Source organism: Pantoea sp. SGAir0430 (genome assembly GCF_043549295.1).
Genome location: NZ_CP039428.1, coordinates 450,232 through 507,586, shown reverse-complemented (window position 1 = coordinate 507,586; position 57,355 = coordinate 450,232). Strand labels below are relative to the sequence as shown.

General features: G+C 54.8%; 52 protein-coding genes and 4 pseudogenes (2 of these 56 running past the window's edge). 32 read left to right on the top strand and 24 right to left on the bottom strand.

The features are described from left to right. Window positions 1–840: the 3' portion of an MFS transporter gene (locus E7738_RS21410; protein WP_372774664.1), read on the top strand. Its footprint begins 444 nt before the window's first position; the window shows 840 of its 1,284 coding nt (coding positions 445–1,284); the start codon falls outside the window, past its left edge; the stop codon is at window positions 838–840. Window positions 841–993: 153 nt separating this feature from the next. Next, window positions 994–1,932: a bifunctional helix-turn-helix transcriptional regulator/GNAT family N-acetyltransferase gene (locus E7738_RS21405; protein ID WP_262258521.1), complete on the top strand. Its 939-nt coding sequence runs from the start codon at window positions 994–996 to the stop codon at window positions 1,930–1,932. Window positions 1,933–2,160: 228 nt separating this feature from the next. On the opposite strand, the gene E7738_RS21400 is transcribed toward E7738_RS21405, so the two are convergent. After that, window positions 2,161–2,370 carry a CsbD family protein gene (locus E7738_RS21400; RefSeq protein ID WP_021509571.1) on the bottom strand — a complete coding sequence of 70 codons (210 nt, stop codon included), beginning with the start codon at window positions 2,368–2,370 and terminating at the stop codon, window positions 2,161–2,163. A 328-nt stretch (window positions 2,371–2,698) separates the two neighbouring features. Between E7738_RS21400 and treZ the strand changes: the two genes are divergently transcribed. The 5 genes from treZ to E7738_RS21375 all read left to right on the top strand — a co-directional run bounded on the left by treZ (window position 2,699) and on the right by E7738_RS21375 (window position 12,432). Further along, window positions 2,699–4,483: a malto-oligosyltrehalose trehalohydrolase gene (gene treZ, locus E7738_RS21395; RefSeq protein WP_166710712.1), complete on the top strand. Its 1,785-nt coding sequence runs from the start codon at window positions 2,699–2,701 to the stop codon at window positions 4,481–4,483. Next, window positions 4,480–6,975 carry a malto-oligosyltrehalose synthase gene (gene treY, locus E7738_RS21390; RefSeq protein ID WP_262258519.1) on the top strand — a complete coding sequence of 832 codons (2,496 nt, stop codon included), beginning with the start codon at window positions 4,480–4,482 and terminating at the stop codon, window positions 6,973–6,975. Before treZ ends, treY begins: the two co-directional genes overlap by 4 nt. 59 nt (window positions 6,976–7,034) lie before the next feature. Next, window positions 7,035–9,110 carry a glycogen debranching protein GlgX gene (gene glgX / locus E7738_RS21385; RefSeq protein ID WP_104093542.1) on the top strand — a complete coding sequence of 692 codons (2,076 nt, stop codon included), beginning with the start codon at window positions 7,035–7,037 and terminating at the stop codon, window positions 9,108–9,110. A gap of 295 nt (window positions 9,111–9,405) precedes the next feature. Further along, window positions 9,406–11,049, top strand: coding sequence for a methyl-accepting chemotaxis protein (locus E7738_RS21380; protein WP_262258517.1), 1,644 nt, complete (start codon window positions 9,406–9,408; stop codon window positions 11,047–11,049). A gap of 186 nt (window positions 11,050–11,235) precedes the next feature. Beyond that, a complete protein-coding gene (locus tag E7738_RS21375) occupies window positions 11,236–12,432 on the top strand; it encodes an MFS transporter (RefSeq protein ID WP_262258516.1) in 1,197 nt (398 codons plus the stop codon). Window positions 12,433–12,435: 3 nt separating this feature from the next. On the opposite strand, the gene E7738_RS21370 is transcribed toward E7738_RS21375, so the two are convergent. Together E7738_RS21370 and E7738_RS21365 are read right to left on the bottom strand one after the other, a co-directional pair. Then, on the bottom strand, window positions 12,436–13,008 hold the full coding sequence (locus E7738_RS21370) for a pyridoxamine 5'-phosphate oxidase family protein (RefSeq protein ID WP_262258515.1): 573 nt from the start codon (window positions 13,006–13,008) through the stop codon (window positions 12,436–12,438). Window positions 13,009–13,019: 11 nt separating this feature from the next. Next, window positions 13,020–13,748 (bottom strand): YoaK family protein, encoded by a 729-nt coding sequence (locus tag E7738_RS21365; protein WP_010615793.1) that lies wholly within the window; start codon window positions 13,746–13,748, stop codon window positions 13,020–13,022. A gap of 188 nt (window positions 13,749–13,936) precedes the next feature. Here E7738_RS21365 and E7738_RS21360 point away from each other — a divergent pair, with 188 nt between their 5' ends. The 5 genes from E7738_RS21360 (at window position 13,937) to E7738_RS21340 (ending at window position 15,840) form a co-directional block, all read left to right on the top strand. Next, the gene (locus tag E7738_RS21360; RefSeq protein ID WP_058770495.1) at window positions 13,937–14,554 is read left to right on the top strand and encodes a TetR/AcrR family transcriptional regulator; all 618 of its coding nucleotides are present in this window, start codon (window positions 13,937–13,939) and stop codon (window positions 14,552–14,554) included. 144 nt (window positions 14,555–14,698) lie between these two features. After that, a complete protein-coding gene (locus tag E7738_RS21355) occupies window positions 14,699–14,902 on the top strand; it encodes a hypothetical protein (RefSeq protein ID WP_021508701.1) in 204 nt (67 codons plus the stop codon). Window positions 14,903–14,920: 18 nt separating this feature from the next. Further along, complete coding sequence (locus E7738_RS21350) at window positions 14,921–15,175, top strand: biofilm development regulator YmgB/AriR family protein (protein ID WP_132463585.1); 255 nt, start codon at window positions 14,921–14,923, stop codon at window positions 15,173–15,175. Window positions 15,176–15,362: 187 nt separating this feature from the next. After that, window positions 15,363–15,590 carry a YgdI/YgdR family lipoprotein gene (locus E7738_RS21345; RefSeq protein WP_021508703.1) on the top strand — a complete coding sequence of 76 codons (228 nt, stop codon included), beginning with the start codon at window positions 15,363–15,365 and terminating at the stop codon, window positions 15,588–15,590. Between the two features lie 22 nt (window positions 15,591–15,612). Continuing rightward, on the top strand, window positions 15,613–15,840 hold the full coding sequence (locus tag E7738_RS21340) for a YgdI/YgdR family lipoprotein (RefSeq protein WP_021508704.1): 228 nt from the start codon (window positions 15,613–15,615) through the stop codon (window positions 15,838–15,840). Between the two features lie 111 nt (window positions 15,841–15,951). Here E7738_RS21340 and E7738_RS21335 read toward each other — a convergent pair whose 3' ends face one another. Beyond that, the gene (locus E7738_RS21335) at window positions 15,952–17,031 is read right to left on the bottom strand and encodes a zinc-binding dehydrogenase (RefSeq protein ID WP_394516408.1); all 1,080 of its coding nucleotides are present in this window, start codon (window positions 17,029–17,031) and stop codon (window positions 15,952–15,954) included. 111 nt (window positions 17,032–17,142) lie between these two features. Here E7738_RS21335 and E7738_RS21330 point away from each other — a divergent pair, with 111 nt between their 5' ends. Beyond that, entirely contained in the window at window positions 17,143–17,937 is a 795-nt protein-coding gene (locus E7738_RS21330; RefSeq protein ID WP_136546158.1) for a helix-turn-helix transcriptional regulator, read from the top strand. A 79-nt stretch (window positions 17,938–18,016) separates the two neighbouring features. After that, window positions 18,017–18,133 carry a hypothetical protein gene (locus E7738_RS21325; protein WP_394516407.1) on the top strand — a complete coding sequence of 39 codons (117 nt, stop codon included), beginning with the start codon at window positions 18,017–18,019 and terminating at the stop codon, window positions 18,131–18,133. 53 nt (window positions 18,134–18,186) lie between these two features. Here E7738_RS21325 and E7738_RS21320 read toward each other — a convergent pair whose 3' ends face one another. Next, window positions 18,187–19,089 (bottom strand): LysR family transcriptional regulator, encoded by a 903-nt coding sequence (locus tag E7738_RS21320; RefSeq protein ID WP_394516406.1) that lies wholly within the window; start codon window positions 19,087–19,089, stop codon window positions 18,187–18,189. A gap of 94 nt (window positions 19,090–19,183) precedes the next feature. Between E7738_RS21320 and E7738_RS21315 the strand changes: the two genes are divergently transcribed. The 3 genes from E7738_RS21315 (at window position 19,184) to E7738_RS21305 (ending at window position 22,074) form a co-directional block, all read left to right on the top strand. After that, a complete protein-coding gene (locus E7738_RS21315; protein WP_394516405.1) occupies window positions 19,184–20,191 on the top strand; it encodes a zinc-dependent alcohol dehydrogenase family protein in 1,008 nt (335 codons plus the stop codon). Between the two features lie 228 nt (window positions 20,192–20,419). Continuing rightward, window positions 20,420–20,887: a GNAT family N-acetyltransferase gene (locus tag E7738_RS21310; protein WP_238562246.1), complete on the top strand. Its 468-nt coding sequence runs from the start codon at window positions 20,420–20,422 to the stop codon at window positions 20,885–20,887. A gap of 260 nt (window positions 20,888–21,147) precedes the next feature. Further along, on the top strand, window positions 21,148–22,074 hold the full coding sequence (locus E7738_RS21305; protein WP_394516404.1) for a hypothetical protein: 927 nt from the start codon (window positions 21,148–21,150) through the stop codon (window positions 22,072–22,074). Between the two features lie 177 nt (window positions 22,075–22,251). On the opposite strand, the gene E7738_RS21300 is transcribed toward E7738_RS21305, so the two are convergent. Together E7738_RS21300 and E7738_RS21295 are read right to left on the bottom strand one after the other, a co-directional pair. Beyond that, a complete protein-coding gene (locus tag E7738_RS21300; protein ID WP_394516403.1) occupies window positions 22,252–23,145 on the bottom strand; it encodes a hypothetical protein in 894 nt (297 codons plus the stop codon). 463 nt (window positions 23,146–23,608) lie between these two features. Further along, window positions 23,609–24,184: a MarR family winged helix-turn-helix transcriptional regulator gene (locus tag E7738_RS21295; RefSeq protein WP_394516402.1), complete on the bottom strand. Its 576-nt coding sequence runs from the start codon at window positions 24,182–24,184 to the stop codon at window positions 23,609–23,611. Between E7738_RS21295 and E7738_RS21290 the strand changes: the two genes are divergently transcribed. Next, window positions 24,183–24,473 carry a DUF1330 domain-containing protein gene (locus E7738_RS21290; RefSeq protein ID WP_394516401.1) on the top strand — a complete coding sequence of 97 codons (291 nt, stop codon included), beginning with the start codon at window positions 24,183–24,185 and terminating at the stop codon, window positions 24,471–24,473. The two genes, E7738_RS21295 and E7738_RS21290, sit on opposite strands and share 2 nt — an antisense overlap. Before the next feature lie 371 nt (window positions 24,474–24,844). Here the strand turns inward: E7738_RS21290 and E7738_RS21285 are convergent, their stop codons facing one another. From E7738_RS21285 to E7738_RS21270, 4 genes and pseudogenes are all read right to left on the bottom strand, one after another. Next, complete coding sequence (locus E7738_RS21285) at window positions 24,845–25,096, bottom strand: transposase (RefSeq protein WP_394516400.1); 252 nt, start codon at window positions 25,094–25,096, stop codon at window positions 24,845–24,847. 329 nt (window positions 25,097–25,425) lie between these two features. Continuing rightward, a pseudogene (locus tag E7738_RS21280) lies at window positions 25,426–26,563 on the bottom strand (alkene reductase). Window positions 26,564–26,659: 96 nt separating this feature from the next. Then, the gene (locus tag E7738_RS21275; protein WP_394516567.1) at window positions 26,660–27,427 is read right to left on the bottom strand and encodes an enoyl-CoA hydratase/isomerase family protein; all 768 of its coding nucleotides are present in this window, start codon (window positions 27,425–27,427) and stop codon (window positions 26,660–26,662) included. 116 nt (window positions 27,428–27,543) lie between these two features. After that, window positions 27,544–28,431 carry a LysR family transcriptional regulator gene (locus E7738_RS21270; RefSeq protein WP_104187149.1) on the bottom strand — a complete coding sequence of 296 codons (888 nt, stop codon included), beginning with the start codon at window positions 28,429–28,431 and terminating at the stop codon, window positions 27,544–27,546. A gap of 122 nt (window positions 28,432–28,553) precedes the next feature. Here E7738_RS21270 and E7738_RS21265 point away from each other — a divergent pair, with 122 nt between their 5' ends. From E7738_RS21265 to E7738_RS21255, 3 genes and pseudogenes are all read left to right on the top strand, one after another. Next, window positions 28,554–29,186 (top strand): glutathione S-transferase family protein, encoded by a 633-nt coding sequence (locus E7738_RS21265; RefSeq protein ID WP_104187752.1) that lies wholly within the window; start codon window positions 28,554–28,556, stop codon window positions 29,184–29,186. 65 nt (window positions 29,187–29,251) lie between these two features. Beyond that, window positions 29,252–29,389, top strand: a pseudogene (locus tag E7738_RS21260) (AhpC/TSA family protein); the annotation flags it as partial. 153 nt (window positions 29,390–29,542) lie between these two features. Then, window positions 29,543–29,803, top strand: coding sequence for a hypothetical protein (locus tag E7738_RS21255; RefSeq protein ID WP_058775123.1), 261 nt, complete (start codon window positions 29,543–29,545; stop codon window positions 29,801–29,803). Between the two features lie 561 nt (window positions 29,804–30,364). Here E7738_RS21255 and E7738_RS21250 read toward each other — a convergent pair. Both E7738_RS21250 and E7738_RS21245 read right to left on the bottom strand, forming a co-directional pair. Beyond that, a protein-coding gene (locus tag E7738_RS21250; protein ID WP_117111563.1) for an IS3 family transposase occupies window positions 30,365–31,512 on the bottom strand; the annotation gives its coding sequence in 2 pieces (ribosomal slippage) (window positions 30,365–31,275 and window positions 31,275–31,512; 1,149 coding nt in all). Window positions 31,513–31,672: 160 nt separating this feature from the next. Then, window positions 31,673–32,602: a GlxA family transcriptional regulator gene (locus E7738_RS21245; protein ID WP_104187750.1), complete on the bottom strand. Its 930-nt coding sequence runs from the start codon at window positions 32,600–32,602 to the stop codon at window positions 31,673–31,675. Window positions 32,603–32,691: 89 nt separating this feature from the next. Between E7738_RS21245 and E7738_RS21240 the strand changes: the two genes are divergently transcribed. The 4 genes and pseudogenes from E7738_RS21240 to E7738_RS21225 form a co-directional block, all read left to right on the top strand. Continuing rightward, on the top strand, window positions 32,692–33,390 hold the full coding sequence (locus E7738_RS21240; protein ID WP_072208567.1) for a DJ-1/PfpI family protein: 699 nt from the start codon (window positions 32,692–32,694) through the stop codon (window positions 33,388–33,390). 30 nt (window positions 33,391–33,420) lie between these two features. Continuing rightward, window positions 33,421–34,170, top strand: a complete 750-nt coding sequence (locus E7738_RS21235; RefSeq protein ID WP_081049456.1) for an HD domain-containing protein — start codon at window positions 33,421–33,423, stop codon at window positions 34,168–34,170. Window positions 34,171–34,578: 408 nt separating this feature from the next. After that, a pseudogene (locus tag E7738_RS21230) lies at window positions 34,579–34,851 on the top strand (S24 family peptidase); the annotation flags it as partial. Beyond that, a pseudogene (locus E7738_RS21225) lies at window positions 34,848–35,378 on the top strand (LysR substrate-binding domain-containing protein); the annotation flags it as partial. The pseudogenes E7738_RS21230 and E7738_RS21225, both read left to right, overlap by 4 nt. A 268-nt stretch (window positions 35,379–35,646) precedes the next feature. Here E7738_RS21225 and E7738_RS21220 read toward each other — a convergent pair. The 8 genes from E7738_RS21220 to E7738_RS21185 form a co-directional block, all read right to left on the bottom strand. Beyond that, the gene (locus E7738_RS21220; RefSeq protein WP_058775716.1) at window positions 35,647–35,928 is read right to left on the bottom strand and encodes a DnaT-like ssDNA-binding domain-containing protein; all 282 of its coding nucleotides are present in this window, start codon (window positions 35,926–35,928) and stop codon (window positions 35,647–35,649) included. 847 nt (window positions 35,929–36,775) lie between these two features. Next, entirely contained in the window at window positions 36,776–37,606 is an 831-nt protein-coding gene (gene cobA, locus E7738_RS21215) for a uroporphyrinogen-III C-methyltransferase (RefSeq protein ID WP_104187748.1), read from the bottom strand. Beyond that, on the bottom strand, window positions 37,603–40,224 hold the full coding sequence (locus tag E7738_RS21210) for a nitrate reductase (protein ID WP_021508709.1): 2,622 nt from the start codon (window positions 40,222–40,224) through the stop codon (window positions 37,603–37,605). The genes cobA and E7738_RS21210 overlap by 4 nt, the downstream gene beginning before the upstream one ends. Continuing rightward, window positions 40,221–44,294 (bottom strand): nitrite reductase large subunit NirB, encoded by a 4,074-nt coding sequence (gene nirB / locus E7738_RS21205; protein ID WP_394516399.1) that lies wholly within the window; start codon window positions 44,292–44,294, stop codon window positions 40,221–40,223. Before nirB ends, E7738_RS21210 begins: the two co-directional genes overlap by 4 nt. Before the next feature lie 10 nt (window positions 44,295–44,304). Continuing rightward, window positions 44,305–45,093: an ABC transporter ATP-binding protein gene (locus E7738_RS21200; protein WP_021508711.1), complete on the bottom strand. Its 789-nt coding sequence runs from the start codon at window positions 45,091–45,093 to the stop codon at window positions 44,305–44,307. A 10-nt stretch (window positions 45,094–45,103) separates the two neighbouring features. Beyond that, window positions 45,104–45,976 (bottom strand): nitrate ABC transporter permease, encoded by an 873-nt coding sequence (gene ntrB / locus E7738_RS21195; RefSeq protein ID WP_058758656.1) that lies wholly within the window; start codon window positions 45,974–45,976, stop codon window positions 45,104–45,106. Beyond that, window positions 45,976–47,238: a CmpA/NrtA family ABC transporter substrate-binding protein gene (locus E7738_RS21190; RefSeq protein WP_058770491.1), complete on the bottom strand. Its 1,263-nt coding sequence runs from the start codon at window positions 47,236–47,238 to the stop codon at window positions 45,976–45,978. Before E7738_RS21190 ends, ntrB begins: the two co-directional genes overlap by 1 nt. A gap of 262 nt (window positions 47,239–47,500) precedes the next feature. Next, window positions 47,501–48,724, bottom strand: a complete 1,224-nt coding sequence (locus E7738_RS21185; RefSeq protein WP_021508714.1) for a nitrate regulatory protein — start codon at window positions 48,722–48,724, stop codon at window positions 47,501–47,503. A 291-nt stretch (window positions 48,725–49,015) separates the two neighbouring features. Here E7738_RS21185 and E7738_RS21180 point away from each other — a divergent pair, with 291 nt between their 5' ends. From E7738_RS21180 to E7738_RS21170, 3 genes are all read left to right on the top strand, one after another. Beyond that, window positions 49,016–49,261 carry a ParD-like family protein gene (locus tag E7738_RS21180; protein ID WP_010615787.1) on the top strand — a complete coding sequence of 82 codons (246 nt, stop codon included), beginning with the start codon at window positions 49,016–49,018 and terminating at the stop codon, window positions 49,259–49,261. Next, entirely contained in the window at window positions 49,258–50,043 is a 786-nt protein-coding gene (map, locus tag E7738_RS21175) for a type I methionyl aminopeptidase (protein ID WP_238562237.1), read from the top strand. The genes E7738_RS21180 and map overlap by 4 nt, the downstream gene beginning before the upstream one ends. Window positions 50,044–50,312: 269 nt before the next feature. After that, the gene (locus E7738_RS21170) at window positions 50,313–51,638 is read left to right on the top strand and encodes an MFS transporter (RefSeq protein ID WP_394516398.1); all 1,326 of its coding nucleotides are present in this window, start codon (window positions 50,313–50,315) and stop codon (window positions 51,636–51,638) included. A gap of 6 nt (window positions 51,639–51,644) precedes the next feature. On the opposite strand, the gene E7738_RS21165 is transcribed toward E7738_RS21170, so the two are convergent. Next, window positions 51,645–52,571: a LysR family transcriptional regulator gene (locus tag E7738_RS21165; protein WP_021508717.1), complete on the bottom strand. Its 927-nt coding sequence runs from the start codon at window positions 52,569–52,571 to the stop codon at window positions 51,645–51,647. A 137-nt stretch (window positions 52,572–52,708) separates the two neighbouring features. Between E7738_RS21165 and hpxD the strand changes: the two genes are divergently transcribed. Together hpxD and E7738_RS21155 are read left to right on the top strand one after the other, a co-directional pair. After that, entirely contained in the window at window positions 52,709–53,740 is a 1,032-nt protein-coding gene (hpxD, locus tag E7738_RS21160; RefSeq protein WP_394516397.1) for a molybdenum cofactor-independent xanthine hydroxylase subunit HpxD, read from the top strand. 10 nt (window positions 53,741–53,750) lie between these two features. Further along, a complete protein-coding gene (locus E7738_RS21155; RefSeq protein WP_394516396.1) occupies window positions 53,751–54,713 on the top strand; it encodes a PDR/VanB family oxidoreductase in 963 nt (320 codons plus the stop codon). 18 nt (window positions 54,714–54,731) lie between these two features. On the opposite strand, the gene E7738_RS21150 is transcribed toward E7738_RS21155, so the two are convergent. Continuing rightward, window positions 54,732–55,238 carry a DUF892 family protein gene (locus E7738_RS21150; RefSeq protein ID WP_058781369.1) on the bottom strand — a complete coding sequence of 169 codons (507 nt, stop codon included), beginning with the start codon at window positions 55,236–55,238 and terminating at the stop codon, window positions 54,732–54,734. A 490-nt stretch (window positions 55,239–55,728) separates the two neighbouring features. Here E7738_RS21150 and E7738_RS21145 point away from each other — a divergent pair, with 490 nt between their 5' ends. Together E7738_RS21145 and E7738_RS21140 are read left to right on the top strand one after the other, a co-directional pair. Then, window positions 55,729–55,893: a con-10 family general stress protein gene (locus E7738_RS21145; protein WP_010615780.1), complete on the top strand. Its 165-nt coding sequence runs from the start codon at window positions 55,729–55,731 to the stop codon at window positions 55,891–55,893. 496 nt (window positions 55,894–56,389) lie between these two features. After that, entirely contained in the window at window positions 56,390–56,722 is a 333-nt protein-coding gene (locus tag E7738_RS21140) for a four-helix bundle copper-binding protein (RefSeq protein ID WP_238562235.1), read from the top strand. Window positions 56,723–56,781: 59 nt separating this feature from the next. On the opposite strand, the gene E7738_RS21135 is transcribed toward E7738_RS21140, so the two are convergent. After that, a protein-coding gene (locus E7738_RS21135; RefSeq protein WP_238562234.1) for an SDR family oxidoreductase crosses the window boundary here: on the bottom strand, window positions 56,782–57,355 show its 3' portion. The gene runs 200 nt beyond the window's last position; only the last 574 of its 774 coding nucleotides appear in the window; the start codon falls outside the window, past its right edge; its stop codon occupies window positions 56,782–56,784.

Here is a 57,355-nt window from a genome sequence, read left to right as displayed (position 1 = left end):
CCCGGCAAGCGCGGATTTTATGGCGCGTGGCAGTCGCTGACGGTGGCGCTCGGACTGCTGGCGGGCGCGGGCGTGGTGGCAGTACTGCCGCTGCTGCTGGGAGACGCCGCCATGAACGCCTGGGGCTGGCGTATTCCCTTCCTGCTGGCGCTGCCGCTCGGCGCACTGGCGTTGTGGCTGCGCAGCGGCCTCGATGAATCACCGCAGTTCAGCCAGACACCGGCGGCACCACAACAGCAGGCATCGCTGGGTGTCACTCTACGCGCTATCGGGCTGGGCATTGGCCGGTTAATGATATGGTCAGCCGCCGGTTATACCTACCTGGTAATCATGCCTACCTATCTGCAGGCCGCGCTGCATACCGGCTTTAACCAGGCGCTGCTGATTGCGGTAATCTCTAACCTCGGCTTTGCCGCCACCATCCTGCCGGCCGGCATACTCAGCGATCGCTATGGCCGCCGCACATTAATGCTGCTGGCAACGTTTTTGCTGCTGGTGCTGGCTTTCCCGCTGCTGAAAGTGTTGCAGCACCCGGAGAGCGGTATGGCGATCAAAGCGCTGGTGGTGTTTATCGCCGGTGCGCTGGTGGGCATGCTGGCCGGACCGGGACCGGCGATGCTGGCCGAGATGTTCCCTACCCGCGTGCGTTACACCGGGCTGGGGCTGGCCTATTCGCTCTCCAACGCGCTGTTTTCCGGCTGCGCAGGTCTGATCATTACCGGCCTGATGAAGCAAACCGGCAACGCCGACATTCCCGCCTGGTATGTAATGGCCACCGCCGTAGTGAGTTTTGTCGCGCTGCTTTCGCTCAATAAGGACGACCACCGCAGGCCCCTTTAACATCATGCGGCTTCGTTCCTGCCCCTCATGTGATGCAGCCTTGCCAGAGTGAGCGCTGCCCTCACCCATATAGACACCGCCGGTTAGTCTGTTGACAATCAGCGCGATTAATAGTTGTATTGTACAACCTTATAGCCACCGGGCGCCTGCAACATGACCACTGAATCGTTAGTTAATCAGATACGTTCCGCCTCACGACTGATGGTACGTGAACTCGGATTTATGCGCCCGACGCTGGCGGCAACGGACTATTCGCCTTCCGCTGTCCACACGCTGCTGGAGATGGAAACCCAGGGCACAGTGACTGCTGCACAGTTAGTGGAATTGCTCGGTCTGGAAAAATCGAGCGTCAGCCGCATGCTGGCCAGACTGGTGGCGGCTGGTGAAGTGCAGGAAATCGCCGACGGCAGTGATGCCCGGGTTAAAAGGCTGAAACTGACTGCGCAGGGTATGGCTACCGTTGCCAGAGTCAATCAGTACGCGGCACAACGGGTGCTGGCCGCGCTGGCTGGACTTGAACCGGCACAGCAGCGCACCGTAGCGCAGGGACTGAGCGCTTACGCTGACTCCCTGCGCTGCTGTCGGACCGGCACGCAGCCTCTTCCCTCAGGTGCCATCGACATCGTCAGCGGTTACCGGCCCGGGATGATCGGCCGCATCGCCGAAATGCATGGCCGTTACTATGCCCGGCATCATCAGTTTGGTCACTATTTTGAAGGCAAAGTCGCCAGCGGGCTGGCAGAGTTTGCCGGACGGCTGGGAAGTGAGCGCAATCAAATCTGGCTGGCAGTGCATAACGATAATATTGTCGGTTCCGTGGCGATTGACGGAGAAGATCTTGGCAATAATCAGGCCCATCTGCGCTGGTTTATTCTTGACGAGACGTGTCGCGGTAGCGGCATCGGTCGACGCTTGCTTCATGAGGCTGTGGCGTTCTGCGATCGTCAGGGGTTCAGCGCAACGCAACTGTGGACCTTCAGTGGGCTGGATGCGGCCAGACGACTCTACGAGCAGGCGGGCTTTACCCTGACGCGCGAGTGGCAGGGCGACCAGTGGGGCAAAATCATGACTGAACAGCACTTCACGCGATGATGGCCGGGAAAGGTTCTCAACGGCTGATGCGCTGCCGTTTTACCACCGCGTCAGGCCAGAGAAATAGCCGGGTTAATGCGGGCAAAACAGGCCTGAATATGAATTTCGGGTTAAGTAATAAATGGTATTAAATAAACGTAAACCGGATTTTAAATTTATCCGGTTGAGAAGATAAACAGTCAGAAATAACAAAACCCCGGCACATCAGTGTACCGGGGATAACCAACACTACCAGTTAAATTTATTACTATCTTCCCACTCTTTGACTTCTTTCTCTGCTTGATCTTTACCGTAGCCGTAGCGCTCCTGAATGCGGCCGACTAATTGATCGCGTTTCCCTTCGGCTACGTCTAAATCGTCATCTGTAAGCTGGCCCCATTTCTCTTTCACTTTTCCTTTGAACTGCTTCCAGTTTCCGCTGATACGATCTTCGTTCATCAGTGTTCTCCTCATTTAGGTGACAGTGCCGCCTGGCATTATTTCGCGCAGCGGTTAACTGCGCAGAGATAAGCGTAGCCTATGACTGAGATTAAAAGGTGCTTAAGCGAACAAATCGGAAAATTTACGTAACGGTACTGTTTAAAGCGCAGCGGGAATTAAATCTGAAAATATAGGCTATGATTTTTCAGGGTACTCAGTGATTTATCTGCGTACCCGTTTGCTACCAGGGCATTTAGTCTTTTGTATTCAGAGAGTAAATGGTTTTAAGGAACGCGAATCGCTTGATGTCGTCCATTCCCCGTGCGGGGCTTAACGAGGCAATAGAATGGAATCCACAACGTTGGAAAAATCCTGGGGTGCTGAAATCCTTGCTGACGGCAGCGTGCGGTTTCGCCTTTGGGCACCCGGTCAGCAGCAAATTACCCTTCACGCCGATGGTCAGCAGCATGCCATGCAGCCGCAGCAGGATGGCTGGTTCAGCCTGACGCTGCGCGGGCCTGGTCACGGCAGCGCATATCACTACGAGCTGGCTGATGGCAGCACGGTGCCCGATCCGGCCGCGCGGGCACAACGCGCCGATGTCAACGGCCCTTCTCTGGTTATCGACCCTCACCATTACGACTGGCAACAGCGTGACTGGCAGGGACGGCCATGGCACGAAACGGTGGTCTACGAGCTGCACATCGGCACCTTTACCGCCGAAGGCACCTTCCGCGCGGCTATCGCAAAACTCCCTGCGCTGGCTGACCTCGGTGTCACCATGATCGAAGTGCTGCCGGTATCTCAATTTGGCGGCGCGCGCGGCTGGGGCTATGACGGCGTTCTGCTGTATGCGCCGCACTCGGCTTATGGCTCACCGGATGATTTCAAGGCCTTTGTCGATGCTGCACACGCATTGGGACTGTCGGTGGTGCTGGATATTGTGCTCAACCACTTTGGTCCGGAAGGCAATTACCTGCCGCTGCTGGCACCGGCCTTTTTCCACGAAGAGCGCATGACGCCGTGGGGTGCCGGAATTGCGTACGATGTCGATGCCGCGCGGCGTTATATCGTCGAAGCGCCGCTCTACTGGCTGAAAGAGTTTAACCTCGACGGCCTGCGCTTCGATGCCATCGACCAGATTGAAGATACGTCCAGCCAGCATGTGCTGATCGAGATTGCCGAACGCATTCGCAGTGAAATCCACTCTCGCCCGATCCATCTCACCACTGAAGACAGCCGCAACGTGATCTTCCTGCATCCGCGCGATGCGGACGGTAACGCGCCACTGTTCAGCGGTGAATGGAACGACGATTTTCATAATGCCATTCACGTCTTTGCCACCGGCGAGACGCACGCGTATTACCAGGATTTCGCCGACGTACCGGAGAAATTAATCGCGCGCATTCTCACCGAGGGCTTTGCTTATCAGGGCGAGCTGTCGCCACAAAGTGGCCAGCGGCGCGGCGTACCCAGCGCAGGCCAGCCGCCGGTGGCGTTTGTCGATTTCATCCAGAACCACGATCAGGTGGGCAATCGCGCCCAGGGCGAACGCCTGATTAGTCTGGCCGGTGTCGATCGCACCAAAGTACTGCTCGCCACCCTGCTGCTGTCACCGCATATTCCGCTGCTGTTTATGGGCGAAGAGTACGGTGAAACCAACCCGTTCCTGTTCTTCACCGATTTCCACGGCGATCTGGCGAAAGCGGTGCGCGAAGGACGGGCGCGCGAATTTACCGGTCACGCCGGTCATGACGAGACGGTGCCGGATCCCAACGCTGAAGAGACCTTCACGCGGTCGAAACTGGACTGGAGCAAAGTGGAAAATCCCGCAGGCCAGGCGTGGCTGACGCTCACGCGCCAGCTACTGGCGTTGCGCCAGCAGCACATCGTGCCGCTGCTGCCGGATGCACGCCAGCACAACGGCCAGGTGCTGCGCACCGCACCGGGCTTTGTCGCCGTTAGCTGGCAGTTCCCGCAGGGACAGCTGTCACTGGCGCTGAATATTGGACAGCAGAGCCAGCCGCTGCCCGCGATGCCCGGCGAGACGCTCTTTGCGTGGCCACAGGAAAGCGGCGAACTGCCGCAGCACTCTCTCATCGTGCGTCTGGCAAAAGGAGCAGCGCAATGAGTATTCCAACCGCGACTTACCGCATCCAGTTCCGTAACGGCATGACCTTTGACCGCGCAGCGCAGCTGGTGCCCTATCTGCAGCAGCTGGGCATCAGCCATCTCTATGCCTCGCCGATCTTTACCGCCACGCGCGACTCGACGCACGGCTATGACGTCACCGATGCCAATGAGATTGACCCGGCGATTGGCGGACGCGCCGGTTTTGAACGCCTCAGCGCGGCGCTGCAGCAGGCCGGGATTGGCCTGATCCTCGATATTGTGCCTAACCACATGGCGGCGTCGCTGGAAAATGCCTGGTGGCGCGATGTGATTGAACACGGGGAAGCCAGCCGCTACGCGCGCTACTTTGATATCGACTGGTCGCGCAGGCTGACGCTGCCGTTCCTCGGCGATGATTTTGACCGCGTGCTGGCCAATGATGAACTCAGAATCAAGGCCGATCCGCACAGCGGCAATCCGGCGCTGGTCTATTACGATAGTTACTATCCGCTGACGCCGGCCAGCTGGCAGCAGCGTAAAGACGAGGTGCTGGCGCTGCGCGATTGCGCGGCCATCGCGGAACTGCATGCGCAACAGCCGTGGCAGCTGATGAACTGGCGTGAGGCGCGCAGCGCGCTCTCCTACCGCCGCTTCTTTGAAATTACCGGGCTGGTCGGCGTGCGCGTCGAAGATGAAGAGGTGTTCGCGGCTTCGCATCGCCTGATTCTTGAACTGGTACACAGCGGTGTGGTGAGCGGGCTGCGCATCGATCACGTTGACGGGCTGGCCGATCCGCTCGGCTATCTGCAACAGCTGCGTCAGGCCGCGGGCGACGCGTGTTATATCACGGTGGAGAAGATTCTCGCTGACGGTGAGCAACTGCCCGCCGACTGGCCGGTGTCCGGCACCACCGGTTACGAGTTTATCGCCGCGCTGTCGCATGCGCTGATTGATGATAATCAGATCGATATGCTGCATCTGGCCTATGAAGCGGTATCCGCTGAACGTAACGACGTGGCGGCTGGCCTGCGTGCGGCACGTGAACTGATGGTCGATCGTAACTTTGCCGGGGAATTCAGCCGCCTGCTGGCGCTGGCTACCGAGGCAGCCGATCTGGTGCATCGCAACTTCAGTGAGGCTGAGCTGCACGTGGCGCTGCGCGAGCTGCTGATCGCCTTCCCGGTGTATCGCACCTACGGCCGGAAAGCCGGTATGCCGCTGGAAGGCGAAGCGTTGCTATTACAGGTGCTGGAGCAGGTTAAACACAGCGCCTCGCCTGCGGCGCTGAGCTTTTTGCAGGCATTACTGCTGGGGGCGATCACTGAACAGGGCGAGCAGGATGCGGCGGAATTCCGCGCCCGCTTCCAGCAGCTGACCGGCCCGCTGATGGCGAAATCGGTCGAAGACACGCTGTTTTTCCGCAATCACGTGGCGCTGGCGATCAACGAAGTGGGTGCCGAACCGCTGCCGCATGCGTTTTCGCTTGAACGCTTTCACCACGAAATGCAAACCCGCCTGCAGCACCAGCCGGATGGGCTGTCGGGTACCTCCACGCACGATACCAAACGCGGCGAGGATGCACGCGCGCGGCTGTATACCCTGAGTGAAGCGCCGGCGCTGTGGGCGGAGAATGTGACGCGCTGGCGCCAGATGAATCAGCCGCACGTGGTCGCGCTGGCGGACGGACCGGCGCCCGAACCGCCGGTTGAGTGGATGTTGTACCAGGCGCTGGCCGGCGTCTGGCCCACCACGCTGCAGCCGGAGGACACGGCGGCATTGGACGCGCTGCGCGATCGCTTTTTGCCGTTTGTGGAAAAAGCCCTGCGCGAAGCGAAGTTACGCACCGACTGGGCGGACAGCAATGAAGCTTATGAAAATGCCGTGCTGGAGTACGCCCGCCAGCTGCTGTCACCCACCAATCCGGCGTTTCTGCAGGACTTCAGCCACGCACTGCAGCCGTTCATCCGGGCCGGACTGGTTAACAGCCTGAGCCAGACGGTGATCAAACTGACCGCGCCGGGCGTGCCAGATATCTATCAGGGCTGCGAAGCGCTGGATTTCAGCCTGGTCGATCCGGATAACCGACGCGAGCCGGATTTCGCTCAGCTGACGGCGCAGCTGGATGTCCACGCCGCGCCGGACTTCGCCAGCCAGCAGGACTGGCTGAGCGGCCGCCTGAAGCAGCAGATGGTAGCGCGCCTGCTGCATCTGCGCCGCGACCATGCGCAGTTGTTCCGCTTTGGTGATTATCAACCGCTCAGTGCATCGGGCGAACATGCGGAAAAAGTGATCGCCTTTGCCCGTCAGGACAGCGACTACGCGCTGCTGGTGATTACGCCACGGCTGATTTTCAATGGTGCTCAGTGGAGTCATACCCGACTGGCACTGCCGGAATCGCTGGCGCATCGCCACTATCGCAATGTGCTGACCGGCGAGACCGTAGTGATTAATGACGATGTTACGCTGGACAATGTGAGCTATAGCGCGCCGCTGGTGCTGATTAGCCAGTAGCGTCCCCGATAAACCTGTTGTTTTACATGACTATCTATTCACTGGATGGAGAGGATTGAATGTCTAACGGTAAACCTTTAGAAATCACCGCTGGATCGGGGCACCAGCTCGGCGCCAACTTTGATGGGGACGGCGTCAATTTTGCGCTGTTTTCAGCACACGCGGAACGGGTCGAACTCTGTCTGTACGATGAGAGCGGTCAGCATGAAATTGCCCGCTTCGATCTGCCGGAATATACCCACGAAATCTGGCACGGCTACGTGCCCGGGCTGAAACCCGGCGCGCTGTATGGTTATCGCGTTCACGGACCGTTCGATCCGGAAAACGGTCACCGTTTTAACCCGAGCAAATTACTGATTGATCCCTACGCCCGCGAGCTGCAGGGCAACATCGACTGGAATGAAGCGCACTTCGCTTACGATTTACTGCACGAAGATAAAGATCTGACGCTGGATACCCGTGACAGCGCGCCGTTTACTCCCAAGTGCCGGGTGATTGACACTAATGAGTTTGACTGGCAGGACCATAACCGGCCCAGCATTCCGTGGTCCAGTACGGTGATTTATGAAACCCACGTCAAAGGTTTCACCCAGCTTAATCCGGCGATTCCGGCAGAGATGCGCGGCACCTATGACGGCATGAGCCACAAATCCACCGTCGACTACATCAAAAGCCTCGGCGTGACGTCAGTGGAATTGCTGCCGGTGCACTGGTTCCCGGACGACCAGCACCTGCTGGATCGCGGACTGAAAAACTTCTGGGGCTATAACTCGCTGGCCTTTTTTGCGCCTGCCAGCCGCTATTTTGGCCCACGCGGTATTCAGGGCTTTCGCGACATGGTGCGCGCTTTCCACGATGCCGGCATCGAAGTGATTCTCGACGTGGTGTATAACCACACCGCGGAAGGCAACGAACTGGGGCCGACGCTGTCGTTTAAAGGGATTGATAACTTCTCCTACTACCGCACGCTGCCGGATCAGCACCGTTATTACATCAACGATACCGGCACTGGCAACACGGTGAATACCTCCCATCCGCGCGTGCTGCAGCTGGTGACGGATTCGCTGCGCTACTGGGCAGAATCGATGCATATCGACGGTTTTCGCTTCGACCTCGGCACCATTCTCGGCCGCGAGCCGGAAGGGTTCGATCAGCGTGGCGGCTTCTTTGATGCCATGACGCAGGATCCGGTGTTGTCAAAGCTGAAGCTGATCGGCGAACCCTGGGACATCGGCCCTGGTGGCTACCAGGTGGGTGGTTTCCCGCCCGGCTGGGCCGAATGGAACGACAAATATCGCGACACGGTGCGTGAGTACTGGAAAGGCGACAACGTCTCAACCGACTTTGCCGCGCGCCTGCTTGGTTCCGGCGATCTGTACGATCAACGCGGCCGCCGCCCGTGGGCCAGCGTCAATTTCATCACCGCGCACGATGGCTTTACGCTGAACGATCTGGTCTCGTACAACGACAAGCATAACGATGCCAACGGGGAAGATAACAACGACGGCCACAACGATAACCGTTCGTACAATTACGGTGCCGAAGGCCCCACCGACGACGAAGGCATCAACGCGGTGCGCGAGCGGCAGAAGCGTAACTTCCTCGCCACGCTGTTTTTCTCTCACGGCACACCGATGCTGCTGGCGGGCGATGAGTTTGGCCGCAGCCAGATGGGCAACAACAACGGCTATTGTCAGGATAGCGAGATTTCCTGGCTGCACTGGGAAGATCTGCCGGCTTCCGCTGATGCGTTACGCGATTTCACCCGTCAAATCATTGCACTGCGCGCACAGCAGCCGCTGCTGCGACGTGAAAGCTGGCGCGACGGCATGGAGATTAAATGGTTTAACGCCGGCGGCGGTTTCCAGCAGGCGGAACAGTGGGATGAGGGCTCGACGCTCGGCGTGTACATCGGGCGTCCGGACCTGCAAACCGAAGAGGGTATCTGGCACGATGTGCTGATGCTGTTCAATCCGTTTGAAGGCAATGTGCCGTTCCGCATCCCGCAGTTTGGTGAAGGCGGCTGGGTGCTGGAGCTGACCACCTCCGACAGCGCCAGTAAGGGATTGGTAATTACCAAAGAGAAGGATTTCGAGCTGGAGGGCCGCAGCCTGGCGCTGTTCCGCCGGCCGTGAGTGGAACGCAAGGTGCCGGTTTCCAGGTGCGCAGGGATGCGCACCCTGCGGAAACAACGGGACATGCACTCCCTGTTTCCAGGTGCGCATGAATGCGCACCCTACAGAAACAACGGGACATGCACTGTAGGGTCGCCGTTCACGGCGACCGGCTCCACTGTTAACCCGCCAGACTCTTCTGCTACCCGGCACTAAAATTTCATTAACTAAAAACCACAATCTGCCGATGTTCTTTAATCTGCCCTTGTACCCGCCGCGTCAGGCGTCGGGGTGCGTTTAGATTAAGGATAATAAGATGAACATCTCCCAACGATTGTTACTGACCTTTACCATGCTGTTTGGCGCCATCATTCTGCAAGCCGTGCTTGCCATCTCACTGCTTTCCGGCTTCCAGGAGCGCTTTGAATATGTGCAAACCAATGCCATCCCCTCGATCAAAGACCTCAACACGTTAATTGATCGCAGCAATCAGCTGGCGCTGACGCTCTACAAACATCAGACCCAGCTGCAGGACAGCAACATGCCTGCGGTTGAAGCGGACATTGATAAACAGATCGGCGGCCTGAAATCGCTCACCGATTACTACCTGACTCACAACCTCTCCAGTGACGAAGATAAGCGCCTGACCGAGCTGGCCTTTGCCAATATTCAGCGCGTGAGCGAGCGGCTGCCGGCGTTTCTCACTGCCTCGCGCGCGCATCAAAACGCCATCAGCCTTGATCTGATCGAGGGGCAGAACGGCATTGGTGCCGCCATTCGCCAGCTGGTTACCAATTACCAGCAGCAGCTGATGCTGAATATTTCTATCGGCGATGAGTTACGCGCCACCAACCTCAGCACCTTCCATGAAGTGCTGTGGACCACCATTACCGGCGTGATAGCCACAGTGATTATTTTTGGCCTGTTCGCCCTGTTCACCGTGCTGCGCATTCGTCGCAGTCTGTCCGATGTCGGCAAAGTCATGATGCGCGCCAGCGAAAATCTCGACCTGACGCTGAGCGCCGACGAAAGCCGTCGCGATGAGGTGGGCACCATGGCGCACTCTTTCAATCAGCTGATGCGCAGCGTCGCCAGTTCGTTAAGCGCCGTGCGCAGCGCCTCACATTCGGTGGGCAGCGCGTCAGTGGAGATCGCCGCCGGTAACGAAGACCTCTCTGCGCGTACCGAGCAGCAGGCTGCTTCGCTGGAGCAGACCGCGGCCAGCATGACTGAACTGAGTGAAACCGTACGTCAGACCGCCGATAACACGCGTCAGGCCAGCCAGCTGGCGGCTAACGCCAGTGCGCTGTCGGAAAAAAGTGGTACCTCGCTCAGCACCATGCTCTCGACCATGGATGACATTCGTGGCAGCTCGCGCAAGGTCACGGACATTGTTTCGATGATCGAAGGCATCGCTTTCCAGACCAATATTCTGGCGCTCAACGCCGCAGTCGAAGCCGCACGCGCCGGTGAGCACGGCAAGGGCTTTGCGGTGGTGGCGGGTGAAGTACGCAGCCTGTCGCAGCGCTCAACTTCGGCCGCGCGCGAAATCAAAGGGCTAATTGAAGAGTCGCATCGACTGACTGAAGCCGGAGCCGCCCAGGCAAGCGACGTCAGCAGCAACATGCAGGTGATGAATGACGCTATCCATCAGGTCAGCGAACTGATGAGCGAAATCGCCGCGGCCGCGGTTGAGCAGAGTCAGGGCATCAGCCAGGTGCAGCAGGCGGTGAATCAGATGGATGATGTAACGCAGCAGAACGCCGCGCTGGTGGAACAGGCCTCAGCCGCGTCGCAATCGCTGCAGGAGCAGGCCGAAACCCTCAACCAGCTGGTCGCCAGATTCGTGCTGGCGGAATCCGGCGCAACGCCGGCGATCAGGCCTGCGGCAGTCAGCCACAAAGCGCCACAGCCTGCGCGCCTGGCAGTGGCCAGCGATGCCGACTGGCAGAGTTTCTAATTCCCTCCTCCTCCGCGTCGCCGCGCGGAGGGGCTTTCTCCCACTGACGAACTCCCCGGCGCGCTGGCGCGAGCGACATTGCCTCAACGAGCGCCAGCAAAACTGCTATTCTGTGAACCATGCTAACGGTCATCAGCAACGAAAGTGTTTCACCTCCGCATGCCCGCCGCTCCCTAAAGGAACCTTATGCACCCTCAGCAACAGACACGCGGTAAATGGGCCATCTTTGGCCTGATGTTTATTCCTGGCTTTACCTGGGCTTCCTGGGTTAGCCGCACCCCCTTTATGCGCGATGTGCTGCACGCCTCGACGGAAATGATGGGCCTGATTCTGTTTGGCTTCTCCTGTGGCTCCATGCTGGGCGTGCTGCTGGCCGGTAAGCTGGTCGCGCACTTTGGCACCAGCCGGGTGATGCGCACGGGTTACCTGATCCTGCTCGGTGGCCTGGTGCTGATGACAGTTGCGTTAACGCTCGCCAGTAGCGGGCTGGTGTTTACCAGTCTGGTGTTGCTGGGCGGCGGAACCGCGCTGATGGATGTGGTGGTTAATGTCGAAGGGGCGGCGTTTGAGCGGCGCATCGGCAAGTCAATCATGACGATCATTCACGGCTTCTTCAGTTTCGGCACGCTGATCGGCGCACTGGCGGGGCTGGCCATGACCGCAGCCGATATCAGCACCCACTGGCACTTTAGCGTGGTGCTGCTGGTTAACCTGCTGATTGCCGCCCTGGCGCTGCGCCATCTGCCCGCCACCAGCGACAGCGAACGCAGCGAACAGCCGCATCATGGCGGCTTTCTGGCCCAGGTTGGACGTGAACTGCGTGACCGCCAGCTGCTGGTGCTCGGCGTGGTGATTCTGGCGATGGCGCTGGCGGAAGGCTCGGCTAACGACTGGCTGCCGTTACTGATGATCGACGGCCATAACCTCAATCATACCCAAAGCACGCTGGTCTACGCGGGTTTCACTGCCGGCATGACGCTGGGGCGCTTTATCGGTGGGCTGGTGGTTGATCGTCTGGGCCGTGTCTGGGTACTGCGCGCCAGCGCATTCTCCGCCGCGCTGGGGCTGACGCTGGTGATTTTCTCCGATAACCCATGGCTGGCGGCGGCGGCCGTGCTGTTCTGGGGCGTCGGCGCGTCGCTCGGCTTCCCGTTAACGGTCTCGGCGGCGGGCGATGGCCATAACAGCGCGGTGCGCGTCACGATTGCCGCCACGCTGGGTTATCTGGCGTTTCTGGTCGGCCCGCCCGGACTGGGCTTTATCGGCGAACATGCCGGATTGCGCATGGCGATGCTGCCGGTACTGATCATGGTACTGCTGGCGCTGGTGTGCGCCGGTGCGGCTGGCCGCCCGCGTCAGGCAAAAACACCAGCGGAACAATAAATCTCAGGGCACGTGCCAGCTGCCCTGCCAGCCATCCGCAGTGGCCTCAAATCGTGCGCGCTGATGGGGCTCGCAACTGACATCCAGCCACTCCACGCTATGCAAGGTGATCTGCACCAGCGCAAAGTGCTCGTCGGGCCCGGTGCCCGCCTTTTGCGCGCTGGCAGGCAGTGCGTCATCAGGATGAGCAATCACGCTGCCCGGCCTGACCGGTGACTGAAACAACGCGTGCGAATGTGGGCGCAATGCATGCCAGGCTGCGGCACGCTGTTGTGCATCGTCAACGCGCTGAGCCGTGCCTGCCAGCCTGAGCTGAACGCGCCTGGCGGCATCATAAGCCAGTAACGCCACCTGCGGCTGGGCTGCAATATCCTGCATTTTGGCGCTGCGCCGATCGGCGGTAAAACGCAGGGCCGGCAGCGTGGGCAAAAACTGCCGTATCACCACGGTGCGCAGGCTGGGCTGACCGTCGGCACTCACCGTTGCCAGCTGCATCAGGGTGAAAGCTGAACGCGATGTGGTGGCAGTGCTAAGCAACTGCCAGATAACTTGCAGGCGGTCGTCGAGCGAGATCATGATTCCCTTCCTTAGCGGGCGTGAAGCGGGTTGCTGCCAGCACGTTTCAGCGCCGACAGCGCCAGCGCGCTGAGCAGTAACCCAATGACGATCAGCAGCGCGTAGCTTAGCCACTGCAGCAGCAGAATGCCCAGCACCCCGCCAGCGAGAAATGCCAGCACGGTGTAGCAATGCAGTTTTAGCCGCTCAATGTACAGCGGCGCGTCTTTCGGTGACTCTTTGCGACGCAGCACGTCGAACAGCATCGCCAGCTCAATGCCGATATCGGTTGACGTGCCAGAGACATGCGTCGTGCGCACCCGGGCATTGGAGATGCGCGTTACTACCGCATTTTGCAGCCCCATCAGAAAGCTCAGGCTGAGAATCAGTAACACACCGCCCTCGCTGAAATGAAAGCCGCTTTCGACAATCCCCAGCACCAGCAACGCAATGCCCTCCAGCAGAATATTGATGGCGTAGATGCCGCGTATCTGCCGCCTGCGGCCGGAATTGATGATCAGCGTCGAGACCGACGAACCGGCGATGAATAACAGCACAATCAGCAGGAAGAACAGCCCGATATGCAGATTGGCTTTCGCCAGATGATCGGACAGTGACGAGACGTTTCCGGTCATGTTGGCGGAGAAGAAACCAACCGTTTCGAACGCTGCAGTGTTCAGTGCACCCGCCACGGCGGCCAGCGTCGCCGCCAGGCGGATGTCGGTGTTGAAAGTGCGCGTATCCTCAGTGGAGATCAGCATGAAAAGGTCCCGGCCCGGCAAAAGATTTATCATCCTCCGGCGGTCAAAAATTCTCAACTGGCAGGGCTGAACATTAACGCGGTTCGCTGTCGATCAGCGCACGCCGGGCCAGGCGTTTGGGCAGGATTTGACCCTGTCACTGATAAGCCGGATAATTTGGAAACGATTCATTCTAAATAGCCCGCATTATGACCAGTAAACCCAATCCGGCGCCGGCTGCCAGAGAGCGCGGCAGACCGCGCAATTTTGATATCGACGAAGCGCTCGACAGCGCCATGATCGTGTTCCGCCAGAAGGGTTTTCATGCGGCCTCGATTGCCGATTTAGGTGAAGCGATGAACCTGACGGCGGGCAGTATTTATAAAGCGTTTCAGGATAAACGTTCCCTGTTTCTGCGGGTGTTTGAGCGCTACATCCTGCTGCGCAACGTGGACCTGCGCGCCCGTTTGCAACAGTACCCGACCGGCCGGGCGCGCATTGCTGAGCTGCTGCAGTTTTATCTCGACTCAGCCAGCGAGATCGAGGGCAGACGCGGCTGCCTGGTGGTTGGCAGTACCGTGGAACTGCAAACGCTGGATGAAGAGTTATCCCAGCTGGTGCGTGAAGCGGTATTACGCAACCGCAACTTCCTGACTTCGCTGGTTGAGCAGGGACAAGAGGACGGATCGATTTCGCCACGACTGGATGCCGACACCGCTGCCGGATTGCTGCTTTGCGTGGCATTTGGTATGCGCGTGGTAGGCAAAATTCAGGATGTGACTAATGGCAAAGAAACCATTAATATGGTGCTCAGCATTCTGGACTGATTCGTCTGGCCTATTAGGAAATAGGCGTTTCCTAATTAATATTCGCCGCGATAACTTTTTTAAACCCTGGAATCGCGCGCTTAATAATATTTATCAGTCAGTAACATATTACTTAGATTTATGTTTATTTGTTCCGGGGGTTGAGTGAAGCACGATGAATTAGAAGATGCCGATGAGATCTATCTTTTATTGGGCAAAGTCGTCACACAGATTGTACAACCGGGTGAAACCTTATCTGTTCAGCAAATAATTGGCGCGCTGTATCGCACGGGCTTGCGCTCGGAGAATCCGGCCATCCAGCAGGCCTGCGATAATGCGATCAGGCTGCTGGCCAAAAAGCTGAATTAACGCACTGCTATCAGGGTAATGATGATGCGATACGATCCTTTTCATAATAATTCTGAAGATGCATTACCATGGACTGGTGGATCGCTGCAGGCAAAGCAGCATGAGTTACTTGGCACGCTGGTGCAGGAAATTTTGTGTAGCGGCAAGTTGCTGAACCGAAAAACCCTGTTTGTCGCGCTAATAGCACGTCTCGACCAGTGCGACGATGTGATATTGAAAACGCATTACGAGGCTATTTTTTCTCTGCTGCTTGGTCGCGTGGCCGCTGAGTAATATCGCAACGCTATCCTGCCTTCCCAATATACGCGGCGAAACACATTAGCCGCGCCTGGTAATTTCCTCCTCATCAATTGCCCGCTAAACCGCATTAATTGTGCAAAGAAAGCGAGTCAGGTCAGACCAGAATCCGGATTTTGTTCTACGCTTATAGCTGGACTTCAGACCAATCAGGGAAATTACTATGAAGAAACTGACTGTAGCGGCTGTGTTATTGACATCGATTTTTGCCATCGCCGGCTGTTCATCGAATCAGGCGATTAAAACCACCGACGGACGCACTATCGTCACCGATGGTAAGCCACAGGTGGATAGTGATACTGGCCTGGTCTCTTATAAAGATGCGCAAACCGGTAAAACAGAACAGATTAACCGTGACCAGATCACCAATATGAGTGAACTGAACAACTGATCTACTCGATAGGGAGAGCGACATGAAAAAAGTGATTTTGTTACCACTGGCAGCCATTGTGGCACTGAGCGCCCTGACCGGCTGTACCCGTACCAGCTACGCCATTCATACCAATGATGGCCGTACCATTGTCAGCGATGGTAAACCGCAGGAAGCGGAAAGCGGACTGCTCGGCTACGTTGATGCCAATGGTGTCAAACAGCAGATCAACAAAGCGGATGTCAAAGAGGTTTCTGAGATTCCGCATTAATCGGTTCTTATCAAGCCCGCGCAGCGGGCTTTTTTGTGCCAGAACGTTGTGATTGAACCCATACGCAGGGCCGTCGCAAGAGAGCCATCCGGTCCATCGCGGCGCCTTTGGTCAGGGACGCACGACGGTGAGTTTAAACGGCCCGCTGTTTTTCGCAGCATGCGCGACTGAATCATTCACTCTCTCAAGCGGAAACTCGGTTACGTCATAGTGGCTCAGATCAAGCAATCCCGCGCGTATAAGGCCGCAGAGCGTAGGGACTGCCGAAGGTTCATACATCCACTGCCCTTTTACGGTAATGAGGTTACGCATTATCCAGGGATAAGGTAGCGAAAGATCGTCCCCTCCCAGCATGCCAACACCGCCCATAAGGACTGCACGACCATAAGGTCTGACTGACATAATCGCATTCCGGGCGACAGAAGCCTGCGCAGACGGCGGAAGGAAATCAAGGACCGCATCAATGGGTCCCCCGGCCATGTGCCTCATGGCAGCAATATCGATCTCTGCTGTGCCTGTGAGCTTTACTGTTTCCACACGCGATCCAAAACGTTTTTTCAAATCGTTCAGCACCCGTTCACTACGGCCCGGTGCGATGACTTTATGGGCTCCCATGGCCAGGGCAGCAAGCACAGCGGAGCTGCCGAAATTACCGGTTGCGCCACTGACCAGCAGGCGCTCTCCCGCTTTCAAATCCATAGATAACAATCCGCCATAGGCTATAAGCAGCGTATTGATGGCACACCACCGCCCCGCTTCTGCAGGCGATATGTCGCCAATGGGCACTGCGTTTTCAGTCGGAATGCGTATTTGTTCAGCAAGACTGCCATTCAGGTGATATTGCTGGATTTTTTGTCCTCCTTCACCACGGGCACTCCATCCCTGAAGGACAATTTCTGGCGACAGCGCGTTGTCACGGGAACGCACCGTCGGATCGCAAAATACCCAGTCTCCTGGTTTCAGCCAGGCTGAGTCAGGGCCGGTCTGGCGAACCTTTCCGATGGCACCACAGCCCGGGATGACCGGCACAGGTAAAAGATATTTTCTCTCCCCACTCAGTACTTCATTCGTGTAGGAGAGAACGGGCGCCGCAACCACATCGACAATGACTTCCCCGGTTCCCATCACCGGTGCAGGCACATTCTTAACGTCTAGCGGACGGCCAAAGGCAGTAAGCACAGCAGCTTTCATGGTCATATTCTCCTGAGGGCATAGAACAATATGAAACCATCATAGGGCGACCAAAAACGGCGTAAAATACACTAGTTTTATACAGGTATAATTTACTACCAGGTTCAAAAAATGGTTAAGAATACTGAGCTCAGTCAGTTTTTACGTTCACGACGTGCAAGGGTTAAGCCTGAGCGTCCCCCCTCTGCCGGGCCAGAAAGACGGCGAACGCCCGGGCTAAGGCGTGAGGAAGTTGCGGCGATGCTGGGAATAAGTACGGAATGGTATACCAAAATCGAACAGGGACGGGTCAGCACGCTTTCCGAACGGATAGTTAACGCCCTGGGTAAAGCTCTGCAGCTGAACGAGGCAGAATTTCTGCACCTGAAAACACTGACAGGCCGGAAAAAAAGTGCAGATATCGAACATGAAGTTCCGGCTAGCTTATCGCATCTGGTCAGGGCGCTGAGTGAGCCTGCCTACGTCACCAATGACAGATGGGATGTATTGGTGTGGAATTCTGCAGCAGAACAGGTCGTCACGGACTTCAGCCTGTTGGCTGCAGATGAGCGAAATATCATGGTTTTCATGTTCACTACAGAGCAGGCCAGATACCTTTTTGGCGACACCTGGGCTGCAGAGGCACAGAGAATGCTCGGCCTGTTTCATTCCAGTTATTCACGAAATGCAGACAATGAGACCTTCACTGCGCTGGTAGAACGCTTAAGCCGTGAATGCCCGGAGTTTGATACATGGTGGAGCGAGCATGTGATAACGGCGCCGGTGTCCGGAGAGAAAAAACTCACTGGGAAGGACGGGATAACGCGGACATACTGCTATTCAACGTTTACGTCAAATGACTCCCCTGCACTCAAACTGGCAATTTATGTCCCGTTGTTATCTGCATCGGGCAGCAAGGTTATATGACATCATGATTCCGCCGGAGCAGTGTTAACGGGGTTTAGCTGAGTCTGCCGTAGCCTATAAAGAGCGATCTAACCTGCCGGTGATCCATGACGAAGTGGAGCGGCAGCAGCGTGAAGAAATATGTTATTACCTCCAGGAGCGCCGACATTATCTGGGGTATGTCGACTGCTGGACTGCACACGTTTTACATACATAACCCATCTGCTATTCAGTACAGGTGACAGGCTGTTTCATATTGCGTCCCGCAGGCTACCAGCGTGGTGTAGAAAACCATGAAGTCAGCCAGTCTGTTAATGCACTGATTTTTGCCGACTGCAACTGGCTTGAAGGTTTCATTAACCAGACACCATCCTCGCCTGTTGCCTGCCAGTCCGACAGCACTGGCACCAGTGAACCCTCAGCCAGTTCTTTCTGTACCAGCCAGTTGGCCGCGAGTAATATCCCCATACCCGATTGAGCGGCCAGTATAAGCCCATCCATTTCGTCACTCTCGTAACGCGTCTTAACAGGTACCCCTATCTGTTGACCGTCTTTCTCGAGTCGCCATTCGGGCCAGCTGTGCATGGGTGTGAAACCCAGGCAATCATGCTTACGAAGGTCCTGAGGGTGTGTTACAGGGGAATGGCGCTCCAGGTAATCCGGCGCGACACATAAAATGCGACTTGTATTTGCCAGCTTTCGGGCAATTAATCTGCTGTCCTTCAGAACACCAATACGTATTGCCATATCAAAATTATCACCCAGTAAATCTACGTAGCGATCGCTGCAGTGCAGCACAATACGGATGTCAGGATAGGCTTTCAAAAAGAATGGTAAGGCCTGTACGACCCACTTTCGTCCGAATGAGGCTGGAACGGTAAGGCGAATCGTCCCGGCCGGACGCGCTGCCAAATCACGGGCTTCCTCTTCCGCTTCCCGCAGCAGTTCATCTGCCAATTCAATTTTTTGCCGATAGCGTAAGCCCTCTTCTGTGGGACGTATGCGGCGGGTGGTGCGTTCCAGCAGGCGAATTCCCAGACGTTTTTCTAAAGCAGCTACACGCCGGGAAATGACGGAGACATCTCTTCCCAAATCGCGCGCACCAGCACTAAAGCTGCCAGCGCGCACTACCGCAAGAAAAGCTTCCCGCTGACGATAATCGTCATCATGCATTATTGCACCTCATGCAACAGTTATTTGTTTTTCAGGCTCATTATAGCGTCAGTTCTGCCTCAAAATGGTCGTATTAATTGAACCGGGGGACACCATGAAAGCTATCCACTTATCCGCTGCAGGAATAGACGGCTTAAAAATATGTGATATTTCACGACCACAACCAGGGTATGGCGAAGTGCTGATTCGTCAGCATGCTGTGAGTCTGAATTACCTTGATTTGGCGCTGGCCACTGGTAAATTCGGCGCTGTTTCGCAGCCGGTTATTCCTGGTGCAGACAGCGCGGGAGAAATTGTTGAGTCTGGAGAGGGAGTTGAAGGCTGGCAAATTGGCGAACGTGTGGTACCGGGTATGATGTCTCACTGGCATGCTGGAGCAATACGATCCGAACATCATCAAACATTACGCGGAGTTACAACCAACGGTGGGCTGGCAGAATACGCTGTAGTGCCTGCTGAATCACTGGTGCGTATCCCCGATTTTCTCAACTGGCAGCAGGCAGCGACGTTACCCATTGCCGCAACGACCGCATGGAACGCTATAGTGCGCGGTAAAATACAGCCCGGCAGCACTGTTTTACTGCTTGGCACGGGAGGTGTGAGTCTGTTTGCATTGCAATATGCGAAGGCAGCAGGTGCGCGGGTAATCATCATTTCCTCTTCTTATGAAAAACTGGACAGAGTGAAAGCCCTGGGAGCGGATGAAGGAATTAACTATCACGAGGTGCCCGAATGGGATCAACGGGTGCTTAAGCTGACTGAGGGGCATGGCGCTGATCTCGTACTGGAATCAGTGGGCGGCTCAACATTTGCGAAATCGATTAACGCAGCAGCTCATAACGGAACTATTTTCGTTATTGGCTTTGTTGGTGGTGCTGAAGTCAGCATGCCTGTTCTGCCCGTAATGCAAAAGATGTTGAATATTGTGGGTAACAATACGGGTTCGACTTCAGATTTGCGCGCGGCGGTCAGAGCGATTGAAACCTCCACGATTTATCCCGTAATTGATCGTATTTTCCCTTTTGCCGATACACGGAAAGCTTATCGCTACCTTGAGGCTGCCGGACATATCGGGAAAGTGGTTATTAGTCTGGATGCATAACTCTGAATCAGCCGGGAGTTCATCATGGGGCCTGATACCGGCTGATTACTCCTGTCCAGTAATGATGGACACTCTTTTCCAGGAAACGGATCCCGCTGCGCAAAAGTGCTAAATGAAACGCTGGCATAAGAGTGCAGGATACATTTTTTTCCTGAGAAGTATTGATAGTCCGATTTTCCATCAGGTGGTAAGGTCAGGTTTCCCGGGAATTCTTAAACAGGATTGAGCGTGAGTATTTCAGAGAAATATGAGTGGTGTAAAGATAACTACCTGATAAGTACAGACAGAAAAAAACTGGATGTGCAGGCTATCCATCTCTATCTCACGAGGTCAACCTGGGCAAAAGGGATTGATCTGGCTCTTGTCCGTGCATCCGTTGAAAACAGCCTTAATTTCGGTGTTTATCACGATGACGCCCAGATTGGTTTCGCGCGCTTAATAACAGATTACGCTACGTTTGCTTACCTTTGTGATGTTTATATCCTGGAGGAATATCAGGGAGAAGGGTTGGGTAGATGGGTGATGCAATGCATACATGATCATCCTGTTTTTGAGCGGCTTCGCAGGATCATGTTGTTTACAACCACAGCGCCCTGGCTCTATGAAAAGTTTGGCTACGAGCCTGTTAATCGGGAAAACTATGCATGGAGTATCACACGTCCTGATATTTACACTCATGCAAAAAAGACTGGCTGACCCGCGTTCCTGTCTGTCTCCAGTCTGGCGTATACACTCCAGATCTGCAATGTCCGCTTCTGTCACTGAGCGGACGAGTTTATTGAGCTAAGGACTGCTGTGAGCGAGAATCGGACGTTGGTACTTTTGCATCCACTAAAGTATTTTTATAAACAGTCGACATTCATTCATGTTCTCGACTACCTGCGCGCCACTTTGGCGCGCAGGGCTTGGAATGTAAACTACAAAAGATAGCTAAGACGTGAAGCTAAAGGACAGACATGACAGCATATTCAAACGCTGATGCGGCAAGAGACTTACGCTCGGCCTTAGGCAAGGCACCCGTTGGCGCTGTGAATGGAGAATGGTTCTTTATAACTGAACAGGCTGGCGTCTCCTCACTAACTGGAGGCTACATGTATGCAGATGGGAGTCACATTGCAGAGGGGAACCACGCCCTTCGAACGGTCCGGGAGGTTGTCGAGAAACTTAAAGCATCACATTTACAGCCTTTTAATAAGGTCATCGTTCGCTGGACAAGATCTAAAATACCGTTAATACGCGGGCGCGTTACAGTTGATACACTGTTCGATAAGACAATCGTGCCGCGCGGTCCCCAAGACCCGATTTATGAGGCCGCCTCTATAGCAAGACGAGCCTTTTGGGAAAGGTATGGCAATGTCTCAGATGAATTGATAGCTGAACGAGATGACGCAAGCGTACACAACCAGACGAACTGGTTCGGCCCCCATCGTCGAGTGCTCAACGTTAAGTGCAAAACGACATTTACGCTGGCCACCGATGGCCTCTCGACGCCCTGGGCCGGCATTGCTGACCCGGAAAATGGTGTAGGCTGCGAACTTTTCATGGAATTAGACGATTCTGCTACTATCAGCCACCCGATGGATGGCTGGGCTTCTCTCTTGATTAGTCTGGGCGATCTCGTTGCAGGTGGGTATCAGGTTACTGACGATGTTGAAAAATATGGCGCAATCCTGTTTTGTACGCTTACAGACGAATATCACCCATTGACCCGAATCATTCTCAGCCTTGATGACCGCAGGATTGATAATTTACCTTTTGGCTCAGTTCCGCTGATCCGTGTCACGCCGATAGCAGAAGCCGAGATTGAACACCTGGACCAATCTGATGAATGGGCATCACGCGCAGCAAAACATGCACTCGCGGAACGGCAGCGAGAAACATAGGAATTACGACGACGTTATTCACGCTCCTTACGAGGCAGAGTGAGTTCAGTCACCTTCTTAACATAATGAAGTTTAAGGTCCGCTGTGAGCGAACAGCGGACCTTATGCAATCACCGTGAATGGCATTGAAACACCTAAATCACTTGAAGCTATTTACTGACATAAAAATGTGAGATGCTAAACAACATTGAGATGCTCCCCCATAATTTGTAAAAGTTCATCTTTTGGATATGAGTAAAATAACTCCGTGAAATTAGGAGTCCTAACTCGTTCAGGATATCCATCTTGAAGGAGACCATATTTTCTAAATGGCTGATCACGCATCAAATACGTAACGTTACAGTATTTACCACCATTATCATAAGTGTTAAAACTGCAAGACAATCCTGCCTCATATAACTCCCAGTTAGGTGTTTCACTATTGATGGTCATTTTACATGCTTTAAGCATGAAACGTGCAGAATCAACAAAACATAATGAATCAGGGTTGGTGGCTTTGACATTATTGTATGCTTTCTGAATCAGATCTTCATTGATAACAAATCCCAATCCATAAACCAATACTTCAGTAGCAGGATTTGTATCTTTACCCCAATACGTAGTATTGGAAAGATAACATTTAATATCTTCAACACTCATAATGTCACTTGCTTTCATAGTAAACCACGTTGAATCGTAGTAAGCTATATCCTCATCATTTTTATAGTACACTTCAACTTCGGAGAGATAATTAGGGTTGAATCCTGTCCAGCCATAGTATTTAACTATATTTTTCGCATCACCTTCACTCTTGAAGAAGAAGCTACCTCTGAGTCTTGAAACCTTATGATTATAAAATCGGTGCCTCACAGATTCTATTCTGAACTCATTGATTAACGGTATTTTTTTTGTAGGCTCATTGCAAAAAGCATTCTTTAGGCGAGAATATTGCCATTGAGTTAAAAACCATCTTCTCTCTTGTCCTTGAAGAGAAGGCAATGCCTCCAGAGAAGCTATTCTTCCAATTGCAACTTCCCAAGCGACAAGGGGGTTTTCAATGTTTAGATAGCACCAAAGTTTTAACTTTTTCATGATAGGTTCCTTGAGATTAATTCTTGTTTTAGCCTTATGATATGTTAATTCTTGGGTTTATTAACGTAATAATTTTTTGCTATGTCCGCTTCTGGCACAAAACGGACATTCAGCATGCATTTTTACAAACTACCAACATCACAATGGTCAGTATGTGAAAGCATGTAACTCTTCACTCGTCCCGTGTTATAAGCCCCATACTCCACACCTGTTTTTTGAGAATACCTGCTTAGCCCAGTGCTGACGCGGATATGAGCATGCCCGCGCTTTCTGGGCATAAACAGGGAAAGGTAGGGTATGGCACGATTTATAAGGCTGTAACCGGCTACGCCGGGCGTACGGCGCCGTCCAGCTTCACACCTGAACGCTCTGCATGCCTTAAAAATAAGGTGAAAGAACGTTCATATTGAGGAAACCTATTTTTTCAAGCTGCTCAATCAGGAGTGCTGATACGGGGAGATTGTCATTCAGCTACCGTATTTTTATTGTGGGAGTTGCGATCTGCTTCAGGGCTCTGGTCGATATTTATTGCCCTGGCTAACTCCTCCATTGCCCGTGTTGCTGACCGGAGTCGATCATCACCCATCATAATGGACAACTTATCTTTAGCTGATTTCCATACAGGCAAGGCTTCTGCCATGAGCTGGTATCCGGAATGCGTCAGATTTAGCCGCTTTCCTGCGCGGCCGCGTCCACCTTCGGAACGGACCAAACCTCTCAATTCCATGTTCTGAACATTTCGGCTCAGAGTTGTCGCATCAACACCCGCGCTGGCCGCAAGATCAACTATTGTGGCGCCCTCGAAAGCGCCAATTCCGACCAACAGGCTAAATTGCTCGGCGGTGAGACCGAGCGATTTGAAACAGACATTGTAGTAGCGCGTGACTGCGCGCGCCGTGGCACGAGCCTGAAATGCCGGACATTCAGCTGCTATTTCCCTGAAATATTTTGGATCAAAACCGCTCATGTAGTACCTCTTGAAATCCCGATCAACCAATAATAATGTATATGCATTATTTAACAACAGGAGAAGCATCATGCCAGCGTACGTGCACATCAATCTGCGTGTTATCGACCCTGACAGGCAGTCTAAACTCGCTCCCCGGTTTCAGGCAGCTCTGAAAGAAGCCGGCGGGCGAATTCTGCATTTTGGCACCGTCTCGGAGGTTCTTGAAGGCGATGAGGTGCCACTGCCAGTAGCTGGCGTATTTGAGTTTCCAACCCTTAACCAGGCGTTAGCCTTCTACAACTCTGAAAAATACGCCCCCATCAAGGCCGAACGCCGGGAAGCTCAGGAAGCACGGATGTTCATTGTCGAAACCGACTGAGATCCTTTCCCGGAATACAGACAGATTCTTTTGAGTCCATCCTGTGCCTCCTAAGGCTTTGCCAGGAAACCAAAACTATCCTGCGCAGAGCCTGTTTATTATGAAGACAAAACCTGCATCCCTGGATAGGGTGTAAAATAAGATTCATATAAATCAGTCGTTAAGTGCAACTCTTGATTCCAGATCACAAAAATTGTTGCCGTTTTCAGTACGCCATAACACCGGTGAACCCGTTTTCGCATCAGTGCACCGATGGCTACCATTTCAGGTTTGCCCCTGAGACACATTTCCTTGTAGATATTACGCATCCGTTTATTGTTAATTTTTCCGCATAGGGCAGACATGTAGAGCTTTGCTCTGAGCTGAGGCGGCTAATTTAAGATATGCGTGGCCGTCCCCGATCGTTTTTCAAGAGGCACCACGCCCGGAAAAGCCGCAGCCTGATCTGCTGATTCAACGTTATGGCTGCGCAGCACAACCAGCATGGGCATCCCCAGTTGGGGCCCGACAGATTTAATCGACGTCAGCAGCGCACAATCCCGTTTCAGGTCTGGGCTGGCCTGAATGTCCGCTTTAACCTGCCGTTCAATCTTTCTCACTTCTTCATGGAGCAGCTGCGCCATCCTTATGCATGAACCGATGACGTCTGCAGGCGTGTCAGTAGACTGATATTTTTCGAGCCGGTTTTCCCCCCGCATAGCGTCAGCCAGCAGCACATCCCAGCGATACCGACTGGAAACTTGATTTCACTCCTCTCACATAGTTTCTGAGCTGCAGAACCTGATGGCTTCATTTGTTGCCCCCCTGGTGAAAGACGTTCTGATTTCCGCAATGAGCGGAAAGCGGAGTGCTGCAGAGTCTGAAAAACTCATATTTGATTGAAGATCATTCATCTGAAATCCGGCATTCCATGGGAATACCGAATCTCAGTTAACTTTTGATGGTTGTATACTCAGACCGGGCGTTCTTTTGGTGTTAGCAGTGAATGAGCAGGAAAATCACTGTAGCCCCGCTCACCTCCGCCAAAGAAAGCGTCACGGTTGTACGCAGCGAGAGGAAAAGCGTTTCTTATACGCTCTGGCAGGTCCGGATTGGAGGTAAAGAGACGACCAAAAGCAATCAGGTCGGCCTCACCTTTTTGCAGCGTATTCCCGGCATCCTCTGGTTTAAAGCCGCCCGCCGCAATAATTTTTCCCCTGATAAAAAGCGCGCAAATCGCGGCTGGCTACCGGCTCCGCATAATAGCCCGCCTCCCTGTCTTCCGGCCCCACGATGCGGGGTTCGATAACATGCAGATAGGCCAGGTCAAACAGGTTCAGCTGCCCGACCAGATAACGGAAAGTGGCTATCGGATCGCTGTCATGCATATCACCGTATATCCCGCTGGGAGAAATGCGCACAGCAACGCGCCCCGGCCCCCAGACATCAGTCAGTACGCTAACGGACTCAAGCAGAAAGCGCGCACGGTTTTCAAGGGAGCCGCCACAACTGTCAGTGCGCTGATTGCTGCCATCCAGCAGAAACTGTTCAGGTAAGTAACCGTTGGCGGCATGGAGCTCAACGCCATCAAATCCTGCAGTTCTGGCCCGAATGGCTGCCTGCCGTAACTCCTCCATGAGCTCATGAATTTCATCCAGTTCCAGAGCGCGAGGAACAGGAAAAAGCTTGCCCTCATAGGATCCCCGTTCATTTTTCACCACGCCATAAGTATCTCTGGCGATGAGCGCTGAAGGCGCGACGGGCTGACGTCCCGCTGACAGTTCAGGCAGGGACTGACGACCCGGGTGCCACAACTGCAGTACAATCTGAGCGCCTCTGGCATGCACGGCTTCAACCAGGCGCTGCCATCCCGCCTGTTGCTCGTCAGTAAAGATTCCCGGTGCATCTTCATAGGCATTCGCATAGGGCGAAACCGCCGTGGCCTCAGCGATAAGGAGCCCTCCGAGACTCGCTCGCTGGCGGTAATATTCTTTCATCAACTTGCCGGGAACACCGCCCGGTTCGGTCCTCATGCGCGTGGTGGGCGCCATAACGACGCGATGGTTCAGATGCAGTTTTCCTGCAGTCACAGGTGAGAATAAAGGGTTCATTAAATCTACCTCACGTTGAGCCAGAGCACATGGGCCCTGGCGCAATATCAAATGAATTCAGTAATGCCAAATAATCTGAGTCAATATCCGACAGGCTTACTGCCGGGCCAGTGTGTGGGCAACCTGCGCGGCACTGATACCTTCCAGCGCCAGGCCATAACCCAGCCCCTCATCTACCAGACGCTTAAGACGCTGAGTCAGTGCAATCCGGGTGTAGTGCGAGGTCAGTGGCGGAAGTGCAGCAATCCCGTCGGCAATTTCGTGAGCGCGGGCCAGAAGCTTATCAGCGGGCACAATTTCGTTTACTACGCCCCAGTCTTTCGCCGTTTCCGCATCAAGCACCTGACGGGTCAGCAAAAAGTGGCGGCCCCGGAGCGATCCAATAACTTCTGGCCACAGAATGTGCACGCCGTCACCGGGGACGATCCCGAATTCGAAATGCGGTTTATCCTGAAAAACGGTTTCCGGGGTGGCCAGAATGGTATCGGTCAGCAGGGCATATTCACTGTGAAGCAGCACCGGGCCGTTTAGCGCGGTAATCATCGGAACTTCGATATCCAGAATGTTGTTCAGCACCTTTCTGCCTTCGCGCAGAATTTTGTCGAAACCTGCCGGGGTGAAGAAATCAAATCCTTCCGGACTGATCGCGTCCATAAAGGCATCACCCGAACCGGTCAGGATCACTGCGCGGTTTTCACGGTCTTCGCCGATGGCATGGAAGAGCTCGACGAACTGCTCGTGGGTATGGCCATTGAAAACCAGTTTTTCACCGGCAGTATGGAATTTAACCTCCAGTACGCCATTGGGTTTACGGGCCAGGCGGGCATTAGGAAAGGCATAATGATAAGTTTCAAACGTAGACATAGTGGCGATCCTTGTTGTTACCAGACCGGAGTGGCTGGACATGAAACAACACTATTCCATTCCAGTTACATTGGGATCACCTGGAAATCAGATAACAACTATTCCTGAATGGAATATCATGTTCTACTCTCCCCCATGATGGTTTCAACAAAACCAGCAAACTGCCGGGCTTTGGCACTCGCTAGTCGTCCGTTTGGGAATACGGCCCACAGGTCGATGGAAGGCAGTTGCCATGACGTCAGCACCTTCTGAACGGTTCCGTTTCTTAATTCCTCGGCAAACATCCAGTCGGAGGCAATACACAACCCCATATGGCTCAGCACGGCAGCTCGCTGTCCTTCAGCGGCGCTGACGCGGATGCGACCGCTCACGGCGGTGGACACAACGGCACCCTGCCGGGTAAATGACCAGAGGCTGGGCTGTGAGTTATAGAGAATTGCCTGATGTTCTGCGAGTTCAGCTGGCGTTTTCGGCTCCCCCCTTTCTGAGAGATATTCCGGCGTGGCAATCACTGAGCGGGGTCCTGTTGCCAGCTTTCTGGCGACGACACCTGAGTCGGGCAGATTTCCCATGCGCAGTGAGATATCAATACCTTCAGCAATCAGGTCGATCACTCTGTCATCCAGGATCACGTCCACATCCAGTTCCGGATGCTCATCAAGGAACGCCGGAAGGCGGGGAATGATATGCAGCCGTGCAAAAGTGGTTGCGGCTGAAATCCGCAGCTTTCCGGACAGGCCTTTTCCTGCTCCCCGGGCGGCCAGTTCAGCCTCTTCGGCTTCCTGCAGGGCGGCACGCGCACGCTCATAATAGCGCTGCCCGGCCTCGGTGGGCGTCAGGCCGTGGGTCGATCGGGTCAGCAAACGGGTCTGTAATCGCGACTCCAGCTGAGCAACAATTTTGGAGACCGCAGGCTGGCCCACGTTTAGCTGTCTGGCAGCTGCAGAGAAGGAGCCTGTATCCACAACACGAATGAAAGTGGCCATTGCCTGAAAGCGATCCATTTTATTCCTCTGAAGAATAGATGTTATCCGTTGAGCATATCTACCATTCCTGTCTCATGCCAGCCATTATCATTTCCAGCTTGCCGGGGCTGGCCCGGCAAAACTCTCAGCAGGAAATGATCATGATTGATATTCATGCTTTCGCCACGCCTAACAGCATCAAGGTGCCTGTCGCGCTCGAAGAACTCGGTTTTGAATATGTTTTACACCCGGTGAACGTCCGTAAAGGGGAACAGAAGTCAGCTGAATTTCTGGCCTTAAACCCCAACGGCAAAGTCCCTGTGCTTGTTGATACTGACGCCTTATCTGAGCCGCTGGTACTGACGGAGTCGGCCGCCATCCTTATCTATCTTGCTGAAAAAACGGGGAAGCTTTTACCGGCTTCAAGCCCGGCCAGGTCACGGGTATTTGAGCAGCTGTTCTTTCATGCTTCAGGACTGGGACCGGCTTTCGGTCAGGCAGGTTTTTTCCAGCGTCAGGCATCCGAACCACAGCCGCTGGCAATTCAGCGTTTCACTACTGAAGCAGACCGCACCCTTAAGGTGCTGGATACCCTTCTGGCTGACCGCCAGTTTGTTGCCGGAAAGGAATACAGCATTGCTGATATTGCGCACTTCGGCTGGCTGTGGCGTCGGGAGTTTGCCGGGGTGAGTTTTGAAAACACACCAAATGTGGCTCGCTGGTTTGATGAAATGATTAACCGGCCCGCCGTACAGCGCGCCACAGAACGCATTAACGCGCTTGTCCCCCGGTAAGTGACTGTTGTAAAGCCGCCCGGAAATTAAGAGATCACCCTAAATAACTTTTCAGAGAAAACATCATTATGCTGCAGGCAAAGCTTGACGCTTTTAAGGCGGATTTTGAAGCAGGTAAGCCCCCCTTTAATATCCCTCAACCGGTGGCGGAAATTATGCGCCGCGCGACGGATGAACTGATTCAGTCCGGCGCCGCTACGCGGTAAGCCTGAACATCCATAGGAACCTCAATTTACGGGCATGAAAAACCCGCCGGAGCGGGTCTGTTTGCGGAGCTCAACATACAAAAGGGATACTGAACTTTAACGTTTAACTGTCGATAATTGGCCTGGACCCAATTATAGGAGCCTCAGGCTATGGATAAGCTCTCCCGGTTATTCGAAAAATCCCGAGATGTTCAGTCGCTTTATGAGCGAACAACTGACACTCAACTCAACTTTATCGCGACAAAATGCAATCGAGATGAAGTGGCGGCTATCCATATCAGGCTGAAGCTATTTCGCTCTGAACTAGCAGCTTGCCCCGAATGGGACGGTGACACTCAAGACCAGATATGGGATGCGATCGAGACACATAAGCGCCTACTTCTGCAGATTGATTTGCTAAAGAAGCCATAAACAGTGCTCATTCACACTGAATAATTAAGGTTAAGTGCCGATACTGAAGGCATGCAACTCAAGGAGAACGCTTAATGGAACAACCAAACCCTCTCGCAGTCCTGTCGTCAATCATCTGGTTTTTAATGTTTATCCCATGCTTCCGCATGGCTCAGAAAGCTGGTTTCGGATGGAAGATGGCCTTATTACTCTCGTGTCCCGGTCTTCACTTTTTCATGCTTTTCGTCTTCGCTTACAAGAAGTGGCCGAACGCTCCTTATAGATAAGCACTGATCATTTGTCAGGATGGGCGGAGCATCAAAGCTAGGTTAGGATTGTTCTTAATCGAATAGTCAGATTCTACCTATAAAGAAAAAACAGCAGTAATGCTCTCATAGGTAATGAGAAAAGGTGCATGGATGGATAAAGTCTGTTTTCCCCCACTACTACCACCCGGTTTTCATGACTTGGATGACATTGGATTAAAAGATCTATGTGTAAATGCTTTCCCTACTTCAGTTAGGAGGAGTACGCTACACTGTAATTTTGTACAGCTAATAGGACTGAATCGCCACGGATAATCTAGACACTTTCGAGCCGTTGATAATATTTGTTTTCGTATTCAGTTGGTGGCATCTGATCGCTCGAGCCATGCCGACGCTTACTGTTATAAAACATTTCGATGTAATCAAAAATATCACTGCGGGCTTCTTCCCGTGTTCCGTAGATCTTTTTCTTAATCCGTTCGCGTTTCAGTAGCTGGAAAAAGCTTTCCGCAACCGCGTTGTCGTGACAGTTACCGCGACGACTCATGCTGCCTTCCAGACCGTGTGATTTCAGGAACGATTGCCACTCATGGCTCGTGTATTGACTGCCCTGATCAGAATGAACCAGTACCTGTTTTTGAGGATTACGCCTCCACACCGCCATTAATAATGCGTTCAGGACAATCTCTTTTGTCATGCGGGGTTGCATTGACCAGCCGACAACTTTCCGGGAGAACAGGTCAACCACCACGGCCAGATACAGCCAGCCTTCGTGAGTTCGGATGTAGGTTATGTCCGTCACCCAACGCTCATCTGGTGAGTCCGGATTGAACTGCCGCTGGAGCCTGTTCGGTACCACGATGCTGGCTTCGCCTTTACGTGCCCGTGGGCTACGGTACCCAACCTGAGCTTTTATACCGGCACGCTTCATCAGCCGCCAGACCCGGTTCACTCCGCACTGCTGCCCGCTATCCCGCAGGTCCAGATGGATCTTGCGATAACCATAGACGCAGCCAGACGCAAGCCAGAACTGTTTGATCTGCCCGGTCAGCATCTGGTCTGCCTGGTGACGCTGTGAATGTGGCTGCTGAAGCCAGACATAAAATCCACTCGGATGGACGTCCAGAACCCGACAGAGCAAACGAACAGGCCAGCAACGGCGGTTGTCGCGGATAAAGGCGTACCTCAGTCGGACAGTTTTGCGAAGTACGCCGCGGCTTTTTTTAGTATGTCTCTCTCGTCGGTAACCCGCTTCAGCTCTTTCTGGAGTCGGCGGATCTCGGCCTGAGCATCTGACTGTTCTTTATTAGTGGATGAGTCCGGGCCGTACTTCTTTATCCAGGCGTAAAGACTGTGGGTGGTGATATCGAGACGTGTTGCAACGCTGGAAACAGAATGACCGCGATCAACAACCTGTTTGACTGCTTCGATTTTAAACTCTTCGGGATAACGCTTACCGCTCATGGGCACCTCTCTTTAAGCCATCTTAAATGACTCCGAGGTGTCTGTTAAAGCCGTGGCGATTCAATTCTGCGCTATGAGGCGCGTTTAAATAACCAAACCGCCGCTTGGGAAAAAACATTTACTCTTGAATATTCTTACAATTACAATGCGGGCTGTCATTTCAATTCCTGAAGGCTTGAGGGAGTTTTTTATAATGCCGTTGAAAAGCCCTTCTCATTCTGGCTGAGTTACCGAACCCGCAGCATCTGGAAACTTTTTCTACGGAAAGCCCTGATGTTTCCAGAAGAGACTTTGCTGAATCCAGACGAATTTTTTCAACCGCTTTGGCAATGGTTTCACCTGTTTCTTTAGTAAAAAGCCTGGTGAGTTGCCTTGAGCTAAGGCAAGCAACCTCAGCTAAACTTTCAACTCGCAAGTCATGATCTAAATGCGTATGAATATAATTCAAAACAGCTTTAATTTTTGATGACTGAGGTTCTAAAAATAAAACAGGTGAAAATTGCGATTGTCCCCCTGTGCGGCGCTGCGCGACAACAAGTTCCTGAGCAACTTTTAATGAGACTGCAGTGCCAAGATTATCCTCAATTATCGCAAGCGCGAGATCGATACCGCTGGATATTCCTGCTGATGTCCAAACGCCACCATCTTTCACGAACAGAGCATCAGTGGATAGTACTACATCAGGGTATAAATCACTAAAAATATGCCTATATTTCCAGTGAGTAGTAGCGGTTTTCCCATCCAGAAGACCCAACTCAGCGAGGACAAAAGCTCCTGTGCAGATACTGCCAAAACTTTTACTGGATAGGCAGGCTTTCTTCAGCGCTCTACCTTCCTGGCTATCTCTTGAGATATTCCGGCCTCCCTGACCTCCTACAACCAACAGTAAATCGAAGGATTGCTCCGGGTAGAGTTTTTGAGATTCAATTGAGAATCCAGCTGTACACGTAACAGCACCACCCCTCATGGATAAAACATGTTGTTTATAAACAATATGATGCCCCGTGAAGCTCACGAACTGAAAAGCAGCCAATGGCCCACTAAGATCTAAAAGTTGAAAATCATCAAAGATGTAAAAACCTATGTTCATAATGTCCTTTTTTGAATGATTAATGTCATTTTGGCCACCACTATAGATGGTAGGCTCATTTCAGGCCATTACAATCTTAGGGATTCATCATGTCTAATTTCTTCAAAGTATTGATTCCAATCTATAACGGCGTAACGCAGCTTGATTTCACTGGTCCTTACCAGTTCTTTTCCCGTACACCTCAGTTCGAAACAATTCTCGCATCAGTAGACGGTGAAAATGTTTATGCTGACGGCATGCATTTCACAGGGCTCAGGGATCTCATGTATGAGAAAGAATGTGACATACTGTGTGTTCCAGGTGGAAGTGGATGTACGGATGCTATTGAGAACGATAGATATATGGAATCAATAGTAAAACTGGCTCATACAGCATCTTATATAACCTCTGTTTGTTCTGGTTCATTAATACTCGGCGCTGCCGGTTTACTCTCAGGAAAGAGAGCAGCCTGCCATTGGGCATGGCGTGATCAGCTCAGCTTGTTTGGCGCGATACCGGACGAAGGCCGAGTGGTAAAAGATGGAGATGTCATAACGGGTGGAGGCGTTACCGCAGGTATTGATTTTGCTCTGGTATTGATTGGAGAGCTTTGCGGTGAAGATGCAGCCATGCAAGTTCAGCTGGGGCTGGAATATGCACCACATCCCCCCTATGAAGCTGGACGTCCTGAGACAGCCCCAGCCTGGATTGCTGCCAAACTAAAAGAAGCATCAGCCACAAGAGTAAGCGAGCGTTTGCATATTTTAGAAAATGCTGCCAGAAAAATTAGCAAAACAATGCATTCCTGACTCTTTAATTAGTGGATATGAAGATCTTTTATGAATCGTAGAGAATTTATTTCATCATGTTGTTGTGTGCTGTGTGCATCTGCGCCAATGTTCAAAGCAATGGGTAAGACTACCCAAGCCATACCTCTTTCCAGATTTAACGGCGAATTGCCAGCAACATTGGCAGGGGTTACTATACCCCATACACGCTTCACTGATGGGGCTACTGAGCTTGTTGCTTCATGCTCATCAGCTCCCCTTTTCAATCATGTTGTAAGAACATATTTATTCGCAGCTTCTATTGGAAAAAAACTTGGTAAAGCTTTTGATGAAGAAATGCTTTATTTAGGTTGTATAATGCACGACCTGGGGCTTACCGAAAAGTTCATCAAAGATGCCAGATTCGAACTGGATGGAGCTGATGCGGCACGGCAGTACTTAGTCGATAACAAATTCCCTGAGGAAAAAGCAGAAGTTATCTGGGATGCAATCGCTTTACATGCAACAATGGAATTGCCGGAACGAAAAAGGCCAGAGATTGCGCTTGTCCATTTAGGTGCTTTTATGGATGGGGGGATGAATGCAAATATTTTCCCCTTGTCATTCTTTGAAGAAGTATTTGAGGAATTTCCGCAAAATGGAAACAAAACGCACTTTATCGAACTCGTTGCTAATGTTTTGAGAAAAAAACCTCATACTGCCTATCTTTCCTTTGAAAAAGATATTGGAGTAAAAATGGTAGAAGGCTTCCCAACAGTTAACTATTGCGATATTAAACCAAACTATCCTTTTAATAGATAACAAACCTTTTATTGCCTGTTATAACACAGCGTTTACGCAAGGAGCAGCGGTCGTGTCGAAAGAGCGTCATTCACCTACGCCGGAATGAACCGATAACGCAGATTACGCTTAATTCTGGATTTTAACAAAACCTGCCCGGCCACAAAGAGCCGGGCTCTAAAGATACAGCCCGGCTCTCCATGTCTCCCGGCCCTGAGCTGAGCATAGTGGCGCCGTTCTGTATCTGCCATGCTGACCTTAATAAAAAATCTCCCGGCGAGTCAGTCAGATGGCTTCGCTTCTGCACCAACCGTTTCAATCCCTCTTGCCAGATAATTCCGCCCCAACAATACTGTATGCATGAACAGTAAAATAACAGGAGGAATTTTATGCGCGATTTACTCAGCTCTTTCGCAGTCACACTGCAGCATGGCAAGGGCATCAGATCATGAACCCAGTAGCTGTACCGCCGGCCTGACGCTCCTCTGGCCACCCATTTTTACGCCCCTGGTCCGGGTGCCGCTTTATGCCGATCCGTGCGCCGCCGGCTTTCCCGCCCCTGCGCAGGATTACGTCGAGAAAGAACTTGATCTGAACGAACTGTGCATCCGCCGGCGTGCATCAACCTTCTTCGTGCGCGCCAGCGGCAACAGCATGCGGGACCTGGGCCTCTGCGACGGCGACGTCATGGTGGTTGACCGGATATTTACCTGATGATAGGCGTGAGTGACCGGCAGGTCGATCTCGTACAGGAGGGAGTCGACTGCGTAATCAGAACAGGTGAGCTACTAAACTCCACGCTTGTTGCCCGTCCACAGGGGAAGTTCCGCTGGATAACCTGCGCCTCTCCGGACTATCTCAGGGAGTACGGGATCCCCCGTTCTCCTGGAGATTTATCAAATCATCGGGCTATACACTACTTTTCCGGGCAGGCCCAGCGTACCAGCGAGTTACGTTTTGTCCAGGGGACGGAAGCGCTTTCTGTATCGGTCAGCGGTCAGGCAGCCGTTAACGAGACGGGACTCTATATAAAAATGTGTCTGGAAGGTTTCTGGCTTGCCCAGCTTGCTGAGAGCGTTGTATCAGAGCACCTTCAGAAGGGAGCGCTGGTTGAAGTGCTGGCCGACTGGCAGCCGTCATCAGTCCCGGTCAACTTACTTTACCCACATCAGAAATTCCTTTCCCCTGCCGTAAGCGCATTTGCAGACTGGATAAATGAAATTATGTGACACCTCAGTAGACAATGTATCGACTCTCAAATGCTTTTGAAATTTAAATAGATTATCCATTGCACTTACGCCAAAGTATGTCGCAGCGCATAATGACCACCCCGGAAGAGCTACGCCCCGCGCTGAGCAGTATTCCATTGACGAAATGTCCCTGGACCTGACCGGCATTGATGGCAGCGAGGACGGTGAGCATTTCTGCCGGCGCCTGCACTGGCCAGACTGACACCCAAAAGTTTCCAAAATCAGCAGATGAATCTGTAAAGCTCCCCTACCCTCCCCTGAACCCTTCAGGTATTTCATAATCCATCCCAGATACCAGCATGCAGTCTCGTCTTTCTCTGGAGCGCTTAGAGGAAAGGTGTTTGCGCCCCTTTTCAATATAGCGTGCCAGTTTCAATTCCCACTGACTCTGGTAGTACGCCACGCTTTCTGCTTTCCAGTAATTCACGAAATCAGCCAGCTGCAGCCTGTCAGGTGCAGCTGAAATCTTAATATCTATACGATTGGCGGTGTCACTAAACGTTGCTGAAGGCTGCCACCCGTCAAACATAACAAATTTATTTTCAGGTAATTCTGGGGTAGTAGCAGAGCGGAGACCCGGTCCGGTACGCCCGGAAAATCTGACGCAGGCATTTACGCGCGCGAACCCGCTGCGGTCTGGATGAGGCGGACAACCCGCCCACTTTCCATGAGATCCGCAGTTTATCGGGAAGGTTATATGAAGCGCATTAGGATGAGGTGTTTACACAGCGGTTAATCTCTCCATGACACCGAAGTATCCTGACCCCCGTGGCGATGAGTACGTACTGGTATGAGGCATAGGCAATTACGGACAAATTCCGCAAATTTACGCACAGCTGAAAATCTGACCTTGCAAATCATGCCGTTGTGGATATGCTATATACATAGCATATTTGTTAAAAAACGCACATTTAATCTAGTAAATTCAAAGAGATATGCGCTAACCACCAGCTTATGAATGGTAGCAATACTAATTAAAGCATCTCTTTATAATCAGACAGTTAGAATTTTTTCGGCCTCTATTCGGACAGATTTCGGCCAGCCTATACCAGCCAGAATAAAGTTTACCTGGACTGAGAAGAAAAAAGTATGGCGCGACTGGCAGTGGTCAATGTCAGGTTGTGATGAAGCGTTCTGGATACCATGCAAACGTATCTCAGTGTCCGACAGATTGCCGATTGTGTAATGCAGCGATAGCGTTTATTCAGGGTAAAATCTTAAGAAAAATGTCTGAGTGAGGTAACTGTCAGGCATCAGTTTCATGTGAAAGGCGCTTAAGGTAGGGGCTCTCACTAACATATTCGCCGATAATGCTTTTGCGACCGTCTCATCCCCCAGCCGTAAAAACCGTGTCCCTTCCTTCGGCACGTTAAGCATCACTGCACTGCACTATCACTTAACGCCAACTCCTCCCCATGCGCTGCGACTCGATCAGCCCGGTAATAGCGCACCACATCGCCCACAATCAGTAACGACGGCGACACCGGTTTTTGCTGCTCAACAGTTTCAGGCAACCCGGCCAGCGTGGTGATCAGCACCCGCTGGTTCTGACGCGTACCGTTCTCAATGATCGCCACCGGCGTTGCCTCACTGCGGCCATATTCCCGTAACCGGGCGCTAATCACGCTGCTCCAGCTTAACCCCATGTAAAACACCAGCGTCTGATTGGTTGCGGTCAGCGCCGCCGCATCCAACTGCGGCTCGCCGCTGCGCCCGTGTCCGGTGATAAAGCGCAATGACTGGGCACAGTCACGGTGCGTCAGTGGAATGCCGCTGGCAGCCGCACAGCCCACGGCGGCGGTAATGCCGGGCACCACTTCGCAGACAATATTCGCCTGTTGCAGACTGACCATCTCTTCACCGCCACGGCCAAAGATAAAGGGATCGCCGCCTTTTAAACGTACGACATTGCGCCCGCTGGCAGCCAGGTCCACCAGCAGTTGATTAATCTGTGCCTGCTTCAGGCCGTGATGGCCCGGCTGTTTACCTACGTCGATACAGAGTGCGCTGCTGGCGACTTCCGCCATCACCGCTTCGCTGACCAGGCGATCATAGACCACGACATCCGCACGTTGCAGCAGGCGCAGCGCCTTGACTGTCAGTAGTTCCACATCCCCCGGTCCGGCCCCTACCAGCCAGACTTTGCCAGGGCTGGACGCGTTGTCCGGCGCCAGCAGTTTATCTAAAGGATTGATCGCAATCATCATTCTTCCTCCGGTACAGCAACGGAAAGCAAAAGGTGTTTTAGCTCCGGCAGGCAGGAGCCGCAGTTGGTACCACAGTTGAGTGCGTTACCCAGTGCCTGAGTGCTGTGACAGCCCTGTTTAATCGCCTGTAAGATGGTGTTTTCCCCAACGCCAAAGCAGCTACAGATCGTCCGGCCAGCCACGGCACGTTGTGCCGATTGTCCCGCCAGCAGAGCATGCCGGTCCGCCGCATTCACAGGTGCCTGGCGAAAAGCCTGCGCAACCCAGTCATGATTGATCTCGGGTAAAGACGCGCCTGCATAAAAGACCAGGTGCAGCTCACCGTTACGCCAGGCCAGCAGGCGGTAATGCGGTTCCGCCGCATGAGCGGTTTGCAGTTGCAGCCCGGCCAGCGGGATCGTTGCCATGAGCCACTGTTCTGGTGAACCGTCTCCAGCCACGCTAAAGCGTTGCACGCCCTCATAGGGTGTTCGCGCCCAGTAGCGCAGCGCATCAGGCGGGCTTGCGTCGCGCTGCCAGAGCCAGCCCTGCCAGCTGGCGTTGAGCGGGTGGATACGCACAGCGGTTTGTTTAAATGCAGGCTGTGCCGAGACTGGACAGCGGGTTGAAGCCACCAGTCCGCCAACCGTGCCCTGCAGGCTGAACTGTCGGTTCCAGTGCATAGGGACAAAGATCTCACCGCGCCGCAGACCGCTGTCCAGCGTCACACGCACCGTCACCCAGCCCGCGTCGGACTGCACCCGTGCCAGTGCGCCCGCGCACAGGCCATAGCGTTGTGCGTCCTGCGGATGCAGGGCTGCAAATGGCTCATCACAATGCTGCATGAGCCGGGGAACCAGGCCGGTACGCGTCATGGTGTGCCACTGATCGCGGATCCGTCCGCTGTTCATTAATAACGGGTAAGCCGTTTCGCACACCACTGGCTGCGGCGTGGCCGGTGGCAACAGGCGGGCTTTACCATCAGGATGGTAAAAGTGCCGGTCGCTAAACAGCCGGGCGCAGCCCTCGGGATAACGAGCGTTGATTGGCCACTGTACCGGCTTCATCGCATCCCACTGTGCGTCGCTCATACCGGCCAGACCGCTGATATCAAAGGCGCGCTGGCCGTTGTTCTCAAACCCCGACAACGCCGCATGCTCGCGGAAGATGGCTGCCGGATGCGTCCAGGTAAAGCCTTCATGAAAGCCCAGACGCTGGGCGACCTGCGCGAGTAACCACCAGTCCGGTTTAGCTTCTCCGGCCGGAGGCATAAACGCGCGCTGACGGGAAATCCGGCGTTCAGAATTGGTCACGGTGCCGTTCTTTTCCCCCCAGCCCTGCGCGGGTAGCAAAATATGCGCAAAGGCGGTGGTATCCGTTTGCGCCAGCACGTCTGACACAATTACCAGCGGACAGGCAGCCAGCGCCCGGGCAATGCGATTGCCTTCTGGCATCGAAACCGCCGGATTGGTGCCCATAATCCACACAGCTTTGATTGCTCCACGGTCAATGGCGTCAAACAGATCAACCGCCGTCAGGCCGGGCTCACGCGCCATACGCGGACTGCGCCAGAAACGCTGTAAACGGTCGCAATCTTCTGCGGTGAAACTCATATGCGCCGCCAGTTGGTTGGCCAGCCCCCCTACTTCCCGCCCGCCCATCGCATTCGGCTGTCCGGTCAGCGAAAACGGGCCGCAGCCGGGTCGGCCAATCTTGCCGCTCAGCAGGTGCGCATTGAGAATAGCATTGTTGTTGTCACTGCCGCTTTGTGACTGGTTAATGCCCATGCACCATAAGGTCAGTACGCGCTCATGCCGGGTAAACAACCCGTAGAACGCGGCGATCACTTCATGGCTGATATCACAATGGGCTGCCACCGCCGCACCATCCCACTGCCGCGCGGCCCGTAAGGTTGTGTCTACACCGTCCAGATGCGGCAGCATCGTGACGTCAATGCCGTCATGCTGTTCCAGCCAGTGCAGCAGGCCCGAGAACAGGGCCGGATCGCTGCCCGGCCGGAGCGGTAAATGCAGATCGGCGAATTCACAACTGGCCGTGCGGCGCGGATCGATAACCACAACCTGCATCTCAGGGCGCTGCACTTTTGCCTGTTTCAGGCGCTGAAACAGCACCGGATGGGCCCAGGCGGCGTTCGAGCCGACAAGAATGACTACCTCGGCCTCATCCAGATCCTCGTAACAGCACGGTACGGCATCCGCCCCAAATGCCCGTTTATAGCCTGTCACCGCGGAGGCCATACACAGGCGTGAATTGGTATCGATGTTGGCGACGCCGAGAAAGCCTTTCATCAGCTTGTTCGCCACATAGTAATCTTCCGTGAGCAACTGGCCGGAACCGTAGAAAGCCACCGCCTCCGGGCCATGCGCATCGATAATCCTGCGCAAACCATCAGCCGCGGCATCCAGTGCCGTCTCCATGCTGACCCGCTGGTGATGAAGCTGAGGATGCAGCAACCGTCCGGCCTGTGTCAGGGTTTCGCCCAGTGCCGCGCCCTTTACGCATAGCCGCCCGGCATTCGCCGGATGACGGGTATCGCCACTGACCTGAGGCGACGCGCTCTGCGGCTGCGTGACCTCGACGCCGCAGCCCACCCCGCAATAAGCGCAGGTAGTTTTCATGATGCCTGCGCCATCAGGTTAAGCGGACGGTTTGCGACCCAGACCTGGCCGTCCTCCAGTTTAACCGGCCAGCAACGCAGCTGATGCTGGGGATTATCAAGGCTCTGTCCGTCACGCAGGCGTACACGCTGTTTGTAAAGCGGCGAGATCACCACCGGCTCCCCCGCAACATCACCAAGGATACCGCGTGACAGTACGCTGGCTTCGCTGCCCGGCTCACGATCCTCCAGCGCATAACAGTCATCACCCATGCGGAATAAGGCAATACGGACGCTGCCAAGACGGGCTCCGATGCCGGCCTCTGGCGGAATGGCCTCCAGTGGGCAGATTTCGCTCCAGGGTTCGGCGGGCAGATGCATCAGGGGAATACCACTGGCCTTGTGTGGCTGGCGCTGTCCGCGCACGCGTGCATAGTGCAGCGTTTCATCCGGCTGATCGCTGTTCACTGTGGCGGTAAACAGCGCACGTCGCGAGGGATCGGCCAGCGTGGTCTGCCATTCGCATTGCCAGGTGTCCACCACCTGTTGCATTTCCTGTTCCAGCGTGGCGGCGATCCCCAGGCTGTCATGAATCACCACCTCACGCAGGTAGTCCAGCCCGCCCTCCATGTTATCCATCCAGACGCTGGTACGCTGCAGGCGATCCGCCGTGCGCACGTAGAACATCAGAATCCGGTCGACGTACTGGATTAGCGTGTCATCGTCCAGATCGCTGGCAAACAGTTCCGCATGGCGCGGCTTCATGCCGCCATTGCCGCAGACGTACAGGTTCCAGCCGTTTTCCGTGGCGATGACCCCGATATCTTTACTTTGTGCTTCCGCACATTCGCGGGTGCAGCCGGACACCGCCATCTTGATCTTATGCGGTGCGCGCAGACCCTTATACCGGTTCTCCAGCGCGATGGCGAAGGCGGTAGAATCCTGCACGCCATAACGGCACCAGGTCGAGCCGACGCAGGATTTCACCGTACGCAGGGATTTTCCGTAGGCATGACCGGTTTCAAAACCGGCTTCCAGCAGGGTTTCCCAGATAGCAGGCAGCTGGTCCAGCCGCGCACCAAACAGATCGATACGCTGGCCGCCGGTAATTTTGGTATAGAGATCGTAACGCACGGCCACTTCGCCGATGGCAATCAGGCCCTGTGGCGTGATCTCGCCCCCCGGCACGCGCGGTACGACCGAATAGGTGCCATCTTTCTGGATATTGGCAAAGTAACGGTCATTCGTGTCCTGTAACGGTAAATGTGCCGTTTTCAGCAGGTAATCGTTCCAGCACGAGGCCAGTAGCGACCCCACCAGCGGTTTGCATACCTCGCAACCACAACCCCGTCCGTGGCTGGCCAGCAGATCGTCAAAGGTTTTGATGCCATTAATACGGATCAGGTGATACAGCTCCTGACGGGAATAGGCGAAGTGCTCACAGATGTCTTTTTTAACAGCGACGCCCAGGTTTTCCAGCTGAAGCTCCATCACCTGTTTTACCAGCGCGGCGCAGCCGCCACAGCCTGTTGCGGCTTTAGTGCAGCTTTTTATACTGGCCATATCGCCACAGCCACTCTGCACCGCATGGCAGATATCGCCTTTACTGACGTTATGGCAGGAACACACCTGGGCACTGTCCGGCAGCGCAGCGACGCCCAACCCTTTGGCCGGCGCGCCATTCAACGCAGGCAAAATCAGCGCTTCCGCTGCCGTCGGCAGCGGCATGGCGTTTAACATCATTTGCAGGAGCGTGGCATAGTCGCTGCTGTCTCCCACCAGCACGCCGCCCAGCAGTCGTGCATTGTCGCCGCTAACCACGATCTTCTTGTAAATGCCTTTTGGCCCGTTGGCCCAGTGGTAGCTCAGGCTGCCCGGCGTTTTGCCGTGCGCATCGCCAAAGGAGGCGACTTCTACGCCCAGCAGCTTCAGTTTAGTGCTCATGTCGGCACCGGTGAACTGCGCCGGTTCGGCCGCCAGATGCCCGGCCAGCACACGCGCCATCTGGTAGCCAGGCGCTACCAGGCCAAAAATCTGCCCGTTCCACAACGCGCATTCGCCGATAGCATAAATGTCGCTGTCACTCGTCTGGCATTGATCATTGATGGTAATGCCGCCGCGCGGCCCCACGCTGATGTCGGCGCTCCGGGCCAGCTCATCACGCGGGCGGATACCGGCAGAGAACAGCACCAGATCGGTGGTCAGCTCGCCGCCATCGGCAAAGTGCAGCACCAGACTGCCGTCAGGCTGGGTGGCAATCTGTTCGGTCTGCTTCGAGGTATGCACCGTCACGCCCAGCGAGTCGATCTTTTGCCGCAGCATCAGCGCCCCGCCGTCGTCCAGCTGCACGGCCATCAGGCGCGGCGCAAACTCAACCACGTACGTCTCCAGCCCCAGCTGCTTCAGCGCATTGGCGGCTTCCAGCCCCAGCAGCCCGCCGCCGATCACCACGCCGCGCTGACTCTGGCGGGCACAAGCTGCGATGGCATCCAGATCGTCCAGCGTGCGGTAGACAAAGCAGCGCCCGGCGTCATGGCCGGGTACCGGTGGTACAAAGGCGCGGGAGCCGGTGGCCAACACCAGCTTATCCCAGGCCAGCTCACGTCCCGCGCTGTCACGCAGGCTGCGCTGCTGGCGATCGATCGCCTCTACCCGGCAATCGCTGCGCAGTTCAATTGCGTTCCGGGCAAAAAAATCCTCGCTCACCAGCGACAACTCTGTTGCCGTTTTACCGGTGAAATACTCAGAAAGGTGAACCCGATCGTAAGCCTGATAGCGCTCTTCGCCGTAGACCACAATGTGATAATGCTGATGCAGGTTACGGGCGACCAGCTGCTCCAGAAAATGGTGGCTGACCATGCCGTGACCCACCACGGCTAATACAGGTTTCGTTTGGCTCATCACAGGGTTTCCTGCAGCCAGCGGCTGCGTTTCAGGTTCATCAAGGCCGAACAGCGTATTCACAGAAACCGGTCCGGCATTATGGAGTTGGTTCAGCAGCGCGCCACTTTGCTGGCAGTCGCCATACAGCAGCACGCCGTTCAGTCGGCCGTCTTTGAGGAACAGGCGGCGATAGTGCCCGGCGATCGGGTCAAAACTGGTGACAGACGGGGCTTCGCGAACGTCACCAGCGCTAAACAGGGAAATGCCGCTGACTTTGAGACGGGTGCCCGTGGCCGCACTGTAGAAACCTCCCTGAGGCCGATCGGCCAGTTGCGCCGCCAGAATCTTTGCCTGGGCCAGACAGGGCGCGACCAGACCGAAGGTCTCGCCGCTGATTTCACAACATTCGCCTACGGCATAAATTCCGGCGTGCGCAGTGCGCAACTGGCGATCCACCAGAATGCCGCGCTGACAGGGAATACCGGCGGCCTGCGCCAGGGCGATCGCCGGCTGGACACCAATGGCCATCACCACCTGCTGCGCCGCCAGCACACGGCCATCGTGGAGGATCACGCTATCCGTGCGGATCGCCGCAAGGCTGGCATTCAGTTCACAGCGAATGCCGCGCGCCCGGAGCTGAGCCAGCAGTAATTCCCCTGCCCTGATATCCAGCTGTCTGTCCAGCAAACGTGACTGACGATGAATCAGCGTGACCTGACGTCCCTGCGCCTGAAGTCCGGCGGCGGCTTCAATACCCAGATAGCCCCCACCGACCACCACTACCGGACCGTGCCCGGCCAGCAAAGTGTTCACATCCTGCAGCGTGCGAAACGTGCTGACATGCGGCAGGTCGCTGCCTGGAACAGACGGCCTGCAGGGCTGCGATCCGGTCGCCAGTACCAGGCGGTCCCAGTGCAGCAGGCGCTGGTCGGTGCGTAAGGTCCGCTCAGCAATATTCACCTGTTCCACCGTCTCTCCCACCCGCAATGTTATGCCGTGACGGTGATACCAGTCAGGGTCGTGGATCAGCGTTTGCTCAACGGTGGTTTCTCCGGCCAGCAGCGGCGACAACAGCACACGGTTATAGTTGCCGTGCGGCTCACGGCCAATCACAGTGATGTCGTAACGCATCGGCGCCAGCTGCAACAGAGTTTCTACCATGTGCATGCCCGCCATCCCGTTACCCGCAACCAGCAGCCGTTGTCTCATGGTGTCGTCCTTATGCCGCCGAAGTCTGTTTTTCGTAGAGAAAATGCAGCACTTTCTGGCGCAGCTGGTGATAACGCACGTCATCCGCCAGCGCCACGCGTGAACGCGGCCGGACCAGGTCGATCGTCAGGATATCGCCCACCTGCGCCGCCGGACCGTTGGTCATCATCAGTACCCGATCGGACAGCAACACGGCTTCATCCACATCATGGGTAATCAGGACGATGGTGGTGTTCAGCGCCTGCTGGATGCGCATGACGCTGTCCTGCAGATGCGCGCGCGTTAAGGCATCCAGCGCACCGAAGGGTTCGTCGAGCAGCAGCACGCGAGGTTTCATTGCCAGCGCGCGGGCGATACCGACACGCTGCTTCATGCCGCCGGAGATCTCGCCGGGGCGTTTATGCATGGCATGACTCATTTGCACCTGGTTCAGGTTGTGCTCGATCCAGTCACGCATTTCCGCCTTGTTCATCTTGCCTTTAAACACCTGCTCTACCGCCAGCTCAACGTTCTGATACGCCGTCAGCCAGGGCAACAGCGAGTGGTTTTGAAACACAACGGCGCGCTCAGGGCCGGGGCCGGTGACTTCGCGGTTATCGCATAACAGGACGCCGCTGGTAGGTCGGGTTAAACCGGCGATCAGGTTGAGCAGCGTGGATTTACCACAGCCGGAGTGGCCGATCAGGCTCAGGGTTTCCCCCTGATGAATATCAAAGCTGACATTATCGAGCGCCAGAAAATCGCCGCCGGAAGTGGTAAAACGCTGGCTGACCTGCTGTACACGAATGATAGGTTGCATAGTGTTCCCCTTATTTATCCCAGCTAAAGCGACGCGCCAGCAGCATCAGTCCCTGCTCCAGTAGCAGGCCGACGACGCCAATCAGCAAAATGGCAATCAGGATGTTTTCAACATTGAGGTTGTTCCACTCGTTCCAGATCCAGAAGCCGATCCCCAGGCCTCCCGTCAGCATTTCGGCAGCCACGATCACCAGCCAGGCGATACCAATCGACAGGCGGACCCCGGTCAGCACCGCAGGCAGAACGGCGGGAAACAGGATGCGGCGCAGGATGGTCCATTCCGACAGTTGCAGCACGCGCGCCACATTGAGGTAATCCTGTGGAATGCGCTGTACACCTTCGGCGGTATTAATAATCATCGGCCAGATAGAACAGATAAAAATGGTCCAGCTGGAGGCCGGTTCGGCGCGCTGGAACAGCAGCAGGCCGATAGGCAGCCAGGCCAGCGGGCTGACCGGACGCAGTAGCGCGATAACCGGATTGAACATGCGTGCCACAAAGGCAAAACGCCCCAGCAGAAAGCCTGTGGGAATCCCCACCAGCGCGGCCAGGCCAAAGCCGATAGCGACGCGCTGCAGCGAGGCCAGCACATTCCAGCCGATGCCCTGATCGTTAGGGCCGTTGTTATAGAACGGATCGGCGAACAGGATTTTCGCCGCTTCCCAGGTGGCGTACGGGCCGGGAAAGCCTTTGCTGGAAAGGGCCGCGATCTGCCAGATCAGAAGCAGAAGCATCACACCGCACAGCGCGGGAATGGCACGCTGCAAAAACGGACGCAGGCGCGCAGGCGAGCGCATCTTTTTTGGCGTGACCTGAAGGGGCACCACCGTGGCCCGGGTGGGCAGCGTCTCAGGCTGCGTCAGGGAGCGAGTCTGGCTTTTCATCACGACCTCTCTTTGTGGTTAATGGCAAAGCTGGCGGCGTAAACGGCAGGATTCGTGCCATCCCACACCTTGCCGTCGATCAGGGTGCTGCTGCGCATCTCACTGCCGGGCAACGTGATGTTGCCGACGGCGCTCGCTGCCTGTTTGTAGATATCAATTCGGTTGATCTGCTTTGCGACGTCCAGATAGTCCGGATCCTCGGTCAGCATTCCCCAGCGCTTAAGCTGGGTGAGGAACCACATGCCATCGGACAGATACGGGAAACTGACGCTGCCGTCATGGAAGAAGCGCATCGCATGCGGGTCCTGCCATTTCTGTCCCAGCCCGTTTTCGTACTGGCCGAGCATGCGACCCTGCAGAATCTCAGGTTTGGTGTTGATCCAGGCGCGTCCGGCCAGCACCTGCGCCGTTTCGCGGCGGTTATCATCGGAGGCATCGATCCAGCGTGCCGCCTCCAGGACAGCCGCCGTCAGCGCGCGCGCCGTATTGGGGTTCTCTTTCACCCACGCGGCGCGGGTGCCAAGAATTTTTTCGGGGTGATCGGGCCAAATCTGCTGACTGGTAGCGACGGTAAAACCAATATCATCACTGATAGCGCGCTGATTCCACGGCTCGCCCACACAGAAGCCGCTCATATTGCCAATCTTCATATTCATCACCATCTGCGGCGGCGGCACGACGACAGTGCGCACGTCATCAAATGGATTGATACCGGCATTCGCCAGCCAGTAGTAGAGCCACATCGCGTGGGTACTGGTCGGAAAGGTATGCGCAAAGGTGAGACTGCCTTTGGCCTTGCTGTCGATGGTCTTTTTCAGGCTGGCGGCATCGGTGACCTTTTGCGCTTTAAGCTGGTTCGACAGGGAGATTGCCTGGCCATTGTTATTGAGCGTCATCAGGTTCGCCATCGCATGCTGAGGGCCGGCAACGCCCAGTTGCAGGCCATAGATCATGCTGTACAGGACGTGTGCCGCATCGAGCTCACCGGAGATCAGTTTGTCGCGGACGGCTGCCCAACTGGCTTCTTTACTGGGCTGTAGCGTCAGACCATATTTTTTGTCGAAGCCTTTCACCGAGGCCATGACGACCGGCGCACAGTCGGTCAGTGGAATAAATCCCACCCGCACGGTGGCTTTTTCTGGCGCATCGGAACCCGCCGCCCATACGGCGTTGCGCAATCCCGGCAACAGCCACAGCCCGCCAGCGGCGGCGCTGGATAACAGCAGTTGACGTCGAGACAGTGAAACTGGCGATTTGCTCATTTTTTGCCACCCTCAGGAAATAAAAAAAGGCGTCCTCTCCACTGCTTTCACAGGGAGATGGACGCCTTTATCCAAAAGCACTCGCTTTACCGCCGTTGGCAAAGCAAATGCATACACTTAATAGGGTAAAGCAAACTGCATGCCAGCTTTGAAACGGCCCTGCGCGTGGCGATCAGGGCTTTCGCCGGGCTGGTTTTTTAACCGATTTTGCACGTTTGTGACGCAGACCACGCACAAGCATTGTGCAGCTAACGCTTTAGAGTTATCTCTTCATTGTGGCTGCCACCGTGACGATCGCCTGGGCGATTTCCGGTAGCCGTTTATTCTGATCCATCGCGCTTTTACGCAGCCGTTGCCAGGCGTGCTCTTCACTCAGCCCATGCTGCTGCATCAGCCAGGTTTTGGCCTGGTCGAGCAGTTTGCGCTCTTCCAGCGTGGCGCGCAGGGTGGCCAGCTCATTGGCCTGATGCTGTAAACGCTGAGACTGCTCCGTGATCAACGACAGCAGTGAACGACCCAGCTGGGGTGCCAGCCCGTCGCTGTTCAGCGCACCGGACTCGGTGGGCAGCCAGTCCACCCCGGAGACATATAATGTAAAATCGCAGCCCGACTGCGCCACATGCAGAGGTTCAGCTGCCTGATGCTGTGCCAGTGCGATCGCCTCGCGGCAGCGCAACATCAGCGTGGCTGACAGCCGATCCTCCAGCAATTTCATTTGGTCGATGCGCTGTGACAGCAGCGAAAACCAGTGCAGCGCGCCACTGTCGTCCCGCCGACCGTCGGTACAGGCAATGCGTCGCAGTCGTTCAATTTCACGACTGGCCTGCGCCAGCGGCTGCCAGTGGTGTAAAACCGCCTCATCGGCAAACTGCTGGAAGGTCGAAAAGCTTTGTTCCTGTGCTTCAATTAAGGCCACCATGGCGCTGCGCTGCTCCGCGCTGAATTGTCCGGCAGCAAAGCCGGCCGCTCCCAGGGCGCGTTCCTGTCCCGTCAGCTCTTTGCCCTGCATAAAGCTGAACAGCGCAATGAGCGCGCGGGTAATGTCAGGATGGCTGGCGGTGTCGGCGGCCTCAAAAACCAGGTTCAGTAAGCTACGGATAATGGTACTGAACGCCGCAACGGCCTGCGCGTGCGCGATCTGCTGTTGCGTAATCTGCTGGCGCAACGCCGGTAATCCGGCCAGGGCCTGCAGCGCGGCGGCGATCAGGTTGCAGAAGCGGCTGTATCCCGGCTGGGCTTCAACCCTGGGTAAGGCCTGGCAAAAATCCCGTTGGCAGCGCGTCACATCCTGCTCACTGGCGAGCCGCTGCTCGCCGTAAAGCCTGCCTTCTGAACATATCCACAGATTGCTCGCCCCCCGCTCGCGCTGAAGCTGATGCACCAGCTCGCTGACGGTGGTAATGAGTTTGCCGGTCTGGCGAAGGCGTTGCAGGCTGGCAATATCGCTTTGCCTTGAGGCCTGTAACCAACTCAGTGCGTCATCCATTGCTCCCCCACCCTTTGATGCCAAAAAGTGAGTCAAGCAAAAGCCGTGCCGTTTTCGTATCACCTCATTTCTCTTCACGAGAATCGCAGCGGCTGCCCGGTCATAAAAATCTTTCAATGACCAAAAAGTATCCCGGTCCGCGTGGAGACGAGAACGTAGTGGTCTAAACAATGTATTTGATTTTCTGACAAATTTCGCAAATTTACGCACAGCTGAAAATCTGACCTTGCAAATCATGCCGTTGTGGATATGCTATATACGTATCATATACGTTTCATATAAAGGCCAGACATGGGTATCGTCAAAATTTCGGATTTAATGCATGAGAATCTGCGCATCGCCAGCACGGCGCTCAGTCGTTCGATCAACGCGCAGGCGGAGCACTGGATGAAAATCGGCATGCTGGCCGAACTTTATCCGCAGCTCAGCCATCAGGAACTGACGCGTCTGCTGATGCGGGTCGAACGTGATGGCGGCGCTGAACTGGCGCAGTTGCTTGACCAACCTTCCTTTATTCCGCAGGGAATCGCGCAATGAGTATTAAACTACATACTGCTGAAGAGATTGAACGGGCGCGCGCCGCCGGTCACGCCGCCGCCAAAGTCCTCGAGATGATCGCGCACTTTGTGAAACCCGGCGTTACCACCGATGAGCTGGATCGCCGCTGTCACGACTATATTGTCAATGAGCTAAAGGTCATTCCGGCTAACATTGGCTATCAGGGTTACACCCGTACCGTTTGCACCTCGGTCAATCACGTGGTGTGCCACGGTATTCCGGGCGAGAAAAAGCTCAAAGACGGTGACATCGTCAATATCGACGTGGCGGTCATCAAAGACGGCTGGTACGGCGACACCAGCCGCATGTATTTCGTCGGTCAGCCTTCGGTACGCGCTAAGCGCCTGGTTGACGTGACGTATGAATCAATGGTGGCAGGCATTCGCGTGGTGAAACCCGGTGCCACGCTGGGCGATATCGGTGCGGCTATTCAGCAGGTCGCTGAAAAGGCCGGTTTTTCCGTGGTCCGCGAGTATTGCGGTCACGGCGTTGGCGAGATCTACCACGGCGATCCACAAATCCTGCATTACGGCACGCCGGGCCAGGGGCTGGCGCTGCAGTCTGGCATGATTTTTACCATTGAGCCCATGATTAACGCCGGCAAAGCGGGCACCAGCGTGCTGTCCGATGGCTGGACGGTGGTGACCAAAGATCGCTCCCTGTCCGCGCAGTGGGAGCACACTATCGCCGTCACGGATACCGGCTTCGACCTGCTCACACCCTGGCCGGAGGGTACCGGTGATTACGCCGCGATCGTTTAACGCCTGCCAATCGTCCAATCTGTGATCTCTATTGTAGTACAATCAAAATAGATTGTACTACACTGCTAACTCATGACGATTTATATCGCTCATGTGCAATATCACTATCGGCATAGTTAATGCTGCCGCGTGGCCGAAATAAAATGATTTCTATTTTTCGGCTGCACTTCATTTATTGCTTAGCAAGCGAAACAGATCATTCATGACATCGCTACCCTTGCGCCCGTCTGCCGGCGCGGAGTGGCGTAATGCTGCGTGACGAGGTGGTTATGATAAGTTCCGATGTTTCTGGTTCTACGTTGAGTCAATTAAATAAGCGCATCATCCCGTTTATCGTGATCTGTTATTTTGTCGCTAATCTCGATAAAACCAATATCTCTATCGCTGCGCTGCAAATGAATGCCGATCTCGGGCTTACCACCAGCATGTACGGCCTCGGTGTCGGCATGTTCTATATTTCCTACATTCTGTTTGAAATTCCCAGCAATGTCATTATGACCAAAGTCGGCGCCCGGCGCTGGATAGCGCGCATTATGATTACCTGGGGCATTGTCAGTACCGGCATGGCGCTGGTTCATAGCGCCAATCAGTTATATGTAATGCGTTTTTTACTCGGTATGGCCGAAGCCGGTTTTGCGCCGGGTATTATCTATTATATTTCCTGCTGGTTCCCCAAAAGTAACCGCGCACGTGCAATGTCTTTCTTTTACATGGGATCGGTGGGCGCGTCGATTATTGGTCTGCCCATTTCCGGTGCCATTCTCAATATGCATGGCATTGCCGATATCGCAGGCTGGCGCTGGCTTTTCGCGCTGGAAGGCATTCCCGCGGTAGTGCTTGGTTGTCTGGTGCTGTGGCGTTTACCCGATAAGCCCGACGATGCTGTCTGGTTAACTACACCGCAAAAACACTGGCTGCGCCAGCGCCTCGAACAGGACAATCTGGGTGTTACCCTGAATAAGAACCACTCCTGGCTGCAGGCATTAAAAGATCGCACGGTGTTATTGCTCAGTCTGGTATGGTTTTTACAGGCGTTTGGCTCGATCGGTATTACGTTGTTCATGCCGTTGATTATTAAAAGCATGGCCGCAGAGCAGAGCAATTTTATTATCAGCCTGTTATCCGCCCTGCCCTTTGTGATGGCCTGCGTATTTATGTATTTAAACGGACGCCATTCCGATCGCAGCGGTGAACGCGCCTGGCATATGGGCTTGCCATTAATTTTATCGGGCCTGGCATTAACCGGCGCGATTTATTCGGACAGCCTGTTGCTGTCCTATATTTTGCTGGTCTTCACCGTCGGGCTTAACTTTGCCCTGACGCCAATATTCTGGGCAGTGACCACAGAAAAATTAGCTGGCGTAGCTGCTGCGGCATCGATTGCCTTTATCAACACGGTGGCAAATTTTGTCGGACTGGGTTTACCGCCGCTGCTGGGAAAAATGAAAGATGCGACGCAGAGTTATCACTCAGGATTGCTGATTGTGGCGATAGCGCTGATTGTCGGCGGTATTCTCGGTATTATTATCGCCCGTCCATCGGGCGGTGCCGGTGCCAGCAAAACCCGCGCGCCGCATGCCGAAACCGGGCACTGAACGTGATTACGGCCCGCCTGCGGGCCTGACACTGGCCATCGCCTCTATCACCTCAGTCATGCGCTGAATCACCATCTGCGCCGCCCGCGATAGCTGGCGCGACGGCGCAGTACACAGCGCCAGGGTCAGCGGTCGCATCACGCTGTGCCTGAGCGGTACGAAGCAGAGCTGGTTCTCCTGCACCTCGGTCATCACGTCCAGCAGGCTCAGCACGCTGATGCCGGTGCCCTGCGCGATCAGGCTGCGAATCAGGCGGATGTCGTTACAGGCGATAATGTTTTCCGGCGCCAGCCCCTGCTTGCGGTACAGCGCATCGACACGTTCGTGGACCACCAGCGCGGCGCCAGGCACAATGTGTCGCTCATGACTGAGTTCGCTGAGCGATAGCAGCGGCCTCGTGCTAAGCGGATGGTCGGCGGCCATCACCACGCCCATCTCCAGTTCGGCAAACGCCAGCACTTCCAGTCCGCTCTGCCCGGCGGGATCGAGAATCAGGCCAAAATCGATTTCCGACTGGCGAATCATCTGGCTGATGCGGTGGCTGTTGTCCACCGTCAGCTCCAGCCGCAGCCACTGATGCTGGCGTGCGATATCGGCAATGGCATCTGCCACGCTGCCTTTGGTCAGCGACTGCACCAGCCCGGCCGTGACGTTACCGCGCTTCAGTCCCTGAATATCATCGAAACGCTGCCGCGTGACGCGAAACTCACGCTGCCAGCGCATCACATCGTCATACAGCAATTCTCCGGCGGTGGTCATGCGCAGCCCTTCCGGCAAACGCTCAAACAGCGGCGTACCAAAACTCTCTTCCGCCTGCAGAATCTGCCGGTTAATGGCAGAAGCGGAAACGTGCAGTTGCTCAGCGGCTTTGCGCAAACTGCCGCTGCGCGCCACTTCGGCAAAATAGACGGCAAAGCGGGAAAACGGGCTCATTGCTCACCTGTACGGTTTTTTGCAACACCTGGCTGCATTCTTGCTGATGGATTTGCACAGGCAAGCATATTAACAATGTCCTGACAAAAATGAAGCCTTCTATTTCGCCTTGTGTGAGCACCTGACAGGACAACAGCATGAATAACATTACGCCTCCCGCACACTGCACGTTTGAACCTGATGACTGGCTGCGTCTGGCGCGACAGTGGCATCCGGTTGCCCGTTCCTGTGATATCGCCGGCGCACCGACCAAAGCGGTGCTGCTTGACGAGCAGCTGGTGCTGTATCGTCTGCAGGGTCAGGTGGTAGCGGCACGCGACGTTTGCCCGCATCGTGGCGTCCCGCTGACGCTGGGTTTTCACGATGAAGAGGGAATCGTCTGCCCTTATCACGGCTTGCGTTTTGGTGCCGATGGCCGCTGCAACCGCATTCCGTCCAGCCCCGATCAGCCGATTCCAGCCAAGCTCAACCTGATCAGCTATGCGGTGGAAGAACGCTTTGGTCTGATTTGGGTGTGCCTCGCGCCGGATGCTGACCAGCCCGCGCCGCTGCCCACCATGCCGCACTGGGATGATGCCGGTTTTCAACAGATCAACTGCCCCGGTTTTGACGTCAACGGCTTTGCCGGACGCCAGGTAGAAGGTTTTCTGGATGTGGCGCACTTCGCCTGGGTGCACACGGAAACCTTCGCCGATCCCAACAACCAGGTAGTACCTGCCTATAACCCGGTCGAAACCGAGACCGGTTTTGCCGTGGATTACTGGAGTTCAGTGAGTAACTTTGCCGCTGACAGTCCGCAGCAGGCGCCGGAAGGATTTAGCTGGCTGCGTCATTTCGAGATGCACCTGCCGTTTACCGCCACGCTGACCATTCATTTCCCCGGCGAATCGCGCCTGGTGATCATGAACGCCGCGTCGCCGGTGTCGGCGCGCAAAACGCGCATGTTCGCGCCCATCGCGCGTAATTTTGACCTGCACATCCCGGTCGAAGAGGTGCACGCCTTCAATCAGCGCGTGTTCGAAGAAGACCGCCTGATGGTGGAAACCCAGCAGCCGGAGCGTTTGCCGCTTGACCTCGCTCTGGAAGCGCATATTCCGGCCGATCGCAGCTCCATTGCTTATCGCCGTGGCCTGAAGCGCATGGGCTTCGGCGAATTTTTCCTGGTGTAAGGAGGCAACGATGAGTGATCTGCTGAATGTGGTGGTGGATGGCCTGTATCGTCAGGGACGTCACAATCTCAGCGTGACGCTGGTGGCGGAAAATGGCCAGCCGTTGCCGGACTGGCAACCCGGTGCGCACATTGATGTGCACCTGCGTGATGGCCTGATACGTCAGTACTCACTGACCGGACGCTGCGATGACGCGCGCGGCTACCAGATTTGTATTGCGCGCGACGGGCAATCACGCGGGGGATCGCGCTACGTGCACGACACGCTGCGCCCCGGCCAGACGATTGCGATTTCGCCACCGCGCAACCTGTTTCCTCTGCAACCAGCCGCTAAAGTCATTTTGCTGGCGGCCGGAATTGGCATTACGCCGCTGTACGCCATGGCGCTGGCGCTGGAGGCCGCCGCCGTGCCTTTTGTGCTGCATTACTTTGTGCGCCAGCGCGGTGATGAAGCTTTTGCCGCCGAACTGGCGCAGCGTTTCCAGCATGGATTTTGTGAAATCTGGTACAGCAGCGAAGGCCGCAGCGCCCGTGATTATCCACCGGCGGAACTGCTTGATGCTGCCGCCGACACGCATCTGTACCTGTGCGGGCCGGAAGGGTTTATGACGCACATGCAGCAGCAGGCGCTGGCGCGCGGCTGGGACAGCGCCAACATACACGCTGAAGCGTTCAAACCTGTCGCCCGCAAGGCTGGGGCTGAAGAAGGCTTTACCGTGACGCTGGCACGCAGTGGGCAGCAATGTACCATTCCGCCTGACAAAACCATTGCCACGGTGCTGCTCGAGCATGGCGTCGACGTTCCGCTCTCCTGCGAGATGGGCATGTGCGGCGCCTGCCTGACGCGGGTTACCGCTGGAGAGATCGATCACCGCGATACCGTGCAGTCTGACAGCGAAAAAAGCGCCCCGGAGCAGTACATCGCCTTATGCTGCTCGCGCAGCAAATCGGCGGAACTGGTGATTGATCTCTAGGGCGCGCCGCAGGATGACTTAATCCGTGCCGGAAAGCTCAGGTTCCGTGCGCAGCACAATGGCTTCCTCTGCCGCCTGTGGCAGCAGCTGCAGCAGCCAGCTGGCCATCTGGCTTTCCTGCTGCAGAATGCGCCGCACAATCCTGACATCCTCCCCCTCTTCCGCCTGCTCTGCGGCCACCAGCAACGTCGAGTAGGTGGCGATTTTATAGTTACAGAACACGTAGCTGCTGACGGCCACACGGATGCCCTCTTCATCCTGCAGCATGTCGCTGGCGGCCTGACCGACCACCGACATCCGGCCTAACGACTCCTTCAGCACCGACCAGCTGCTGTCATACTGGCGCAGCAGCGTTTTCACCTGCTGCTGCTGGTCACGGCTCTGCTCAAGATACTGCTCAATACGCGCCTGCAACGCGGGATGATCCGTCAGACGTGATGCAGCCGCCTTCAGCAGGCTCTCCGCATGTTTCTCCATAGCATGCGCATCGCGCAGCCAGTCCAGATATACAGATTCCTTCGTCATGGTTTGCTCCAAAGTGAATGACACGGGCGATCTACCTCAACGGCGTCAGAGATGGATCCCTGATCGGGCAGCACGCTTTGACCTCATCGCTTTCAGGCTGGTTATCTGAAAAATAAGCGAAGCGCTAATTAAGTCCAGGCGAACAACTTAATTAAACGTAGCAAGCAAGCCGGGCTGTGCAAGAAAGGTTTTTAAGAAATGCGACAGCGGTTAATTGTCATAACGTCATCAATTCACATTAGCGCCGCTAAAAGAACGCTTCCCTTTATGAAAGTAAAATGTTAACAATTCCCCCCCAAATGATTTGCCGGAATAAATCAGCTGAAATTGACTCATCGTTAAACAACCAACGTGCTGTAAATTAAAAGTTAAGATTATTCCTGGCTTGATTATGGTAAAAACATCGCTACATTTATTTTTGCTTCATGCGGGTATGAACAGAGAGGAAAAAATGAAGGATCCAAAGAAGAAACCTGAAGAGGAAGAAAAAGTGACGCAACGTCGTGGGGGTTCAGGCAACTTCGCCGCCGATAAGGAGCGCGCGGCTGAAGCAGGCCGCAAAGGCGGTCAGGTCAGTGGTGGTAACTTCAAAAATGACCCACAGCGCGCCATTGAAGCCGGCAGGAAGGGAGGAAAGATCAGTCGTCGTAAATAACTACTCCCCATCTTTGTATTGATTTAACCTCGATAACTTTTTGCACTGTGCTCTCCTGACATCGCGTTTACGCTTCGCTTAAACGCACGTCTAACCTTGTCAGGAGAGTAATTTTCCCATCCGAAAACAATTAATCGATCAAATCTTCAGCGATCCTGCGTTATTTACCGCTTCGCTTATCAGGCGACCGCTTTTCAGTTTATTTATCCTAAAATTAAATCATTGATTATCTAACTATCAGCTTCAGTCACCCTATATTTGTACAAGCCACGCAGAGTTGTACACTTTTATTTAATCTGCGTTAATTACCCGGGCTGATATATATACACAAGCTTACAATTGGCTAACTCCGCAATATTTAAGGAATTATTGCATACGCAATGCACCTTACATGGATTAATTACCCGCTATCCGCTTGATATCACCCCGCTTTTAGCTAAATTCTCCATTCACGCTCACTATTGCGTCGCTATTAACCTGACGCTAAGGGAAACGCATGAACGCTGACCTCAATGACTGTATTGCGCTGTGCTATCGCTGCGCGACCGCCTGCGACCAATGTGCAGCAGCCTGTCTGCTGGATGCTGATGCCAGTGAGATGAGTCCCTGCATTACGCTCAATCAGCAGTGCGCGGCGCTGTGTCGCGTAACCGCACAACTGCTGGCTGCTCAGAGTGAACTGAGCGAGCAGCTCTGTACCATCACGTCGATGGCCTGTCAGCTGGCTGGTTGGGAGTGCCAGAAGCACCAGCATCCACACTGTCAGACCTGTGCGGAAATTTGCCTGCAGTGCGCAGATAGCTGCATGACGGTGGGCATGGCGGAATAACGGATAGAGGTACCGGGAGGGCGGTGGCAGGTCGCCAGTGCGGCGACTGGCGACCTGGCTTAATGATCCTGCATCACCAACCCGCCATCGACATACAGCGTCTGGCCGGTGACAAATTCGCTCCATGCTGATGCCAGAAACAGCACCGGCCCGGTGATATCCGCGGCGCGCGCCAGTCGTCCGAGCGGCGTTTGCGCCGTCAGCGCGTGGCGGACCGCTTCTGGCGTATACTGACTGGCATCGGTGGGATACACCAGTCCCGGCGCCACGCAGTTCACCCGAATGCCCAGCGCCCCCAGTTCGGCCGCCAGCGTCCGGCTAAAGCCCGTCAGCGCGGCTTTTGCGGTGATATAGTCGTGATAAGCCACCGCTGGCCGGGCGATCAAATCACTCACCAGATTGATGATGCTGCCGCGCGCGCGGCGGCGCATCAGCGGCAAGGCCGCCTGACACACGTTGTAGCAGGCGTTCACTGCGCCATCAAACTGCGTCTGGTAAGCAGACCAGGACGTTTCCCAGAAGCGCTGGCGCCGGTCGGGATCGAAGCGATAAGGTGCGAAGGCATTGTTCACCACCACATCCAGTCGCCCGGTAGCGGTGTCGATCTGCTGCATCATATCGGCTACCTGTGCG

Bases quoted from the DNA above. Each gene is read 5' to 3' on its own strand.
- cobA (WP_104187748.1), bottom strand. From the start codon at position 37,606: ATGATGATTGCGATCAATCCTTTAGATAAACTGCTGGCGCCGGACAAC.
- E7738_RS21320 (WP_394516406.1), bottom strand. From the start codon at position 19,089: ATGCATGATGACGATTATCGTCAGCGGGAAGCTTTTCTTGCGGTAGTG.
- E7738_RS21290 (WP_394516401.1), top strand. From the start codon at position 24,183: ATGCCAGCGTACGTGCACATCAATCTGCGTGTTATCGACCCTGACAGG.
- E7738_RS21285 (WP_394516400.1), bottom strand. From the start codon at position 25,096: ATGGCGCAGCTGCTCCATGAAGAAGTGAGAAAGATTGAACGGCAGGTT.
- E7738_RS21170 (WP_394516398.1), top strand. From the start codon at position 50,313: ATGATAAGTTCCGATGTTTCTGGTTCTACGTTGAGTCAATTAAATAAG.
- E7738_RS21360 (WP_058770495.1), top strand. From the start codon at position 13,937: ATGACCAGTAAACCCAATCCGGCGCCGGCTGCCAGAGAGCGCGGCAGA.
- E7738_RS21375 (WP_262258516.1), top strand. From the start codon at position 11,236: ATGCACCCTCAGCAACAGACACGCGGTAAATGGGCCATCTTTGGCCTG.
- E7738_RS21255 (WP_058775123.1), top strand. From the start codon at position 29,543: ATGGATAAGCTCTCCCGGTTATTCGAAAAATCCCGAGATGTTCAGTCG.
- E7738_RS21210 (WP_021508709.1), bottom strand. From the start codon at position 40,224: ATGAAAACTACCTGCGCTTATTGCGGGGTGGGCTGCGGCGTCGAGGTC.
- E7738_RS21400 (WP_021509571.1), bottom strand. From the start codon at position 2,370: ATGAACGAAGATCGTATCAGCGGAAACTGGAAGCAGTTCAAAGGAAAA.
- E7738_RS21275 (WP_394516567.1), bottom strand. From the start codon at position 27,427: ATGTCTACGTTTGAAACTTATCATTATGCCTTTCCTAATGCCCGCCTG.
- E7738_RS21235 (WP_081049456.1), top strand. From the start codon at position 33,421: ATGAATCGTAGAGAATTTATTTCATCATGTTGTTGTGTGCTGTGTGCA.
- E7738_RS21345 (WP_021508703.1), top strand. From the start codon at position 15,363: ATGAAGAAACTGACTGTAGCGGCTGTGTTATTGACATCGATTTTTGCC.
- ntrB (WP_058758656.1), bottom strand. From the start codon at position 45,976: ATGAAAAGCCAGACTCGCTCCCTGACGCAGCCTGAGACGCTGCCCACC.
- E7738_RS21270 (WP_104187149.1), bottom strand. From the start codon at position 28,431: ATGGATCGCTTTCAGGCAATGGCCACTTTCATTCGTGTTGTGGATACA.
- E7738_RS21240 (WP_072208567.1), top strand. From the start codon at position 32,692: ATGTCTAATTTCTTCAAAGTATTGATTCCAATCTATAACGGCGTAACG.
- treZ (WP_166710712.1), top strand. From the start codon at position 2,699: ATGGAATCCACAACGTTGGAAAAATCCTGGGGTGCTGAAATCCTTGCT.
- E7738_RS21200 (WP_021508711.1), bottom strand. From the start codon at position 45,093: ATGCAACCTATCATTCGTGTACAGCAGGTCAGCCAGCGTTTTACCACT.
- E7738_RS21220 (WP_058775716.1), bottom strand. From the start codon at position 35,928: ATGTTTGACGGGTGGCAGCCTTCAGCAACGTTTAGTGACACCGCCAAT.
- E7738_RS21265 (WP_104187752.1), top strand. From the start codon at position 28,554: ATGATTGATATTCATGCTTTCGCCACGCCTAACAGCATCAAGGTGCCT.
- E7738_RS21330 (WP_136546158.1), top strand. From the start codon at position 17,143: ATGGTTAAGAATACTGAGCTCAGTCAGTTTTTACGTTCACGACGTGCA.
- E7738_RS21350 (WP_132463585.1), top strand. From the start codon at position 14,921: ATGATGATGCGATACGATCCTTTTCATAATAATTCTGAAGATGCATTA.
- treY (WP_262258519.1), top strand. From the start codon at position 4,480: ATGAGTATTCCAACCGCGACTTACCGCATCCAGTTCCGTAACGGCATG.
- E7738_RS21300 (WP_394516403.1), bottom strand. From the start codon at position 23,145: ATGAAAAAGTTAAAACTTTGGTGCTATCTAAACATTGAAAACCCCCTT.
- E7738_RS21150 (WP_058781369.1), bottom strand. From the start codon at position 55,238: ATGACGAAGGAATCTGTATATCTGGACTGGCTGCGCGATGCGCATGCT.
- E7738_RS21155 (WP_394516396.1), top strand. From the start codon at position 53,751: ATGAGTGATCTGCTGAATGTGGTGGTGGATGGCCTGTATCGTCAGGGA.
- E7738_RS21365 (WP_010615793.1), bottom strand. From the start codon at position 13,748: ATGCTGATCTCCACTGAGGATACGCGCACTTTCAACACCGACATCCGC.
- E7738_RS21245 (WP_104187750.1), bottom strand. From the start codon at position 32,602: ATGAACATAGGTTTTTACATCTTTGATGATTTTCAACTTTTAGATCTT.
- E7738_RS21180 (WP_010615787.1), top strand. From the start codon at position 49,016: ATGGGTATCGTCAAAATTTCGGATTTAATGCATGAGAATCTGCGCATC.
- E7738_RS21380 (WP_262258517.1), top strand. From the start codon at position 9,406: ATGAACATCTCCCAACGATTGTTACTGACCTTTACCATGCTGTTTGGC.
- E7738_RS21340 (WP_021508704.1), top strand. From the start codon at position 15,613: ATGAAAAAAGTGATTTTGTTACCACTGGCAGCCATTGTGGCACTGAGC.
- E7738_RS21405 (WP_262258521.1), top strand. From the start codon at position 994: ATGACCACTGAATCGTTAGTTAATCAGATACGTTCCGCCTCACGACTG.
- E7738_RS21190 (WP_058770491.1), bottom strand. From the start codon at position 47,238: ATGAGCAAATCGCCAGTTTCACTGTCTCGACGTCAACTGCTGTTATCC.
- E7738_RS21140 (WP_238562235.1), top strand. From the start codon at position 56,390: ATGAACGCTGACCTCAATGACTGTATTGCGCTGTGCTATCGCTGCGCG.
- glgX (WP_104093542.1), top strand. From the start codon at position 7,035: ATGTCTAACGGTAAACCTTTAGAAATCACCGCTGGATCGGGGCACCAG.
- map (WP_238562237.1), top strand. From the start codon at position 49,258: ATGAGTATTAAACTACATACTGCTGAAGAGATTGAACGGGCGCGCGCC.
- E7738_RS21305 (WP_394516404.1), top strand. From the start codon at position 21,148: ATGACAGCATATTCAAACGCTGATGCGGCAAGAGACTTACGCTCGGCC.
- E7738_RS21370 (WP_262258515.1), bottom strand. From the start codon at position 13,008: ATGATCTCGCTCGACGACCGCCTGCAAGTTATCTGGCAGTTGCTTAGC.
- hpxD (WP_394516397.1), top strand. From the start codon at position 52,709: ATGAATAACATTACGCCTCCCGCACACTGCACGTTTGAACCTGATGAC.
- E7738_RS21185 (WP_021508714.1), bottom strand. From the start codon at position 48,724: ATGGATGACGCACTGAGTTGGTTACAGGCCTCAAGGCAAAGCGATATT.
- E7738_RS21315 (WP_394516405.1), top strand. From the start codon at position 19,184: ATGAAAGCTATCCACTTATCCGCTGCAGGAATAGACGGCTTAAAAATA.
- E7738_RS21295 (WP_394516402.1), bottom strand. From the start codon at position 24,184: ATGATGCTTCTCCTGTTGTTAAATAATGCATATACATTATTATTGGTT.
- nirB (WP_394516399.1), bottom strand. From the start codon at position 44,294: ATGAGACAACGGCTGCTGGTTGCGGGTAACGGGATGGCGGGCATGCAC.
- E7738_RS21165 (WP_021508717.1), bottom strand. From the start codon at position 52,571: ATGAGCCCGTTTTCCCGCTTTGCCGTCTATTTTGCCGAAGTGGCGCGC.
- E7738_RS21335 (WP_394516408.1), bottom strand. From the start codon at position 17,031: ATGAAAGCTGCTGTGCTTACTGCCTTTGGCCGTCCGCTAGACGTTAAG.